Raw genomic sequence first — 57,671 nt, forward strand, 5'->3', positions numbered from 1 at the left:
CAAATATGCCGCATAAAATTTCCTTTTGTCCTTGTTTTAACCTTAGAATACGGAGCGGGGTTTCCCTGAGTTATCAGTACAGGTTGGTTACTTTTTGACCTGAAGCAAAAAGTGACAAAAGTTAAAAACCCAATTGACCGCTGAATTCTTTTCCTGCCGGGCAGGGTACCTCTTTAACACCGGCCTTTTTGAGTTATGCAAAATGCTACCTAAGCTAATTAGCGACTTTTTGAGAGTAATGGTGATTTCCTTTAGTTAGCGAATCGCTTGAATTACCAGATTAGAAATAGAAAATCCGGTTTTTTGGAGACTGAATTCGCTCCCTTTATCGGTGCACTATCGTAGCCCTGGGTAATCAGAAGGCGCAGCCGGAGTATTTGTAACCGATTGTTTCTGGTATTAGCTTTCCAGCGGTATCCTGGACCCCACTCTTCCCTTAATTCCGCTGCTACTAACTGGTCTTCTCCAATTGCTTGATCAATACGGCAAAATCCTTGGGGTAGGGGGCTTCTGCGGTAATGGGTTCCCCGGCCAGGTTTTGAAAACTAATGGAACGGGCGTGTAGGGAAACCCGCTGCATAATCGGCCGTTCCTCGGTGTCTTTTTTCAGGTTAAACTTGCGCTTGAGCTGGGAAAGGTACAGCGGCTTGCCTCCGTAGAGCGTATCCCCGCAAATGGGGGCACCCAGATAAGCCAGGTGTACCCGGATCTGATGCAGCCGACCGGTGATGGGCTTGCAGGCAATCAGGCTGTGGGAAAAATAAGTTTTCTGGGTTTTGAAAAGGGTTTGCGCCGGTTTTCCCTGTGCTGCAATGCGGGCAATCCCCTTGTTGCTGGCCGTCAGGTTGCGGTCCACCAGTACCCCGTCTAAATCGTGGATCCCCTCGGCTACGGCATGGTATACTTTCTCAACGGTACGGTTTTCGAATTGCAGGGCGATATGCCGGTAGGCTTCGGGATTTTTGGCAAAGACCAGGCAGCCGGAAGTTTCCTTATCTAGCCGGTGACAGACCTGCAAGTCTTCCCAATACTCCTTCCCGATGGCAAGCATGTTTTGTGCCTCATGCCGGTCTTCTAGCGTGGCGAAGTAGGGAGGTTTGTTGACGATGATGTAGTCCTCCGTTTCCAGCAGTATCAGTGATGTAAAGTCTATTTTTTTCATGCCTCCCTATTTCGGCCCAAAGTTCCGAAATTAGCCGGTATAAAAAAACCAAAAGAAGAGAAAGGGGCGGGGTATCGCATGTTGCGTAGTATTTCTCGCAGCGGTCGCAACGGGTTCGCTACGCACGCAGCGGCTGGTTTCATTGTGCTTCGAATGCGCACAAATCTCCCTGCTAAGGCGTTGTAGCCGTTTAGGTTTACGGTATTTCAATAGCTTCACGGTCCTTCAGCCCGATTGGATTTCCCAACTTTAGCAAAAAATCACATTTTCAGCAACTCCCCTATTTTCAATTATGCCAACGCGGCAATGACCTTTGCCAGTCTTTCTTTTACTTCCCGGGCCAGGGGCTTGATTTCATCCTTGCCTACTGGGACCATAGCTACTTCCGGGTCGATGGCCGACACCTCAAACTTGCCATCTGGCAGTTGGCGGATGCTCACATTGCAGGGCAACATGGCGGTCATGTTGGGGTCGATGCTCAGAACCTTGTCGGCAAAACCAGGGTTGCAGGCACCCAGAATCAGCATCGGAGGATAGGCTTTATCCAACTTCTTTTTCATCGTGGCCTGAATATCTATTTCAGTCAATACCCCAAAACCCTCTTCCTTCAGTGCGGCGGTTACTTTCTCTTTTACGATATCGATGGAAGCGGCTTCCAGTATTTGATCCATGTGATAACTCATTGTCTTTGTTTTTTTAGTTGAAATTTAAGTTAAAGCTACGCTAATTTCGTACCATTTCCTGTGACCTGGGTCACATGCTACGTAGGACGAGATAGTCACAGGAGAAGGGGCGCGCCGGATTAGGTGATCATGCCCATAATGGCCATGAAATGCAGCACCGTCCCTGCCAATACAAAAAGGTGCCAGATCGCATGGGCATAGGGCATTTTTTTGTTGGTATAAAAAATTACGCCGATGGTATAGGCCAATCCTCCCGCCGCAATGAGCCCGATCGTCTCTAGTTGGAGTTGGGCTACCAGGGGGCGGATGAAAAAGACGGCCAACCAGCCCATGCTCAGGTAGAGAATAAGTGAAAGTTTTGAAAATCGATGGGTATAAAAAATTTTAAAAACCAATCCGATCAGGGTAAGTCCCCAGACGACACCAACATATACCCATCCCGAATTTCCTCCGAGGCCAATTAATAAAAAGGGCGTGTAGGTTCCGGCAATCAAAAAATAGATACTGATGTGATCGAAGGTGCGCAATAAGGATTTGACTGGCCCTTCAGGAAAAGCATGGTAAAGGGTGGAAAAGGTGTACATCAGTAGGATGGTGGCCCCGAAAATACTGCAACTGACCACGTGGATCAAGGTTCCGTTCAGCACCGAAAAAACCACCAGCAAAGCGATGGCCACGATACTGAACAGAATTCCAAAAAGATGGGTTATGCTATTGGCAAATTCCTCTTTCAGATGTTGGTTACTTTCATCGGGCCCGGTCATGGAGGTCTGACATTTGGTGTGGTTACAAATATCGGGTAGAAAATCAAGGGTAACCAGCGATTGCTTCGGAATTTACGAGAGGGAAGCTGAAAGCACCTTCCGTGGATACCCCGGCCTTAAAAAAAGGAAAAGGCACCGATTCTCATCGGGGCCTTTCGTAAAAATGTTGCAAGGAGTAATAAAAAAATTGTCGCTGTATTACTTCCTCAAAAGTAGGAGGAATTAATTTTTAACCGGGTGAAGGGCGGTTAAGGATTCATTATAAAAATCGTTACCAATTAATAATATAATAACATCATCCATAACCAACCGGCAGCCCTGGTTTTATGTCAGGTATATTTTGTACTTTTGCAGGAATTTATGAAAGCAAGAACCTTAAAAAAAGATAAAGTCAATATCATCACCATGGGATGTTCCAAAAACCTGGTGGACTCTGAAGTGCTGTTGAGCCAACTGAAGGGAAATGGTATTGATGCCCGGCATGAATCCAATGCCCGGGACAATAACATCGTCATCATCAATACCTGCGGCTTTATCGACAACGCCAAGCAGGAATCGGTCAATACCATTCTGGAGTATGCTGCTGCCAAGGACAAGGGATTGGTGGACAAGGTCTATGTGACCGGATGCCTGTCCCAACGGTACAAAGATGACCTGGAGGCAGAGATCCCCCAGGTAGATGCTTTTTTTGGTACCAGGGAGTTGCCGGCGCTATTGAAAAAGTTTAAAGCGGATTACAAGCATGAACTGGTGGGGGAACGGTTACTGAGCCATTCGGCGCACTATGCCTATATGAAGATTTCCGAAGGCTGCGACCGGCCCTGTTCCTTCTGCGCCATTCCATTGATGCGGGGAGGGCATGTGTCCCGGCCCATTGAAGAACTGGTAAAGGAGGCACAGCACAAGGCCGCTAACGGTACGCGGGAGCTGTTGCTGATCGCTCAGGATTCCACTTACTATGGATTGGACTTGTACAAAAAACGCCGCCTGGCGGATTTGTTGGAAGCCCTTTCCGAGGTGCAGGGAATCGAATGGATCCGACTGCATTATGCCTATCCCACGGGATTTCCGCTGGATATACTTGAGGTGATGGCGGCGAAAGAAAATATCTGCAATTACCTGGACATCCCTTTGCAGCACGGCTCTACTTCGGTACTAAAAGCCATGAGAAGGGGTACTACCCGGGAAAAACAGGAAGCCCTGATCCACCAGATCCGGGAACGTATACCCGGTATTGCCATCCGCACCACCTTGATCACCGGTCATCCCGGAGAAGGGGAGGAGGAATTCGAAGAAATGATGGACTTCGTGCAGCGCATGCGCTTTGAGCGATTGGGGGTATTTACCTATTCCCATGAAGAGGATACCCATGCGCATAGCCTGGAAGATCATGTGCCGGAAGACGTAAAACAGGCGCGGGCCAACCGGCTGATGGAAGTGCAGGAACAGATCTCCTTCGAACTCAATCAGGAAAAGATTGGAAAGACCTTCAAGGTATTGATTGATAAAAAGGAGGGAGGCCATTTTGTGGGACGGACGGCTTACGATTCGGTGGAGGTGGATAATGAGGTGTTGATAGATGCCGCTAGTGGCTATTGCCGCATTGGTGATTTTGTTACGGCAAAAATAGTGGATGCTACCGAATTTGATCTGTACGCGGAGGTGATCGGAGCCAAGGCGAACTAAATTAATTTTCGATAAAAAATATACCTATGCAGTTAGTAGAAGTCCGCACCAAAACCCATGAAAAGGAGTTTATGGAAATGGCCGTCAGGCTTTACCGGGACGAAAAAAGCTGGATCCGGCCGCTGGATAAGGACATAGAGGACCTGTTTCAGCCCGAAACGAATAAATTGTATAAAAGTGGCGGGAAGGCCATTCGCTGGCTGCTGCTGGATGATCAGGGGGAAACGATTGGTCGCAATGCGGCCTTTATCAACCCCAAATGGAAAGAAAAGCAGCCCACCGGGGGCATGGGTTTTTTTGAGTGTGTGGAGGACAAAGAAGCTGCCTTTTTGCTTTTTGATGTGGCCCGGGATTGGTTGCAGGCGCAGGGGATGGAGGCCATGGATGGCCCGGTCAATTTTGGCGAGCGGGACAAGTGGTGGGGCTTACTGGTGGAGGGTTTTTCTCCTCCGAATTACAATATGTACTGGCATTTCCCGTATTACCGCTCCTTTTTCGAGGAATACGGCTTTCAGATCTATTTCCGGCAGTTTACCTACATGCGTAAGGTCCGGGGCGTGGTGATGGATCCCAAGATAGAAGCCCGGGCCAAAATCATCCGCGAAGACAAAAACATCACCTTCCGGTACCTGAAGGGGAAGGAGCTCTGGGACAAATTTCCGGAGTATTTTATGAAGGTTTATAATAAGGCCTGGGCGGGGCATATGGGCAAAACCATTTCCGAGCGGGAAGCTCGGCTGATCCTGAAAAACATGAAGCCCATCGTGGATCCGTACCTGGTCTATTTTGGCTTTTACAAGGAGGAGCCCATTTCCTTTTTTGTGAGCATTCCGGAAATCAATCAGGTCTTTAAGTACGTCAACGGAAAGCTGGACCTGATGGGAAAACTGAAATTTCTTTGGCACAAAGCGATGAACCCACCCGACAAGATGCTGGGATTGGTATTTGGGGTGGTGCCCGAATTTCAGGGAAAGGGTGTGGAAAGCGCCATGGTGACCGAATACCGGGACAACATTGCCGAAAAAAAATTGTCCTACGAGACCATCGAGATGAACTGGATTGGCGACTTCAATCCAAAGATGATGCGGGTCTGTGAGCAACTAAACGCCAGCATCTTCAAAACGCACCATACGTACCGGTACCTCTTTGACCGGGAAAAACCCTTTGAACGCCACAAGGTCTTAGGCTGATGAACAAAAGCAACAGATATCACATTCTCCGAATCCTTTTGATGGGATTGATTTTCGGGTATTTGTCCGAATCCTCCTTTGGGCAGCAGGTACGGTCTGCGGAGCTGCAGGAAATCCTGGATAAGGCAGGCCTCAGCGGGAGCATTCTGGTGTATAACGCTGAAGCTGATACCTATTATTCCAATGATTTTGACCATGCCGAAAGGGGTCAGTTGCCCGCTTCTACCTATAAAGTCCCCCATTCCCTGATTGCCCTGGATCTGGGTATCGTCGAAGATGAGGCAACGGAATTTCCCTGGGATGGGGAAGCCCGGGCCATGCCCCAATGGGAGCGGGATTTGACCTTTAAGCAGGCCTTTCACCTGTCCTGCGTGCCTTGTTACCAGGAAATTGCCCGGAAAATAGGGCTGGACCGGATGAAGGACTACCTGAGTCGGCTTGATTACGGGCAGATGGATGTGCACGCCGACAACCTGGATCAGTTTTGGCTGCGGGGAAATTCCCGGATCAGTCCGATGGAACAGATCGGCTTTTTGCGCCGCCTGTATGCGGGGGATTTGGACCTGGCTGGGGAGACGCTGGCCCGTTTTCGGGAGATGATGGTCATGGAAGAAAGCGAAGACTACCGCCTTAGCGGCAAGACCGGCTGGTCGGTGGATCAGGGGGTAGACAATGGCTGGTTTGTGGGCTACCTGGAGAAGGGGGGAGCGGTGTATTTTTTTGCCAGCAACCTGGCTCCCGGCCCGGGAGTCAGCGACGCGGAATTTCTGGAAGCCCGAAAAAGCCTGACGATGGAGGCACTGCGGGTGCTAGGTTTTTTGTAGGGGGAATCGGGCAGCTACGGCCGATTGGTCTCCGGATCAACGGTGGTAATCTGGTAGCTGACCAACTGTTGGTTCATGTATTCCTGCCAGGTCACCACGTTGATTTTCTCCTTCTCGGCATAGTTTTGCTACCCATTTATTGGAGGGGGGTACGGATCTGCGATATATTCAGCAGCTTTTGGGTCACAACTCCAGCAAGACCACGGAGGTATACACCCATGTAAGAAGCAAGCACCTGGGTCAGATCGTCTCTCCGGGAGATTTGCTGGATAGCTATGCGGAATAGCAATGAAAAAGCTAGTTGAATTTTCCTGGATTTTTTCTATCTTTCGAAGGCTGTGTTTGTAAAGGGGACTAACCGCAATGGCTGCGGTTAGCCAGTAGTTGGGGCACATGCAAAAAGACTCAAAACACCGATTTTCAAATTAATTAGCAATATTAATGGCGTCTTCTACAACCAATAAAAAAGAAATTGTTGACTTTCTATGGGATTGGGCAGAAGGTCATGGGGATTGGGCAAAATTACTCGTCCAGAAAGTAGTTGACAAAGAAAGCAATTTACATCAGTCTGAAAGAGAAGAAGTTTTTAAATACTTTCTAGAATCCATAGGTCTGGAGAAGGGTTTGCCTGAGCTTACCTTTTCAAAGCCATCCTATACTCCTACCGATCAACATATTGAACTCAGTTCGTTGTCTGATGTAACAGGTGTAAACAAACTGGCAAAAAATCAAACCATAGATTTCAGCCCAAATATCACAGTAATTTATGGAGAAAACGGAACCGGAAAAACAGGTTACGGTAGAATTTTGAAAGCCCTCGGATTCAGCTATGATCAAAATAACACCATTTATGCCAATGTCTTTGCCCAATCTCAACAACCAAAATCAGCTACCATAAACTATAAAGTCAACGGAAATGCTGACACTTTTACATGGGATGGCACCAACAAAGATGAAGACCTGAAAAATATTTCCGTATTCAATAGCGATTGCGTTCAAATTTCACTGGATGCGAGCAGACAATTAATCGTATCACCTATCGGTTTTCATTTATTCAACCTTGTGTCGGCTGAACTGGGAGAACTTGATAGCTTATTACAAACAAAAAAATCTGAGCATCCTACTCAAATATCCTGGATAGAAAATCTCCACGAAGAAACACCGCAACACCAGTTTTTAAATGGTCTTTCAAAAGATTCCACTGAGAAACGTCTCAATGACCTATCGGATTTCACCCCGGAGCATGAAAAAGACTTAAAAGCGAAGGAAACAGAAATATCCAAATTAAATAAATCATTGCTTCAAAATGAATTACGTTCTCTACGAGCACAGACTGATGAGCTTTCAACGCTTGTAAATAAAATAAAAGCAGCACAAAATACTTTGAATGCAGAAAGCTGGAAAAAACTAATTGAACTTAATAAAAGAATATCCGAATTAGAGAAAACCGCTCAAAAAGGAATAAAGGAAATTGCGGAAGACATAGGCATTGAATATTTTGAAACCGTGGAGTTCAAAAACTTCTTGAGTTCAGCAGAAGCTTACATTAAGATACTTGATAAACCTGATTATCCTGAGGACAATGACGTATGCGTTTATTGCCGGCAGCCACTTGAACAACCGGCCAATGAACTTTTAAAAAGTTACAGAGCGTTGTTGAATGACAAAACTGAGGAAAACATTGCTAAAGAAAAGAAGGAAAAACAGGAGCTTATTTCGAAAGTAAAGGGTGATGTTGAAACCCGATTACAGCTAAACCATGAAAGCTTTGGATTGGATGACCAGGATAAACCCGTACAACCGAAAAAGTTGCAGGATTACAATCAGCAATTGACTGAATTGAAAAAAACTTTTGTAGATGATAAAGTGGCAGAGGATTCAGTTTTTCAACTTAAATATGCTAATTATATCCAGTTCTTTACTGAGAAAAAGTCGGAAATTGATAAAACCCTGAAAGAGAAAAGTGAATTGCTTGGGAATTTGGATAAGAAGGAAAAGGAATTTAAAGCCAAAATTGTCGAGCTTAAAGACAGAAAATTCTTATCAAACAAAAAAGAAGAAGTTAAAAAGGCAATCTCAAATCATAAGTTGCTTTCAGTTTTAAATAACCATTCTAACGCCTTTAATACCGCATCAATTAGCCGGAAAACCTCACAAGCCCGTGAAGAATTGGTTAGTCAAAATTTCAATCAGATTTTTAAGGACGAACTGAAATCACTTCGCAAATCCAATCTTCCCATTGAATTGAGTTTTGGAACGAATCGGGGAATATCAAAACTCTCTCATCACATTGGCAATAAACAGTTATTGGAAATTTTGAGCGAAGGTGAGCAAAAGGCCATTGCTCTATCGGAATTCTTAACGGAGTTGCAACTAGACAATGTCAAAGCCCCGGTCATTTTTGATGACCCAGTGAATAGCCTTGATCATAAGATCATCGATGCGGTTGCAAGAAGGTTGATGAGGCTCAGCAAAGAAAGGCAAGTAGTTATATTCACGCACAGCGTTTTATTATTTAACAGCTTACTCTATTTGAGCAGCGAACCTAATTTTAAATCATTGAACTGCAACTTTTACAATGTCAAAAAGGAATACGGTTCAGTGGGTGTTGTAACAGAAGCTGAGGAAGAAAAAAATAAGGTGAAAGAAAATATCTCTAAATTAAATATACTAGTTAATAACACCCCAAAAAACAGGTCTGAGGTGGATGTTGCAAAGGAAGGTTATGCAGAATTAAGAAGCGCAGTAGAATTATTCGTTGAACATGAAGTATTTAATGGAACAGTTCAACGTTATCAAAAACATATTTCTATTGGAAGATTTATGAATGTGAAAAGTGACATTATCAGTAATCATAAGGAATCATTGAATGACATCTACGATAGGTGTTGTGGATTTATAGGTGCTCATAGCAATCCACAAGTTGTTTATAATGATCCGACTCTTGACGACCTGAAATCTGACTTTGATGAATTCAAGGACATCAGAAAGAAATTTGTATGATAAAAAATGTAGAAAAAAGCACGATGCCCCAACATTGTATAAGCGTAATGCGGGCTGAACAGCTAAAATTGAGCATTTTCACTCCTAAGAAACTTTACGGTGGGCGGACAGTGAATCGCTCCGAAATCCCGCACTACGCTTATACTTGACCGTTGTGGGTTATTGTAAAAGGACTCGATGAGAATACTCTACTTCACCATATTGACTCTATTCTTTATTGGTTGCACAACGACTAGTAAACTCAGTAAGCAAATTGACCAAAGTCAAAAAGAATCAATCAAGATTTCTCCATTTAAAACAGCGACAGGAATGACCGCTGAACTCAAAATTCAAAAAGAATATAGAACTCAATATGAAAATGAACTAGGTGAAATTATTGACAAAAATAAAAGTGATACAATAATACTGACTGAGAATTATGACTATATATGTTTCGGCTGTCCAGCATATTTAATTGAAATTTACACTGGAAATTCAATAGTTACTTACCAAAAACAAATACCAGAAAACCAATATCAAAGAACATCGATCCAGTTTTCAGAAAACTCAATTGGACCGATGACTTATTTGCATGCAGACATACTTGAATTGAAAAGTGAGATACAAAAAGGTGAAAACTGGAGCTCAAACCCTGAAAAATATGGAACTGACGAATGCTTTGACGGAGGACACACATTTTATACCGTATTTTATCCAAATGGAGAAATTGAGTCTATGTATATGAGATGCTGGACACCTGAAGAATTTAAAAAATAAAAAACAACCCACAATCGAGTAGCCCGACCTGAGCTAAATAGCTCAGATTGAGGCTCTCCCACCACCAAGCGTACGGGTCTCGTACTTGGCGGTTCACTGGATTGTAGGTTGCGATTTGAGGTAATAGGAAAGCATTGATTCGTAACCCTTTCTTCTTAGGCGGGACAAAGTGATTGTAGTAATCAGAATCGGACTCTGGGCTACTGCCCATCCACCTTTTCTGGTTCCTTCCCACTGCCTGGCCCCTCACTAAAATGACCTAAAGAGGTCATTTCTTTACGCTCGGTCCTAAGCATAGGCATGGTCTTGGTCTACACCCAATCGGATTAGGTTTTTACGTTTTCGCTCCGGCGCTCCCCGCATACCTGGCCCAAAGCTCCCGCTTTGTCCTCAATCGTGCCAGATACAGTATCGGAGGCGGTTTCGGAGCCACTCGTCGATCTGTTTGAGTTTGGCGTGAATACTTGCCAACCGGTAGTTGTTCACCCATCCCATCCAGACCTCCCTGAGTTTGCCAAGCCGCTCCTCAAAACTGTACGGTTTGGTCTTCTTGGTAATCTGCCTGAGCTTTCGCTTGAGTGATTCCCAGCTGCTCTTCTTCACCACCAGTTGGTATTTTCCCTTGACCCCTTTCTCGTATGTTGGGACAAACGCATGTCCCAACAGCTCGAAATTGGAAGGTCTTCGGATGCCGCTCTTCTCCCTGTTGATGGGCAGTTTGAGTTTGTCCCTTAGAAAGAGGTAAATCTCGTTGCCCACCTTTCTGGCTTCCCTCCTTGACTTGGTGTAGATGCTGAAATCGTCAGCATAACGGACGTATTTCAGGTTTCGCCTGTCCAGTTCCTTGTCCAGCACATCCAGCAGGATATTGCTCAATAGGGGGCTGATCGGGGATCCCTGGGGAACGCCCTTTCTACGTTTGTGCAGTTTTCCGTCAATCTGGATCGGTGCACGGAGCCATTTTCGGATAAGCCGTAAGGTAGTCGGGCATTTTACCCGCTGGTAAATGAACTGTAGAAGGATCGAGTGGTCAACCTCGTCGAAGAACCCTTTAAGATCAATGTCCACGATGTCCTGATACCCATCGTTGATGTATTTCAGGGCTTGCGTCACCGCCTTATGGATGTTCTTCTGCGGCCGGAAGCCATAGCTGTATTCCTCGAACGTGAGTTCGTACTTGGTCATCAGCACTTGGCTTACCGCCTGTTGGAGCCACCTTTCCACTGCCGTGGGCACTCCAAGTAATCTAATTTTTCCGTTACTCTTGGGTATTTCTACCCCCATGATAGGTTGGGGTACATACGTGTGGTTCAGGATGGAGGTGGCAATGCGGTCCCTGTTGTTTTCCAGATAGGAAAACAGTTCGGTGACCTCCATGCCGTCCACCCCTGCCGAACCCTTGTTCCGCACTACCTGTCGGTAGGCTTTGTAAAGATTCTTACGTTTGAGTACTTTTTCTATCATAACTAATCTGTTAACCCTGTCCGCTTGAGAAGAGGCTGCGCCAATGTGGCACTCCCCATCGAATTTGGACGTAATCCAGCGTTCAGTCCTTCGCTGCCCAGTGAGACCTCTGCAGATCTTACAGCTCGTTTCCGGCAACTACTACGACGTCGGCTGACTTCTTGGCTCATAGAAACCGAATCTATTCCAAGACCTCCCCAGGTAAGGGCATATTCCTTCCTCCGATTCCCGCAGCATCTACTAAATGGAGTTTGTTGGTCACGGGCATTGCAAAGATGTGCTTGCTCACCCACTCCAATTAGCCTCCGTATGCCGTTTCTGTTCGTCAGTACCGGATTTTGTAGTCCCGCTTTCTTCACTGCATTCCTCACGGAAAACCAGCTTGCGGCTTACTAACAGGCTATATATACCAACTTGCCTGCAAGGGACTTGCACCCTCTGGAATATTATGGTATCTTCGATACCAGATGCCCATACTGGGCACACACATTACCTTGGATCCAGCGGGGTTTCCGGTAAAGATTTTAATAGACACCCTTAATAATATTCGGTCAGGCCAGGAAGAATACGGCTCCGAATGCCCGTCGTCTCCAAGCTGAATCACGTGTATAGGCAATTATAACAAATAGAAAATGAAACAGATATTCTTATTATTGCTACTGATAGTTAGCACTCAAGTTTTTAGTCAAGAAGGAAAATTTGTTGAGATAAATGGCGTAAAACTTTATTATGAAATTCATGGGCAAGGAGAACCTCTAGTACTACTACATGGAGGAACTCAGACGCACGATATGTGGACACTATGGCTGAAAGATTTATCTCAAAACTATAAGGTCATAACCGTGGATATGAGAGGTCATGGACAATCTACAAATCCGACCAATAATTTTTCATTTAGGGAAATTGCGCAGGATATTTTTGGATTACTTAAGGAGTTGAATATTGATAAATACAGGGCAATTGGCTTTAGTGGTGGTGGAATGACATTGATTCATATGGCTACAATGCAGCCCAAACGAATCCAATCTCTTGTTTTATTTGGAGCTACACCATACTTTTCTAAGAAATCAAGAGAAATAATGAAAAATCTTACATATGAAAACGTAGCTGTAAATAATCCGGAACGGATAGAGAATTTAAAAAAAGTACACCCAAGAGGAGAGAAACAAATTAGAAATCTATTTAAATGGTTCGAACAAGGAGCTGACTCATACGACAATAGTAAGAGCATGAATTTTACTCAACCATATTTATCAACAATAATTTGTCCTACATTAATCATCCAAGGAGACAAAGACCCTTTCTATACTCTCGATATTCCAAAAGTAATGCGAGAAAATATTCCTAATTCTCACTTATGGATTATTCCAAATTTAAAGCATAGTATACCTCAATACGGAACGACCTTAGGTGATATGTTCACCAGCACAATCATCGAATTTATGGATGGAAAATGGAAAAACTAAAAAGCCTATAACACTGTGTAAAATTAATTGCTTGGTATAAGCCTACTTACGAAAATCCACTTATAGAAAAATCAGTTTAAAGAGGTAATTTCGTATATTGATTAAAAATCACGCCATGACACACGCAGAACGCCATATTGTGGAAACCTACTCAGAGCTTTTTGAAAGTTTAAGTTCTGCAAGTAAATTAGAGTTGCTCGAACGGCTTACAAAATCTATTAAGGAAGGTAGAAGGTCCAATGAAAAGGAATTTTTCAGTTCTTTCGGGGGATTTGCATCAGATAAGTCAGCCGAAGAAATTAACAAGGAAATCAAGGAAAACAGAAAGTTCAGAACAAAAGACTTGAAAATGTAGAATATGCAATATTTGCTAGACACGAATATTTGCATATTTTTTCTACGAGGAAAACTTAATCTCGATGAAACTATCAGGTAGAAAGGTCTTGAAAATTGTTTTATCTCTGAAATAACAGTATTTGAACTCAAATTTGGAGCAGAAAACAGTGATAATCCCAAAAAATCACACAAATCCGTTGACAAATTTGTGAAAGGAATGACAATCATTCCCATTTTTGGGATCCTAGATCAGTATGCAAAAACCAAAGTCCAATTACGAAAAAATGGAACGCCCCTACACGATGAGTTTGATTTGATAATCGGGGTTACTGCACTTGCGAATGAAATGACTTTAGTAACTGACAACATAAAAGATTTTCGGCATATCAAAAACCTAAAGATGGAAAACTGGGTAGAAAGAAAATAACCTGCATGTAACATCACCTTGGATCGAGCGGGGTTTTCGGTAAAGATTTTGTTAAGCACTCTTAATAATACTCGGTCAGGACAGGAAGAAAAGCGCTCCGAAAGTGCCCGCCGCCCACAAGCTTCGAACCGTTACGTTATGGACAATAAAATCCAAAAATAATTGGAAAATGATTTCATAATAGAGAAGCCATTTAATAATTACCTTCAAACGTGGGTGGATTATTATTTTTTCATTGAAATTCCTGTCGATAAACTGAAACTTAACGAAGAATTTGTTTTCCCTTTTCCTCGAATTACTTTCGGATATTTTTTTGAACATCCGTTTTTAGTTACCAATCATTCTATAAACGAAAATTATAGTGCCGAAATGATTATTTCGAGAATTTCGACCAACCAGATTTCAGTAAAACCGCTTACAGACAAGGTGAAAATTATCGGAGCACACATCAAACCCTATGCTTTGGCCCTGCTGACAAATGACAACATTTCCGAAAAGCCTTGGATAATAAAAACAGAGGATCTATTTAAAAAGGAAGCCAAAAGATTTAAGAAAAAAATTGACAGTTGTTCCAATCCGAAAGAAATGTTTACGGAGGTTGAGAATGTTTTTTTAAGTTCAGTTTTAACAAAGGATTTGAGTACTGTTATTAATGCAATTGATTTGATAGAAGAAGAAAAAGGAAATATTTCCATTTCAAAATTATCAGAAAATACAGGCGTTTCAACACGGACTTTGCGTAACCATTTTTACAAATCTGTTGGATGCTCCCCAAAGGAATACATTATGTTGGTTAAGTTAAGGCAATCCATATATCAAATGAAATATTCACCCGACTCCCTGACTTCGGTTTCCTACTCACAAAACTTTGCCGATCAGGCACATTTTACCAATACTGTTAAGAATATCATCGGAACTCATCCAAAAGAAATTAGAAAAAATTTGCCCAATTTCCGATTCTTACAATTTTAGGCTATTTGATTAAGCGAGCTTTGTCTTATCAAACTTTATTACAATAAGACAATGAAACGTAAAACCATTTTAACAGCCCATATTATCGTAACCTCCATTGCCGTATTGACCATCGGTTGTTTTTTCAGCTTTTCCCTTATTGCCGAAATAATAGGAAATCAGGAATTTATCAGGCAAGTAAAAACAGGAATATTGTATTGTTTGCCTGTACTTTTGTTTGCAATGCCAATGTTGGGAATAACGGGTCAAAAACTTGCGGGAAAGTCCAAAAGTCCAATCGTTGCTACAAAAATTAAACGTATGAAGTTTGTTGCATTTAACGGAGTTATACTCATCTCATTGGCAATTTACCTATATTTTAGAGCCATTGATAATAACATCGACAGCACATTTTTGTACGTTCAAATCATCGAATTACTTTTTGGAGCTATTAACTTAACATTGATAGGATTGAATATAAAAGCCGGAATGAAGCTTTCGGGTAGAATAAAAAGAAATACTGCCCATAATAACTAAGTTTTCCCCGCTCTCGCGGGGCAGGCTGTGCGGCTTGTAAAGCCAAGCATGAAAACGCTGTTGCGCTGCCTGCCCCGATCTTTTCGGGGAAACCGGTGAAGTGCTTATGGAGTTTGAGTCGGGATTTTTGGGTCGCTTAAGGTGCCATGTCAGGTCAAAAAGTGAATTACCGATACCAGAATTCATTTTAAAAAGTAAAAAAGCAGGATTATTTCAGCTATTCCGTGGCTCTCATCGAAAGTTTTTTGCGGCTGGGACATAGCTCTCCCAGTCCGATCAAAATCAGGGATTAATTTTGGGGTGGGATGGTTGAAAATACGGTTTTTGGCGGCCCTCGCGTGGGTAGTTCGTCAAAATGCAGGGCCAACTTTGCCAAGTGGTGCGAATAATTGCGCAAGGTGCTCTCACCCCTGCCGGCCACTGTGATTTTTTGACGGAATTTCTCGTAAAGTTCCATGAATCCTGCTACATTGGTACAGGCTGTTTCGATAAGGTTTGCTTTCCCGCCTGCCGGACGGGCAGGTTTTTCATGATTATAAGGGATATTTGATTGAATATAAAAGTTAAGCCATATCGAGCAGTTTTGAAAAACTACCGTAGGTTTAGTGCAACAAGGGTTTTGCGTTAGGTGGGCTGAAGTGCAAAAATCAACGGTAGTTTTTCAATTAAACATCAGTAATAAAATCAGCATTTGTGCTTCGAAATCCCGCCCGAACGCAAAGCCCCAAACCGTTACCGCCAAGCATAAAGCCGACATTGCGGAGATTAAGCACTATAATCGGAGCATAATTTGCGGAGAAAGTTTTATTTGCAGCGAATAAGGGGTATATTTGTCGCATAAATTGCGGAGAATGAAAATCTATATACACGAAAAAGAGAACTGGACTGACTTCACTTGGGACAATAAAAAGGTGATGATAAAACTTGGTGAAGCTAGAAACCAGCAGGGCAGACTTCTTGGGAAAATGGAATCGCTAGGTTTTGATTTGCAAAATGAAGCAGTATTGAACACGCTGACTTTAGATGTTATAAAATCATCGGAAATTGAAGGTGAATTTTTAGAAATTGAACAAGTACGTTCTTCAATCGCTCGAAGACTAGGAATTGATATAGCCGGATCAGTAGAATCGGAACGTCATGTTGACGGAATAGTTGAAATGATGCTTGATGCTACACAAAGAAATGATTTGCCTTTAACTAAAGACAGATTGTTTGGTTGGCATGCAGCATTGTTCCCATCAGGTTGGAGCAATTTATATAAAATCACAGTTGCAGGCTGGAGAAAAGACACGACTGGTCTAATGCAAGTCGTATCTGGACCTATGGGAAAAGAAAAAGTTCACTATCAAGCTCCAAATTCAGACAGGATCGAGTCAGAAATGTTAAGATTCTTAGACTGGTTTGAAAACGAGAACGAAATAGATTTGGTTCTCAAAGCAGCTATTGCTCATTTATGGTTTGTGACAATTCATCCATTTGACGATGGAAACGGACGAATTACAAGAGCAATTACAGATATGACATTGGCACGTTCTGACAAAAGCATCAGGCGATTCTACAGTATGTCAGCGCAAATTAGAGTGGAAAGAAAACAGTATTATGAAAAACTTGAAAAAACACAAAAGGGAAATTCAGATATAACAGAATGGATTTTGTGGTTTTTGCAATGTTTAATAAATGCTATTGACTCCACGAATGGAACTTTATCGAAAATACTTTATAAAGGAGAATTTTGGAAAATACATTCCACCACAATTCTTAATGATAGGCAACAAAAAATAATAAACAGACTACTTGATGGATTTGACGGGAAGTTAACAACTTCGAAATGGGGAAAAATCAATAAGTGCTCACAAGATACTGCTCTTCGAGATATTCAAGATTTGATAAAGAAGGATATCTTGCAAAAAGAAGCAAGTGGTGGACGAAGTACAAATTATGAACTAAAAGAAATGCCAAGCGATAACAATGTATATAAAAAATAGGCGGAACAGTAATAAAATCAAAGCTTTTGGCTCGTATTAAACTTTGTGCTTAACCGAAAGTTTCGTGCTTCATAATCGCCTACTTTTCATGTACTAACCGTTGCAGCACATTTAAACGAAACAATATGAAAAAAATAATCCTGTTACTTTTTGGAACTCTTTTAACCATCAATTTTGGTTTTGCTCAAATTCCAGAGGGAAAAGTTGTGGTAGAAAAACTGTATTCTGAACTATTAGAAAATTCTGGTGGAGAAAATCCAACCAGAAGATTGACAATCTATCTTCCCCCAGGATATGAGCAAAGTGAAGAAAGATACCCAGTAATCTATTATTTACATGGTTTCACCTGGAGTGATAGCCTTATGGTTTCAGATGATAAATTTGACAAATTACTAGATAAGGCCATCGTACTCAAAAAAATTAAACCTGTCATTGTTGTTATGCCAGATCAACATACACTTTACCGGGGAAGTTGGTACACCAATTCGACCCTGACTGGAAAATGGGCTGACTTTACGGGTCAAGACCTCGTTGCTTACATAGATAAAAATTTTAGAACAATACCAAATAAAGATAGTCGTGGAGTGGCAGGTCATTCAATGGGCGGGCAAGGTGCGCTAAAAATGGGCATGCTGTTTTCTGACGTTTTTTCCGTAGTTTATGCACTATCGCCTGCAACATTAAGTGCTGTTTCTGAAGATTTTGGAATTCGAGGTAATGGATATAAGAGAGTAACAGAACTTTCAACACGTGAAGAATTGGTAACTGGATCGGATGAGTTTGAAGCTAATGTTGTTGTAGCCATGGGTAGAGCATATACTCCTAATCTTGACAATCCTCCTTTTTATGCAGATTTTCCATATGAATACCGTAATGATTCACTAATTGTCAATTACGGTATTTTCAAAAAATGGGAAGCGAAATCAGTAATCGGAATGGTTGAAAAGCATATAAATGCCCTAAAGAGTTTAACAGCCATAAAACTAGACTGGGGTAGAAATGAAGATTTTGATCATATTCCGGTAACTTGTTTACAACTAAGCAAAAAATTGGAAAACTTAGGAATTAATCACTATGCAGAAGAATACATCGGAGACCACGGAAATAAATTATGGACTGAAGATGGGAGAGCATTAAATGACATGCTACCATTTTTTGACCAATACCTTAAATTCTAAAAGATGAAAACGTGCTACAATAACTAAGAAGTATTCTGACGGCTGGAACAGCCTAGCCTGCATGTGATGCTGAACCCTGACAAAGGCTCAGGGTAAACTTCAATGAAACATTGAAGGGGTGCTGGGAATTAGAGGTACTTGCTGGATATTTTGAGCTTGCAGCATTCAAAATTTGGCAGTCCACAGCCACAGAGCAGCGCAAGGATAAGGCGGTGTTTGAGTAGTTTTGGTGCTTTTAACAGTAGATTAACCCGTAACTGCGGTTATCCGAGACTCTTGGGTGTAATTAGTTTACACTAAAAAAATTAATTGCGAGATTGATTGATACGGATTAATTTGATATATTTGTACGTATAATATGACTATTATGGACACAAAGTTGAATTTAAAGCTTAATCAAAAAATTATTGAGAAAGCAAAGGAATATGCTTCGAACAACAATACGAGCTTATCTCGAATTGTTGAAGCCTATTTGCAATCCTTGACCACCGAAAATGACAGCTCTGAATTTGAAATTTCACCTTTCGTGAAAAGCATCGCAACAGGAACTGAAATACCGGCTGATTTGGACTATAAAAAAGAATATTCTGATTATTTACTAGAGAAATATAAATGAGTAAAAGGATTTTTATAGACACCAATATCATGTTGGACTTTTTAGGAGAGCGAAAACCTTTTTACGAACCGATTGCAAAAATTGCAACCCTGGCTGAAAAAGAAAAATTAACAATGGTTGTTTCTCCTATTTCATTCGCAACAGTAAATTATTTTCTTGCAAAATTCGAGAATCCGAAAATTGCGAGAGAAAAGCTACGAAAATTTAAAATAATCAGTGAAATAGGTTCTCTAGATGAACAAACGATTGAAAAAGGACTTAATTCGTCAATAAAGGATTTTGAAGATGCTTTACAATATTTTAGTGCAACCGAATCAGACTGCGAAATTATAGTAACAAGAAATGGAAAGGACTTTAAAAAATCGTTACTACCTATAATGACAGCAGACGAATTTTTAAAATCTTTGAATAAAAAATAATTACACATCAAAGGATTCCCCGCCTGCGGCAGGCAGGTTTGATAATATTGACCAGGGCAAGCTGATGCAGGCCCTGGAGAAGCATATCCCGGAAAAATGGGCCTTGCTTTACATCAAGAGGTGGCTCGAATCACCAGTTGAGAAGAATTCGGGAGAGCTAGTGGAAAAACAGGGTAAGGGTGCAATTCCGAACCCTATTCTATCACTGGCAGCTTGGTGACTCTTGTTGGCGAAAGTTCTGTATAAAAAGAGCCGTATGACGGGAGACTGTCACAGCCAGTCCCGCTCTGCGGGTTAGGGGTCTGCGAGAGGCTCGGCGTGAAACTCCCCTTGCCTACTCGGCACGAGGCCGTTACCTGAAAGCTATAAAAAAGGCCTTGACAATAATGATAATGGTAGTGTTACGTTCTTGCCATTCCCAGACAAAAATTCAAATGGATGAAATAGTAAAACTGTTAACAGAACAAGTAGAAAGCAATAAGACACCTTCTGTTCAGTACTTATATTTTGACCAAGACAGTGTTATAAAATCCTTTCAAATGGGTTTTGCTGACATTGAAAAAAAGAAGGAAGTGGATTCTTCTGTCACTTACAATGCGTTTTCTGTAACAAAAACATTTACAGCATTAGCTATTTTACAGTTAAATGAGAAGCGAAAACTAGATATAAACAAACCTGTAAGTCAGTACTTTCCTGAATTTTCATATGGGACAGAAATCACAGTAAAACAACTACTCAACCACACGGCAGGAATACCAAACCCTATTCCACTAAATTGGATACATTTGGACAGCGAGCATAGCACATTTGACAGAAATAGCTTCTTTAAATCAATTTTTGTAAAAAACAGGAAAACAAAATCGGAACCCAATGAAAAGTTTGCGTATTCCAATTTGGGCTATGTTATTTTGGGACAACTGATTGAAAATGTATCAGGAAAAACATACGAAAACTACATCACCGAAAATATAGTCCGAAAGTTACCAATCAACCCAAGTGATTTAACTTTTGAGATTATCAGCAATGAAAGACACGCTAAAGGTTATCATAAAAAATTATCGTTATCGAATCTCATATTAGGTTTTATGATAGACAAGTCAACGTTTATGGGAGACACGGAAGATAAATGGCGTTCATTCAATAATTTTTATGTGAATGGGGCGTCCTATGGTGGACTAATCGGAACGCCAACGGCATTTGTAGCCTATCTTCAAGAACTTCTAAAAACAGAAAGTATACTGATATCGGACGAGTACAAGGACATGCTTTTTCAAGAAAACAAGACCAATAGAGGTAAAAATACAGGAATGTGCCTGTCTTGGTTTACGGGGGAACTAAATGGCAACAAGTATTTTGCACATGCAGGTGGCGGTGGTGGATATTATTGTGAAATAAGAATCTACCCTGAACTAAAAACAGGGAGTGTCGTTTTTTTTAACAGGACCGGAATGTCAGACGAGCGATTTTTGGATAAATTGGATAAGTCTTTTATGAATGACTAAAAGCCAGCAGGTAACAATGTAAATAAAAAGTTGGCGAAACTGTACTAAATTCAAGGGTTGGTACTCTTACCAAACTTGGTTCTTATCCGATATTTTATGCTTCAAAATCGCGTACTTTTCATATACTAAACGGTAGCTGCAAGTAGAAACGGATAAAGCCCTAAAAATTGAAAAGGTCCAACTCTTGTTTCCAATATAAGATGCGATTTTTTATATGAAAAATTCTTTTCCTACTATTGGTCCAACCATGAATTTTCCTATATTCACAATGACCAGAACATGAAGAACCCCAGAGGGATCGGGGCAGGCAGTGTGAAGGGAGGCTTTCACGCATAGCCTGTCCCGCAGTTTACGAGAGTTCTGTGGGGGTGAGGGTACGATTCCCTTGCCCGACCCAATTATGGGCAATCAGAACAAAAATGTTGATTGAATCAATAAAAACCTCCTATTCATGAACAAGAAAGAAAAAAAGATCAACCGCCGAAAGTTTGTCAAAAATGCGGCTAAAGGCTATGCCAGTATTCAGGTGGCTTCTACGCTACCCGCATATTTATTCGCCACCTCTGGTTGTAACCCCGCGGAAGCTTCTATTTTTCATGGTGTATGTTACCATGATTGTCCTGATTCGTGTAGTTGGGAAGTTAAGGTGCGAGATGGGAAAGTTATTTCCTTCGGTGGGGACAAAGCAAACCCCTTTACAGCAGGTAAGCTTTGTGGCAAGATGGAAACTTTCCCCGAGGACATTACCTATCACCCCGATAGATTGCTCAGACCCATGAAACGAGTAGGTAAAAAAGGTGAAGGGAAATTTGAGCCTATTAGCTGGGATCAGGCTATTCGCGAAGTAGGTGATCAGCTCAAGAAAACAATTTCCGAGCATGGTAGTGAATCCGTCTTGTCTCATGGGTACATGGGAACCCAAAGCCTGATACAAAAATCGGTGATGAGTAATCGGTTTTTTGCCCGAATGGAAGCTTCGGATATTGCCCATACGATTTGTGGAGGTGCTGTAATCCCGGCCAACTTTGAGGTGAATGGCACAGTGATGGGTGTGTTGCCGGAAGATATGGTTCACAGCCGATACATCATCCTTTGGGGCACCAACACTAAAAACTCAAATGTTCACCAATGGCCTTACGTATTAAAAGCAAGGGAAGCTGGCGCAAAAATCATAGTCGTAGATCCTTTTGTTTCGGCCACTGCTAAAGAGGCCGACTGGCACATTCAACCATTGCCCGGTACCGATGTAGCGCTGGCTTTGGGGATGATGAATGTGATCATCAGCGAAGGCCTGGTAGATCAGGACTACATTGAACGTTATACTTCTGGTTATAAAGAATTGAAAGAGCACGTCAAGTCCTACGACCCTAAAAGCGTTTCAGACATCTGCGGTTTGCAGGAAGATGACATTATCCAACTGGCCCGGGAGTACGCCAAAGGTAAACCCTCGCTGATTCGAATTCTGGTCGGGATCGAGCACAACTATAATGGCGGAGATGCCACCATAGCGATAGCTATTTTGCCGTCCCTAACTGGGGCATGGCGTAAGCTGGGTGGTGGATTAATGCATTTGACGTTTGAAATGGGAGGTCTTGCACTCAACTGGGAACGGCTAGACTATCATCGTCAGATGCCAACACAACCGAAGCGTACGCTCAATATGGTCCAGATTGGACAGCTACTCAATAACCCCGACCTCAATCCAGCCATCAAATCGATTTTTATTTATAACTCGAACCCGATGGTCACGGCACCCAATGCAAACCTGACCAAAAAAGGGCTTGAGCGCGAAGACCTATTGACTGTAGTGCTTGAACACTTCGTGACGGAGACTGCAAAATATGCAGATTATATTTTCCCGGCCACAACACAGCTTGAACATTGGGATATTGGAGATTCATGGGGACAGGTATATATCAACATTAATCAGCCGGCTATTTCTCCAAGGGGTGAAGCCAAACCCAACAGTGAATTCTTCCGACTAATGGCGCGGGAAATGGGTTATACAGAAGAATGCTTTAAAGAGTCTGACAGGGATATTGTAAAATCAGCGTTTGATTCTGATCACCCTTATTTGGAGGGTATTGATTTTGATTACATGCTAAAACATGGCTGGGCCCGCTACAAAATTCCGGAGCCGTATTTACCTCATGCTGAAGGTAACTTTGGTACTGCCAGTGGCAAATGTAATTTTCTTGGTCAAAGCAATAGCCTACCTACTTACAAGGAGGTGGCCTACTCCGAAGAGGAAAAAGACAACTATCCGCTGCAGCTTTTGACAATTAAGAATACGAAAGGGTTTCATAACTCCTCCCATGCCAATGTTAAGCATCTTAGGCGAAAAGAAGGTCGTCTATGGCTTGACATACATCCGGAAGACGCAAATGCACGAAATATCCAAAATGGGGATGAATTGATGGCATTCAACCAACGTGGCAAAGTAATCCTAGAAGCGAAAGTCACAGAGCGCATTCGACCAGGAGTGGTATGTATGCCACATGGATACTGGCCTTCATTGGTCAAAGGTGGCCAGGCATCCAACAATCTGACAGATGACCGATTGACGGACATAATGCTCTGGGGTGGTGGTGCTGCACTTCAGGATTGCCGTGTGCAGGTAGCGAAAACATAAATGTAAACTTAAGTTAATAAAGCCTGTAATACTGTATATGAAATCATACCACCCTTTGCGATGCCAGGCTTCCTAAACTAAGCGTTGCACAGAAGCGAATAAACAGGAATTTGTCAACCTTTGGTAAATCGACTGAATATATAAAATGAAGGACCATGGACGGCAACGTCAGAAAAAAAGTACAGTTTTCGGATCCATCAACTTTTTTTCCCTTAACGCTTGCACCATTCTGGCCCTGAAAACAGCAACCATTTTTTTACCGGAAACAGCAACCGTCCTTTGGAAAGGGAAGCCTTCCATTTACCGGAAGGGGGCCATCCACCGGCAGGAACCTCCAAATAAGTTCTAATTCCTCTTGCCAGAAGATCGCAGAGAGGCACATACCGATCTTTTCGGCCCTCCCCACATCCTGGTCCCTTACTAAAACTGTCCTCTGTACAGTTTCTTCACGATCGGTCCTCTTCCCGGATATGGTGCATTTTTCGGTCCAGGTCGATATCTGATATTTTGAGTTTACAGCATTCAAAATTGCGCAGTCCACAGCCATAGAGCAGTGCCAGGATAAGACGGTGTTTGAGTAATTTTGGTGCTTTTAACAGTATGTTAACCCGTAACTGCGCTTATACCAGACCGTTGGGTATAATTAGTCTTTACTAAAAATATTAATTGCGAGAGAAAAGCTACGAAAATTTAAAATAATCAGTGAAATAGGTTCTCTAGATGAACAAACAATTGAAAAAGGACTTAATTCGCCAATAACGGGTTTTGAAGATGCTTTACAATATTTTAGTGCAGCCGAATCAGGCTGCGAAATTATAATCACAAGAAATCGAGCATGATGGAGGCGACACACAGAGGGATGATTATAAAGCATGCGAGATTCCATATGGCCACTTAAAGACAATTATAAACATATGAAATGGAAAGGACTTTAAAAAATCGTGATTTCAAGAAGAATTTAATTGAGTCTATCTTTTTTTCTGTATTTTTGACTGAACAGTCAGTCAGTATGGTGAAAAGAGAAAAAATAATAGTATCAGCCTTGCATCTATTTGCAAAAAATGGTTTTACAGAAACCTCTGTAGATACCATTGCAAAACACGCCAACGTATCGAAAGGATTAACCTATAGTCATTTTAAAAACAAAGAGGATTTATTAAGGGTCGTTATTGAAAGTACAATAACCGAAATGACTGCGAAAATGATGCAAATTGAAAATCATTCTATTTCATCATTGCTTCAAAATCTAAAAACGAGTCTTATAAAAGATAAGGATATGGTACGTTTGTCAATTCTTTTGCTAATTCATCCACAGACACCCGTTTCAGTAACAACAATGCTAAATAAGCAAAAATTAGAATTGATCGAATTACTCTCATCATTATTAGAAGTTAACTACAAGGACAAAGCAAGAGTTGAAGCCGAATTACTTCTTGCAACAATTGATGGAATTACCATAGATTATGTATTGAATCCTGATATTGAAAATTTAGAGGATAGAATAGATTATATAATAAATAAATACGAATAATGATATCAAGAACCATTAAACCACCAAAATTTCTACACGACATTCACGGGAATTCAACTACTTTATTTGATATTATACTCACCTATATGGGTGGACTGATATCTATCGTGAGTATTTATATTTTATACCTGCAAAACCATATAGATATCCCGATTTGGAAGCTTGTTTTGTTACTCGCAATAAGTGCTGATATTGGAGCAGGTGTTGTTGCGAATTTTACAAAGGGAACAAATTCATACTATGGCGGAGAAGGTAAAAGCAAGTTAAGAATAGTGTTTATTCTATCGCACGTTTTTCATGCTGCAATTTTTCTTTACACCTTAAATTTATTTTCTATAGAAACAATTGGCTTGGCCTGTTTCGTCATTATGTCAACCTTAATAATAAACGAAATTAGAAACAAAGAAGGTCAAAAAGTGGGTGCAGCACTTTCTATGGTAGTTGGGATTGGGGCAATTTTGATTTTAGAAATATCCAATCCGCTATTGTTGTGGTTTTTTCCTTTATACATGACTAAACTTTTTATCGCATTCGGAATAAGACGCCATTAAACACCTATGAAACTAAATATCAAAATTATTGGAACTAGAGATATATATCTAGCATCTGAGCTGCTTACCAGGAATTTTGTTTCAGACCGAGGTGTCATGATGCTTTTTAAAGAGAACGACGCAAATTATACTGAAAAAGTAAACCATTGGTTTAAAGCGACTCTGAAAATGCTAATCGATAATAAGCAAATCATAAAAGGTGCTTTTTGGGGAGATGAACTTGTTGGGGTTTCTATTGTAACACATGCTTCTTACAAACCATCCATTTTGTCATTATTGAAGTGGTCGTATTCTGTTTTTATGACCTGTGGAATTAAAACCGTTAGACAATCTGCAAAGCATGATCTTTCCAGAAGAAAAACGTTTACAGATAAGAATCAATTAATTTTGGAATTTATTGCTGTGAACCAGGAACACAGAGGTAAAGGCATTGGAAAAAAATTGTTTGAAAGTTTAGATGCTTTAGCCAGCAGCAAAAATGCTTCTGTATGGTTAGAAACTACAAAGGATTACAACATTGAGATTTTTAATAAAATGGGCTATCGTTTAATTGATACAAGAAATGAATCAACGGTTAGATATCATATTATGACCAATGAAAAATGAGTCTAACTCGACTCATGGCATCGTACATGCGGGTTTTAGTGGTTGTCGAAGGTGATTGGACATAAATATGTGCGGTGCATTTCGACAAGTTAATGGTTCCGTAGCCGCCACACCCTGCCAAAAACCGAAAAGGGATGTATTACAGTGTTGAATACTGAGGAAACCTGTTTACTATCCGTAGGGGAGGAGTCATTCAGGCGGGCGTTGCCTGTTCCGTTGTCCGGCAGAAAACCCTGGCAGGGCTGATTTACCGAACTCGGGAATCCCTATAAAATCAGTAGATGGACGTGCCCGTCCTTACAAGGATTGTCCTGTAACAGGATAGGAGTGAGGGAAGGGCAGGGTTATTCAGTTCCATTACATCGACCCATTTGAAAGACAGGATGAATTTATGGATGGAGAGCAGAACGGTATTGATCAACCGGGAAAGTTCTAACTGACGCAACTACTTATAGTCGAGACCGTTGGTACAAATAGAAGCAAAAAGATATTGTTTATAATTGAATATTAATAATTTAAAAATAGATGTTCAATGGAAAACGATGATATTAAATTTACAGCGAAACATTTAGCTAACAAACTTAAACTGCGAAGTGGAAATTCTGAAGTAGTAAGGAGGCATAATAAACTGAAAGCAATCTATGACGATGACCCTAGGGAAGCGTTGATAACGGATTCAGCAGTAGTTAATGGTGAAAACCTGGAAGATCCCTTCCACTCTAACGTTTTGATGAATGATGAACTCGACGTACCCCTAAAAACCGGTCTTCATAGAGCTGTTGGAGGAGATCATGATTACGCCACTCCCGGGGACATTTTGTGTGCCGCATTAGCTGTTTGCCTGGAAAGTACTTTAAGAATGATCGCAGATAGGTTGGAAATACAATTAGATCAAACAAAAGTGTCGGTTGAAGCCGCTGTTGATGTCCGGGGAACATTACGATTTGACAAATCTGTGCCGGTAGGTTTTCAGAAAATGAACTTAGAGGTAGTATTAGGTGCTAAAAATGCGGGAGAAAAGGTTTTGAATTCATTATTTGGTGCAGCCGTAAGAAGTTGCGTGGTTTATCAAACGTTAAAACCGGGAATCCCTATAACAAAAACATTAAAAATAGTGTGAATCATTCTTAAACTGGTATTGATAACCAAGTATGCTGACGGATCTGAATGCCGCGTGGAACCCTTGTACAGATCAACTTAAATGAACCGTTGAGCATGTGCCGGGAATTTGCGGAGATGGATTTTTCCTTTTATTTTTAGAGCAATGGGAGATGGTAAAAGTAGCCGTTTTTAAGTGGATTATTTGTTCGAACTCCGGGCCCGGTTCATGTGGGTACTTTGGCTTTTTCCTTATGGGATGATAGGTTTAGCGTGAGCAAATTGATTCAAGCCAACTGCACCGTATAGATTCGAATGATGATGTTTGAAAAGGTATGTTTGATAACTGGAGGAAATTCCGGAATTGGTAAGCAAGCGGCTATTCAGTTGGCTCAAATTGGATTTCGTGTCATAGTCGGTGTCAGGAATCTGGAACGAGGAGAAGTTGCCCTGGCAGAAATCAGAGAGAAATCGGGTAAAAAGGACGTTGAATTATTACAGATTGACCTTTCATCAAAGAAATCAATAATGGATGCGGCAAACGGATTAAAAAATAGCCAAGAGAAACTTGATGTCCTCATTCATAATGCAGCGGATTTTGATATTTCACGTAAGCGACCTGAAAAATCGGTTGATGGCATGGAGCCTATTTGGGCAACCAACCACATTGGCCCGGTATTGCTGACTAATTTGCTTATGGATTTGATTAAAAAAAGAAAATATTGATGCAGTCATGGAATTAACGATGAAGTACCTTAATTAAATCAACGCGTTCCGTTCAGTAAACCATCCATATAGTTTTGACGGTTTTCTATAATAAGTGAAAAATTAAGTTCTTTCTTCCACATTCTGATCAGCAAAAGGTTTTTTTTCGATAGGCTATCAGAAATGGCAAAAAAAAAGCCCCGCAACTGAGACAGTTGCAGGGCATTGTAAATTGCATAAAGTGGAGGATAACGGATTCGAACCGATGACCTCTACACTGCCAGTGTAGCGCTCTAGCCAACTGAGCTAATCCCCCGAATGGGAGTGCAAATATAAATAGGTAAATCTATTCGCCAAATTATTCTGTGGAATATTTTATCCGTGTCAGGATGCTTCTTCCCAGCGTGACTTCGTCCGTGTATTCCAGTTCACCGCCCACGGGAATGCCCCGGGCAATGGTACTGATGTGGATCCCTTTGTTTTGCAGCTTTCGGGTGAGGTAAAAAGAGGTGGTATCCCCTTCCATCGTGCCAGGAAGGGCTAGTATCACTTCCGTCACCGCCTGTCCGGAAGGAGGAGTGTCAATTCTTTTGAGTAGGGATTCGATATTGATTTCTTCGGGTCCGATACCCTGTATGGGCGAGATCACTCCGCCTAGTACATGGTAAAGTCCAGTGTACTGATTCGTGTTTTCGATGGCCAGCAAGTCCGGCAAGTCTTCTACTACGCAAATCAAGCTTTTATCACGTTTATTACCTTCGCAAATGCTACAGGTATCGCCGTCGGAGACATTGTGGCAGATGGCACAATACCGGATGTCGGTACGCAACTTCAAAAGCGCGTCTGTCAGGGACAGCGTAACGGGTTCTTTCTGTTTGAGAAGGTGTAGGGTCAAGCGCAGTGCCGTTTTTTTACCGATACCCGGAAGCCTGCTGATTTCGGTAACCGCGTCTTCTATTAATTTGGAAGGGAAATTCACCAAAGGCGGCGTTAGACAATGGTAGCCTGAATGCCCGCATCCAGGATAGATTCACACATAGGCTTTAACTTTCCGATGCTGCCTTTCTTTACGGAGCACTTGCCTTTGTAATGAATGATCATCGTGCATTGTTCAGCTTGTTCCTGGCTGTGTTTGCAAACCTTAATCAAAATTTTGCTCACATGATCGAACGTATTGAAATCATCGTTGAAAACAACCAGGTCGTGCTCCTCTTTGTCTACCTGCTCATCGAGCAGTAACTCTTCTTCGGTTTCCACTAAATGTTCTAAAGGTTTCATTTTGCAAAGTTAATAATTAATCACAACTTTATCGGCCTTTAGCCTGATGCAATATGGATTCTAATTTAGTACTAATTGTTATAACGTCCTATTTTTTGTTGTTGTTCCTCATTTCCTGGCTTACTTCCAGAAGATTAACGGCAGACACCTTTTATACCGGTGACAGGCAATCTCCCTGGTTTTTGGTGGCCTTTGGAATGATCGGAGCTTCTTTGTCGGGAGTGACTTTTATTTCCGTGCCGGGGGAGGTGGGGAGTACCCATTTTTACTACTTCCAATTGGTACTGGGCTACACCGCCGGATACGCGGTTATTGCCAAGGTATTGCTTCCTCTGTATTACCGGTTAAATCTGGTTTCCATCTACTCATACCTGGAGAGCCGTTTTGGGTTTTGGTCTTACAAGACCGGAGCCTTCTTTTTTATCCTTTCCAGGACGCTTGGCTCTTCCATTCGTGTATTTCTGGTGGCCGGAGTGTTACAGTTGATACTATTTGACCGTTGGGGCATCCCATTTTGGGGCTCCGTATTGATTACCGTTTCGCTTATCTGGCTGTATACTTTCAGAGGGGGGATAAAAACCGTGGTTTGGACGGATACGCTGCAGACCCTTTTTATGTTGCTGGCCGTGGTGGTCAGCATGGTGCTGGTATCTCAGGAGCTGGGGATAGGGGGAATAGGAGATTTGGTGGGAGTGGTTTCCGATCAGCCGTATTCCCGGATCTTTGATTGGGATTGGAAGTCAGGGACGAATTTTTTCAAGCAGTTTTTTTCCGGGGCATTTATTGTAATCGTCATGACTGGTCTGGATCAGGACATGATGCAGAAAAACCTTACCTGCCGAAATCTGAAAGACGCGCAGAAAAACATGTTTTGGTTTACCAATATCCTGGTAGTAGTGAACCTTGTTTTTCTGGTTTTGGGAGTGCTGCTCTACCTTTATGCAGCGGAGAATCAAATTTCGCTACCGGAGCGGACGGATGACTTGTACCCTTTGCTGGCTACTTCCTATTTTTCCACTTTTACCGGGATTGTATTTGTGTTGGGGATAACGGCGGCGGCGTACAGCAGCGCTGACTCGACCCTCACAGCGCTGACCACGTCATTTTGCTATGATTTTCTGGAAATAAACAAAAAATACGAAGGAGCCGCCGCTGTCCGTATTCGGAAAAAAGTCCATTTGGGATTTACACTGCTTATGTTTTTCGTCATTCTGGCCTTCCGCTGGATCAATGATCAGAGTGTGATCAACGCCGTATTTACCATAGCCGGCTACACCTACGGGCCCTTGCTTGGACTTTATAGCTTCGGATTATTTACCTCATTTCAGGTAAAGGATAAGTGGGTTCCCTTTCTGGCGATTCTGGCTCCCTTGATCTCCTTTCTGATTTCCTTTCAATCCGAAATGTGGCTGGGAGGATACCAATTCGGTTTTGAACTGCTTATTTTAAATGGAGCGTTGATGTTTCTGGGACTGCTTATGGTCAGGAGCAAAGAAGTGCACTGAGACGGAACAACAAACTACCGGTAAAGGTATTAATAGGCCTGATCCTTATGCAACAGTAGCGAAAGAATCGTCCAAATGATAATTTTCAGGTCCAACAGGGGTGACCAGTTGTTGACATAAAAGATATCCAGTTTACACCTGGAATAGATATCGTAGAAATCCCTGGTTTCTCCCCGAAAGCCTTTGGCTTGAGCCAGACCGGTAATTCCAGGCTTTACCGTATGGCGAAACATGAAGTTGTCAATTTCGGCGGAGAATTTATAGTTCATAGGTACGGCATGCGGTCTTGGCCCGACAATGGACATGTCGCCTTTGATTACATTAAAAAACTGAGGCAGTTCGTCCATGCTTGTTTTGCGAAGAAATTTCCCTATCCAGGTGACCCGGGGATCGTCCTTGGTGGCTTGTTGGGTATCTGCTTGTTCATTAATGTACATGGTCCGGAACTTATAACAATAAAAGGGAACGTTGTCCTTTCCGTGCCGGAGCTGCTTAAAGATAACCGGGCCTTCCGAAGTGATTTTAATAATAATCCCAATGATCGGAAACAACCAGGAAAATACAAAAACAACCAGGCCGAAGCTGAAAAACAAGTCGAAGGTTCTTTTTAGAACTTGCTGGGATTCATCGAAAAATACCTCTGGAAAAGAGCGGTGAATTCCTCCTTTTCCATACATCGTTTTAATTCGTGGTTTTCTCTCTGTAAGTGTAGAGGCCATACGTGCTGGTTTTGATTCTTAATGAGTAAATTCCTTCCCAACCATTATCATGCCACAAAATCGATATTATGATTTTGTCTTTTTAAAAATGCATTTCAAAACTAAATTAAAGGGTTTTAATTTCCTAATTTTCAAGTCTAATTTTTGATAATGGTAATATTTATGGCTAAAAAATTAATAAATCGTTAATTTTAAACCTGTATGCTTAAATATTCTGTAAAACAGATCTCCTCATAATTTGTTTTAAAAATCACTGTATAAAATGCAATTATTTAGCTGACATTCCGATAACCGGTCGGAAAGGTAAAACCGTTGCTTTAGTGGATAAGGTGTTTGGCGGGATCCCAAAAAACCCGTTCAAAATCGTTGACCTGATCCTGTTCGATCGCAACCCCTTCTTTTTCCAGGAGCCGTTGCATGGCGTTAATGTCTTGAAAATGGTTTTTGCCCGTTAACATGCCAAATCGGTTTACCACCCGGTGTGCGGGAATATTCTCCTGCTGATGGGAGGCATTCATGGCCCAGCCGACCATGCGGGCACTCCCTTTACTACCCAAATAGGCTGCAATGGCTCCATAGGTACTGACCCTTCCTTCGGGAATCAGCTTTACCACCTGATACACCATGTCAAAAAAGTTGATCTTATCCTGCTTCATGTTCCAAATCAATGAGGGTTTGGTTGACAAGTCTTCTGATTTTCTTTTCAGCCAGCTTGGAAGGGGTGTTTAATTGGATTTGCAACTTTAATTTCACAGTGTCCTTCCTGATATCAAGCACCTTCAGGTTCAGTCCATTTGCTTTTATTTCCTGATGAAATGGTTTTAGGGTATGCCTAAGTTTTTCTTCGGTCCGGTCCACGTTTAGGCTTGGGCGATTGCTCATTTCAAACTCAAAGGTGAGTCTTCGTACGCTTTGGCGACTGTGATTCACCACCTGGGAGGAAAGGATCAGGCTATTAGGAATCAATACCAGGTCGCCGTCGTCATTATTTAGTACTACATTCAGTAAGGTGATGTCTTGGATGATTCCTTTTTGCTCGGCGATCTGGATAAAATCCCCCAGCGTAATCTGGTCTGAAAACATGATGATCAGCCCGTTGAACATATTGGTGATGTAATCTTTGGATAGAATGGCAATAGCCGCAGCCACCAGAGCGATGCTACCGAGGAACTCCATGGGTTTAATTTGGAAAAAGATCATCACGGCAAACAGGAAAAAGACCACATTTAGCATGTTGGCAATGTGATTGATTCCCAATACAAAGTTAGAGTGCAATGATTCCGATTTCTTTTTTCTCAGGTAAAATCGAACCAGGAATAGCCTTCCCAGGGAAATCAGTATGTTTCCTGCCAGAAGAAAGACAAGGGCATCCATCATGGAAGAAAATCGGAGCAGCAGGGGGTCTCCCTCCCAATCAAGGATCTCCCGGAGAAATGCTAAAATAAGGTAGGCAAGAATTTTTAATACAAAAACAACCCGTCTTCTTCGTTCATTTGCCTCTAACTTGCTTTTTCCTAATTCGACCATGTTTCTTAAAAATAAATCTTAATTTTATGTTTTGCTTTTGTCATGCAAAAGTACCGGATTGTAACCAAACTAAATAATAGCATGAATAGAAATATTATCATTACGGGAAGTGCAGGGAATTTAGGCGGGGCAGTAGTGAATAAGTTCAAACGAGAAGGGTTTAAAGTCATCGCTGTCATTGAACCGGACAGTGGACATGAGGTGGAGGATGCCGACGATACCTACCAGGTGGATGTCACCGATGAGCCTTCGGTGGAAGCGTTTAGCAAAGAATATCAGATGCAGTATGGAGACCTGGAATGCGTAGCCTTGCTGGTAGGCGGTTTTGGCATGGGGGGAATCGAATCCACCAGCACGAAGGATTTGGATAGGATGATCCGTCTAAATTTTTTCAGTGCATTCAATATGGTGAAATATTTTCTACCCATAATGAAGAAAGCAAATAATGGCACCTTTCTTTTTGTTGGTGCCAAACCGGCCTTGCAGCCCGACGAAGGGAAAGACGTTTTGGCCTATGCACTAAGTAAAGGGTTGGTTATTGACCTGGCGGAGTTTACGGCCAATGAAACAGCTGACCTTAAGGTGAGGTCGCATGTGTTTGTGCCCAGTATCATCGATACCCCGCAAAACAGGGAGTCCATGCCCAAATCCGATTTTGGTCAGTGGGTTAAACCCTCAGAAATAGCAGAAGCCATGCATTACGCAGCTACTAATGCTTCCCTGAGAAACATGACGTTTAAATTATATGGTGGTGTGTATTAACGAATAAATGGATATGAGTATGCGACGATTCCTAGCAGTAGTTTCACTGGTTCTGATCGGTTTCCTGGCGGAAGCCCAAACGGTGTCGGAAACCAGAACCCTAAACGCATTTGATCAGTTGGTGCTGAGTAACTCCATTGAGGCGGAGCTCGTGCCAGGAGATGAATATGAGATTACCATCACCGCATCCGGGATAGCACCGGAAAAGGTGCTGACGGAAATAAACAAAAGGAAATTGGCAGTCAGCATTTCCGGTAGCAATCCTAAATCCAGCGCTGTAAAAGTAGTAATCAGCTATAAACTACTGGATGATGTGGAAGTGGATGCCGGTGCCAAAGCCCTAATAAAAGGAGTGTTGGATCAGAAATCCATCCGCCTACAGGTCGCCAGTAATGGCTATCTGGAGGCAGAAGTAAATGCGGATGACCTGTACCTCTGGGCAGAAACAAATTCCAAGATGTATGTTAAAGGCAACGCCAACAATCTGGATTATAATGCCTTTACCAATGCTGAAATAGATGGGGAAGGCCTGGTGGTCACTAATGCGGAGGTGCGCACCAATACCAACGCATCGGGCTCTTTTGAAGTGTTGGAATCCCTCAAAGGATCAGCCGCTACCCGGGGCCGGATTAAATATAAAGGAGATCCAAACGTGCTGGACATCAAAGAGAGTATTGGTGGTGCGATCGAAAATTGGTAACGCAGGATGAACGCCTGATTTGCAAATGGTTTTTTATCTATATACCTATGGGCATTTCTAGTCTAAAAAACTTGTGTTATATAAAATTTGTCCTTAGAATTGTGCCTTCAAACAAAAACGCATGGTTTTCGCAGTTAGAAGTATTTTCAATCCCTTGGCAACCGGATCCGTTCCGCTTGCTGGCTGCAGCATTTTTTTGAGCCGTACCACCACCACTTCCATCACGGGGTAATCCCGTGTGCAGATCCATAGTGCCCTAATCCCAAAAAGGTCTTCCACCACCTTTTCTTTTACATTTTAACCGAAAAAAGTAGCAATGAAAATAGTAAAATTCGGAGGTTCGTCAATCGCTGATTTGGATAGCATACAGAACGTGCTATCCATCATAAAAAATGCATCCCAAAAGGAAGAGTTGGCCGTTGTTTTTTCTGCCTTTGGAGGGGTAACGGAAAACCTGCTGATGTGCGCCCATTTGGCCAGACAAAACGACCCAGATTACCAGCCACTGCTTCGGGGAATGGAAAAAAGACACCTGCAACTGGTCAAGCAGTTGATTCCTGTACAGAAGCAGTCCAGCGTTTTGACCTATGTAAAAATACGGTTTAACGAACTGGAAGATTTGTATCATGGGATTTTTCTGATCAAAGAGTTTTCGCCTCGTACCTCAGACTATGTAGTAAGCTTTGGGGAGCGAATTTCGGCCTTCATTCTGTCAGAGGCACTAAAGGAAGTTGATCTAGACACCCATTTTGTGGATGCCAGGGACCTGATCCGCACCAATGATCGGTTTGGAAATGCCAAGGTAATTTTCCCGACTACCAACCAATTGATATACGATTTTTATTCCAAAAATAAGGGATTGCTGGTAATCACCGGATTCGTGGCTTCCACCAATAAGGGCGAAACCACCACTCTGGGAAGAAGTGGATCGGACTATACCGCGGCCATCTTTGCTGCTGCTTTAAAGGCAGATAGCCTGGAGATTTGGACGGATGTGACCGGAGTCATGACCGCAGACCCGAAATTGGTGTATTCCGCCATCACCATACCTCAGCTCAGCTACAGCGAGGCGATGGAGCTCTCTCATTTTGGAGCGAAGGTGGTCTTTCCGGCTACCATGCAGCCAGCCATGAAGCGAAAGGTGCCTATTTATATTAAAAACACCTTTCACCCGGAAGTAGAAGGAACGCTTATCTGCGAATCCTCCGAAAACACCAAATTGATCAAAGGGATTTCTTCGTTAAGCCACATCTCTTTATTGAATGTGCAGGGCTCCGGGCTGGTGGAAGTCGTGGGAGTGAGTAGCAGGGTATTTGGAACCCTCGCCCAAGCGCAGATAAACGTGGTACTAATCAGTCAGGCCTCCTCGGAGCACAGTATTTGCATTGCCATAAAAAGTGACGATGCTGACCTGGCTAGGGAGGTGCTGGAAAAGGAATTTCAATACGAAATCCTGGCCGGGGAGATGGATAAAGTTCAAATTATGCCCAATATGGCTGTAATAGCCGTGGTAGGAGAGAACATGAAGCATCACCCGGGGGCCAGCGGCAGGTTATTTCAGGCACTTGGAAGGAATAATATCAACGTTTCAGCCATTGCTCAGGGTAGTTCGGAACTGAATATTTCGGCGGTCATCAAACAGTCTGATCTCCAGAAAGGACTTAATGCCCTTCACGAGGCGTTCTTCTTGTCCGACAATAAGGTGTTGCACGTATTCCTGATTGGTGTGGGGCTGATAGGGAAGACACTCATTAAAATGATCCATAGCCAACTGGCCAAATTGCAGGAAGATAACATGCTGGATATCAAAATCCACGGCTTGGCCAATTCCCGTTTTATGGCTTTCGACGAAGACGGTTTTGACCTTTCTACCCTGCCCGTACCTTCTGAAAAAGATCTGCCCATGAATCTCCAGGTATTCCTGAATACGATGAACAGTATGAATTTTTCCAATTCTGTTTTGGTGGATTGTACTGCCAGCCAGGAAGTAGCAGACACGTATCAGCGGGTGCTGGAGTCGAAAGTGGCCATTGTGACCCCAAACAAAAGGGCCAACTCCGGCACGCTGGAAAAATATAAATCCCTGAAGAAGCTTTCCGATCAGCGAAACATCAAGTTCTTTTATGAAACCAATGTAGCGGCAGGACTTCCGGTCATCAATACCCTGCATGACCTGATCCTGAGTGGAGACAGGGTGATCCGAATTGAAGGAGTGCTAAGTGGTTCTATGAATTACATCTTTAGTGAGCTTAGTAAAGGCACTCCGTTTAGTAAGGTGGTGGCACAGGCAAAAGAAAAAGGATATACCGAACCGGATCCCAGAGATGATTTGAGTGGGATGGACGTGGCCCGAAAGATTCTTATTTTGGGTAGAGAAGCAGAGCAGGAGTTGCATTTTGACGATGTGTCGGTTCAAAGTATGGTTCCGGAAGATTGTGCCAATATCGAATCGGTGGAGGCTTTTCTACAAAAATTAGAGGAACACGATGGGCATTTCAAGCAACTTTTAGAAGAGGCGGACCAGAAGAATGAAAAACTCCGCTTCATGGCTGTCCTTGAAAATGGAAAAGCAACCGTTGGATTAAAGTCGGTAGCTAGCAACCACCCATTTTATTCCCTGGTAGGAAGTGACAACATGATCCTTTTTACCACGGAGAGATACCATGAGTTCCCCATGATCATCAGGGGACCGGGAGCCGGGGCAGATGTTACGGCAGCCGGCGTATTTGCAGACATCATCAGGTTAGGAAATTATTCGAGATAAAATGGAAAGGCAAAAAGTCACCGCATTCGCACCGGCCACCGTAGCAAATGTTTCTTGCGGATTCGATATATTGGGGTTTGCCATCGAAGACCTTGGCGACAAGGTCAGCGTGTACCTTTCGGACACTCCTGGGATTCGGGTGATCAAGATTGAGGGTGACAAGGGAAAGCTTCCCTATGAGGCCGAGAAAAACACGTGCTCGGTAGCGATTCGCGCCATGTTAGATGAACTTGATTTCAAGGGCGGGGTGGAAATCGAACTTTTTAAAGGCTTGCCCCTGGGAAGTGGAATGGGTTCCAGTGCGGCCAGTGCAGTCGCTGCTTTGGTGGCGACCAATACCTTGTTGGGAAATCCCTTTGAGAAAAAGGATTTGTTGCCCTTTGCTATTGAATCGGAACGGATTGCCTGTGGAGCAGGGCATGCTGATAATGTGTCACCAGCCTTGCTGGGAGGGTTTGTGCTGATCCGGGAATACCATCCCCTGGACGTGATTCCCCTACACGTGCCCAGGGGCTTGTATTGCACGCTGGTCCACCCTCACCTGGTGCTGAATACCTCCGATTCCAGAAGTGTGTTAAGAAGAAATGTCTCCCTTCAGGACGCGACGACGCAGTCCGGAAACATAGCAGGATTGGTAGCCGGTCTTTTTCAGGAAGACATGGCACTTATCAGTCGCTCCCTAAACGATGTCATCGCTGAACCTTCCCGATCTGTATTGATTCCGGGCTATGAAGAGATAAAGGAAGGAATCAAGCCCGCAGGGGCCTTGGGTTGTGGTATTTCAGGGTCTGGCCCCACCATCTTTATTTTATCTCCCTCCGAGGAAATCGCCTGGGAAGTGAGCCGAATGGCACAGAAAGTTTTTGATGCCATGCAATTGCCCATAGACCTGTATGTTTCAGCCATTAACACCAGGGGGGCTTACATCATTGACGAGGAAATTTGATCCACATGATACCCAGGTAGCGTTACCATGAACTATTTCAGTACCAACAATTCGAATCATAAAGTATCCTTAAAAGAGGCCGTTATTAAAGGTCTGGCACCGGACCAGGGGCTGTACATGCCCGAAAAAGTACCCGTGCTGCCCAAACCTTTTTTTGAGCAATTATCCACGCTTTCGTTCCGGGAAATGGGATACGAAATCATGGGGGCACTTTTTTCCGATGACCTGAGCCCGGCCCAGATTAAGGAACTGGTAGACCATACCCTGGTGTTTGATGCCCCTTTGGTAAGGGTGGAAGAAGGAATTTACAGTTTGGAGTTATTTCATGGCCCCACCCTTGCTTTTAAGGACTTTGGGGCCCGATTTTGTTCCAAACTCATGAGCATGCTTCAGGATAAGCAGGAATTAAAAGTGCTGGTGGCTACCTCAGGAGATACCGGCAGTGCTGTAGCGAACGGCTTTTATGGGGTGGAGGGAGTGGAAGTAGTCATTCTTTACCCCTCTGGTAAAGTGAGCGAGCTTCAGGAAAAACAATTTACCACATTGGGCGGAAACGTTCGGGCCATAGAAGTAGATGGCGTGTTTGACGATTGTCAGCAAATGGTAAAACGGGCATTTCTGGATCCGGAATTGAACGGTAAGGTGTTACTTACATCTGCCAACTCGATTAATATCGCCCGGTGGATTCCACAGTGCCTGTACTACTTCTATGCCTGGTCCCGACTACCTCAGAATAACCAAAAAACGGTTTTTGCGGTACCTAGTGGTAATTTTGGGAATCTTGCTGCCGGTATACTGGCAGAGAGAATGGGCTTGCCTATTGACTATTTTGTGGCAGCTACGAATATTAATAAAGTGGTGCCGGATTACCTGAATGGAACGGCTTTTTCTGCGAAGCCCTCCTTGCAGACCATCAGTAATAGCATGGATGTCGGGAATCCCAGCAATTTTTACCGCTTGCTTGCTTTGTTTGGAAACGATGAATCCTTACTCAAGGAACGAGTAAAAGGATTTTTTTATACCGATGATATGACCCGGGAGGCGATGCGAAAGGTCCGGACCCAAACCGACTACATCATGGATCCCCATGGGGCGATTGCTTACCTGGGGCTGAAAGATTTTATGGAAGCCGCTTCTGAGCAATATCAGGGCGTGTTTCTGGAGACAGCTCATCCCGGAAAATTCCGTAATGTAGTGGAGGATACCCTGAAAATCCAACTTCCCTTGCCCGAACGTCTGCAGGCCTTTATGAAGCAGGAGAAGCATGCGGATAAAATGGCCAATGACTACGGGGATTTCAAGCGATATTTGCTTGAGCATTAGATCTATCAACTCCTTACTAAGAGGACACTCAATCCAGGAGAGCATCTTTGTTTGGTAACCAAATAAAGGGATGGGCGGATCCGAAGCATACGCCAGTCCAAAAGGTAGGAAAAAATGCGCCATGGTTTATCCCCAATAAACCTGGAAATTTCGTACTTTCACCAACAGATACACCTTGCAAATAAAGTCAACCAACTATGAAGTGGATACAAATGAGTGCATTACAGGGCCTATTGCTGGCTTTTTTGCTGCCTGCAAATGCCCAGGACTGGGAGACGCTGGAACCTGAAACAACTTGTACCGCCAGACACGAATGTGCTGGTGCGGCGGTGGGAGGCAAACTGTACCTGATGGGTGGAAGAGGGGAAAAACCCGTTGAAGAATACAACCCTTCTACCGGTAAATGGGAAACAAAAGGTTTTGCGCCCTTTGAAATGCATCACTTTCAGGCAGTACCTTATGAAGGGAAAATATATGTTATGGGGGCTTTCACCGGAGGTTACCCCCATGAAACGCCGGTAAGTCACGTGTACATTTACGATCCCCGGGACGATAGCTGGACCAAAAGTCATGAAATCCCGGAAGCCCGCAGAAGGGGAGCAGCCGGAGTGGTAGTGCACCGGGACAAGTTTTACCTGCTGGGTGGCGCGCAAGACGGTCATTGGGCTGAAAACAGGGACTACTTAGACGAATACGACCCAAAGACAGGTGAGTGGAAAACATTGCCTTCCATGCCAAGGCTTAGGGACCATTTTCAGGCGGTAGTAGTGGATGACTTGCTATATGCTGTGGGCGGAAGGAGGTCCTTTGCCAAAGAGGGGCATGGCTTTGAACTGACCTATGAAGAGGTAGATGTATACGACTTTGACAGTGGTAAATGGACTACATTGGAAGATCATCCGCTGCCGACCGAGCGGGCCGGCAGTTCGACGATTGCCTACAAGGAGGGTTTTTTGGTGTTAGGAGGAGAAAGCGATGCTCAGGTAAAAGCCCACGATGAAGTCGAATATTTTCATCCCACTGAGGGATGGACCCTATTAAACCGACTTGAAAGGGGAAGGCATGGGTTTCCTGTTGCGGATATTGGGGGAAATTTGTATTTGGCGGCAGGTTGCGGAAATCGGGGAGGCAATCCGGAATTGAACAGCCTGGAAGTAATGGTGAAAGATTAATTTTTTTTTAGTTGAACCAGCAAGCCAGGCTGGAATTAGGATTAGGTAAAATTGAATAGAAAAAATGGTTAAGGGTACACATCAGGCAAAGGAAGATCCCAGAAACAAGGACATACAGATTTTTATTAATGGCACCTTTCATGCCCGGGATCAGGCTAAAATTTCTGTATTTGACAGTGGGTATTTAGTTGGCGATGGGGTTTGGGAAGCTTTCCGGGTTCATGAGGGAAAATTAGTATTTATTGAACAGCATCTTGACCGGCTGTGGCAATCGGCAAAAGTGATTGGAATTGACCTTCCGTTTTCAAGGGGAACGTTGATTGCCAATGTTCGGAAGACCCTTGAGGTCAATGACATGCATGATCACATTCACGTTCGGGTAATGGTAACCCGGGGGATTAAGAAGACACCTTCTCAGGACCCCAGACTTACCATTTCCGGCCCCAACCTGGTGATCATCGCTGAACACAAACAAGCGGCAGCTGAAAGTAAAAATCAGGGAATTCGGCTTTTCACCAGTACCTACCGAAGAGGAAGTCCCGATTACCTGGACCCACGGCTGAACTGCCACAGCAAACTTCATGAAGTGCAGGCGCTCATGCAGGCCATCGAGGCGGGCGCTGATGAGGCCTTGATGCTGGATGTTAATGGCTTCGTATCCACTTGCAATGCTACCAACTTTTTCATGGTAAAAGATGGGGAGGTGTGGACTTCTACCGGACAGTACTGTATGAATGGGATAACCCGCTCAAAAGTAATAGCCCTATGTGAGGCCAAAGAGGTAGTTTGCTATCAAAAGAACTTCTCCCTATTTGATGTTTATGGGGCAGATGAGGCCTTCGTCACCGGTACCTTTGGAGGGCTCACGCCAGTGGTTAACATTGATGGCAAATCAATTGGAGGTGAAGAAGCCGGACCTGTAACCCGGCAGTTGAGCACCTGGTATGAAGAACTGATTTTACAGGCAATTCACTGATGAGTAACCCCATGTCTACCAAACGATTGTTTTTATGGTCCGGCCCACGAAATATTTCCACGGCCCTGATGTACAGTTTTTCCCAACGGGAAGACTGTTTAGTGGAAGATGAGCCGCTCTACGCCCATTACTTAAGTCGATCCCCTGCCCGGCCTTACCATCCTGCTTCGGAGTTGATACTGAATCAAATGGAAAATGATGGACAAAAAGTAGTACAGCACATGCTCTCCAAAACAGGAAAGCCATTGCTATTTTTTAAAAACATGACCCACCACCTGATTGAACTTGATTGGTCCTTCATGAAGCAGGGAATGAACGTAATTCTAACCCGGAATCCCAGGGAAATGCTCCTGTCTTTCTCCAAGGTGATCGCAAAACCCGTAATGGAGGATGTAGGCTACGCCATGCAATGGAACCTGCTACGATACCTGAGGGAAAATGATTTCCCCTTGGTGGTAGTGGAGGCTAGGAAATTTCTTCTTGATCCGGAAAAACAACTCCGGCAATTATGTATGGCCTGTAACATCCCCTTTGATCCAAAGATGCTTGCATGGAACCCCGGGCCTCTTCCGGAAGATGGGGTTTGGGCCGACTACTGGTACCAAAACGTCCACCAATCCAGCGGATTTCAACAATATAATGAAAAGAAGGAAGCATTGCCGGAAAATTTATTGCCTTTGTACAAGGAATGCGAGCCCCTTTATCAGAAACTTTTAGCCTACTCCCTTTGATTGGTATCAAATGCTTATCTATAAAGTAAAGGATGAGTAAGTAGACGACGATTACATTCTGAGGGAGCAAGGTTGGATATTTCCAACCAGGCGGCAATTAGCAAGAAAAACTACCTGGAATTAGGAGTAATTTTACAATGCATGGGTTTCATGCTTGCTTTGTCGTTTTATAAAACATAATTTTGTACCATATTCCTTCCGCCCGGAAATTCAGGAGAATTTACGCTGATCATCCGGGCTTGCACATCGGTAATGTACATAACTAAAGTACATCCTCAAAATTGAAAATACGTACCAATGGAAAACGACCAGCCTGTTGAAGTTAATGTGATGCCCAAAGGATTGATTTACCTGCCAGAACCAGAAAAGGGGGCAACGTATATCAATGAATTTGATTTGGAATCTCATTATTATGCTCCCGAAAAGAACCCGGATGAGAATTTAAATTATAAATTTTTGCTTCCCGCTTTGGAAAAAATCAAGGGCCAGGATTACGATTTTGTGGTGGGATTCGACCATTCGCTCAACCGGACCATTATCGGATATCCCAACCCGGAAGGCAGGTTTCTGGTATTTACAGCGCATCAACAGGCAGCACTTTTGGCCCATACCTTTTTAACGGAGGACGGATACCCTGAATTTGGGGAGGAAAAAGATAAGTTAGTGATCAAAGGGATTGTTTTGTCTCAACAAATAGATAAAATTGTCACCAAAAATAACGGAGCCTATAAAGAGTCTCATTCCGGGTACGAAGATTTGCGGGAAAGAATCATGACCATGGATGATGCGTATACTCAATTTCTTGCTTTTGATGAGCGAAACCATGTGCTCATGGATTTAGAAAAGGAAAAAAACGTAGCCAAACAGTTGGACCTGATTTTTTCACAAGTCAAAAAATTGAAACAGCAGGAAAAAACCTTGTTTGATTTTCACGTGGACCTTCAAATCAAATACAAGCTGTATGGTGAGAAGACATTCAACATTACTTCTGAGGGCGAAAACAAAAAGATTTTTGATCGATTCCGCTCCAAACCTCCTTCCGATGCCATGCACGAGGAGTTGGTCAGTATTTCTGACTACAAAAAACAATTATTTTTCAATAAACTAACCGGAAGAAAAAGTGAGCCGGAGCTTCGGCAGTTGGATATTGTGCAACTGGAGTACAGCAGTGGCCTTAAAATTAGTGTGGAGCTGATTGACGGGGGGGATAAATTGCTCCTACACCTTAGTGATTTTACAGATTGTTACAACAAAGAATCGTTTGCAACCTCACGTAAGAACATACACGATCGGTTATTGAAAATTGTGGTTTCCCTGGGTAAAATGGTTATAAACGTTACCTGAGTTCTGACTATTTTTTGTTCAAATACGATCGCGTAAGAAAGTTCAGGTTTTACCGTCTGGTGGGAATTTTTCCATGAATATGGGGATTGGAGGAAACCGTTCAGTGCTTTTCTTTCGTTTTTTTATCTTTTTTTTCAGATTCGTTTTCCTTGTCAGGATACTCATTCCTTTTAGGTGGTCTAGGACCACTTCCAGTGGTACCAGGGGTCTTTCTATTGGATCCTTTATCCACCTCATCTTTCGCTAAATTAAAATTGTAAACGAATACCTGAAATTGCGTGTGGTGCTGCATGTTTTTTTAGTTTGATTTGAAGAAAAAGTAGTCTAAAACCATGCCATAAAAAAAAATGGTCGCATCTGGTTTGATTCTTGCGTGTTTTCTGTAAGGAAGGAAATCCAATATAGAACCTTTTCTTAAACTAGTTAAATGAACGTTTCTATGAAAGCTGATAAAAAAAATACATCGCAAGAACTTAGAAATACATTAAAAGAATTTCAGATTGGATACCTATCATTTTGCTTATTGTTGCTTGTGTCTGGATGTGTGGAAGAATCACCCCAACCGGAACCCGACGAAGTGGTAATAGCAGATACCTTTGAATCGGGTATGAATGGATGGGAAGGTGGATTTGCAGATTTGCCTGTTGATGCACATGATCGGTTTGAACTAGCGGTCAGTCTGGACAATTTGCCGGAGGAAACGGGAGAAAGCGGTCAGGCGATACGCATTCAGGGGCAGAACGGAAGCGATGATTTATTTATGTTTATCAAAAAGGAAATAGGCGGACTGGATCCTGGAGCTACTTATGAGGTGGTTTTTGAAGTCACCCTTGCATCCAGTTATCCTGAAAGCTCCGTTGGGATAGGTGGCAGCCCCGGTGGCTCGGTTTTTTTAAAAGCGGGAGCGGTCGACCGGGAACCCCTACCCGAACCGGTGGAGGAGGCATCAACAACCTATCATCGGATGAATATTGATAAGGGAAACCAATCACAGGACGGCGAAGATATGTATGGCTTGGGTACCATTGGCATAGAAGGCGATGACTTTGTCTATGAAATGATCACGCGGGACAATGGGAATCGTCCCCAGGAAGTTCGTGCTGACGGGGATGGAAACCTTTGGTTGATCGTTGGTACGGATTCGGGGTTTGAAGGAATGACGGTTTTGTACTACCAGGAAATCGAAGTAACTTTATCCAAAAAGTAAACTAAAATACTTGGTAGTTACACTGTGTAACGAACAAAATTCTCAAAATATGCCTACAAATCAATGGGAAGGATTTCAATGGATGAATGAGCCCCGAAGGTGGTCTCTGGAAGAAGATCGTTTGATATTGATTACGGATACCCAAACCGACTTTTGGCGAGTCACTCACTATGATTTCGTCAAAAACGATGGGCATTTTTTTTATCGGGAAATCAAGGGTCCTTTTACCTGCCAGCTTCAATTTTCCGGAACCTACCGGGATTTGTATGACCAGGCTGGGCTTATGTTGCGATTGGATGACAGGAATTGGGTAAAGGCAGGTATTGAGTTCGTATCCGGCATAGCAAAGGCCAGTACGGTTCTTACCAGGGATTTTTCGGATTGGTCCGTTAGGGAGTTAAAGGAAGTGCCCATTGATTTTTGGGTCAGAGCCAAACGAGGTAGGGATTATGTAGAAGTTTCGTTTAGTACCGATTCGGAAAATTTTGAAACCCAGCGACTGGCTTATTTTCCTCCGGGTCCTTCCCTTCAGGTAGGTATCATGGCAGCTTCTCCAAAAGGGCAGGGGTTTGAGACGAATTTTATTTCGTTGGAAATAAAGGAAGGATAAGTCAGGATAAGGTAGCTTCCATCAACACATGGAATCCTGCAAAATGGCCTCTCGAAGCCTATTCTGCAACGAATGGGTCTTTTTTCCATGCTAATCATCGGTGCCGCAGTGAGGAATTCTGAGTAGCCTTAAGCCAGCGAGGTACTTTCATCGACGGGATTTTCGGTGCTGACAAGAAATTGATTTTCTTCTACCAAAGAAATCGCACCCAGAATGGCAGAATCCTCTAGCTGGGATACGTAGATGTTTAGGTTTCCGGATATGGGTTTGTAGGGAAACTGGCGAATGGTCTTTTGTAGGCCATTTCTAAAGAATGGGTAGGCCTTGCGTATAGAGCCGCCAATCACAATGGCTTCAGGGGCATAGGCTAATAGAAGCCTATATATCAGCTGCCCGAGATGGCTACCATATGCTTCAAAGATATCGAGCGCCTCTTGATCACCCTGCTCTGCTTTAACGGAAAGCTTTTTGGCGCTTTGCTTGTATTCTCTTTTAAAAAATTTACTACTACAATAATCCTCGAAGGTCTGGTCCAGGTAGGGAACAGCCCCCCATTCGCCCGCTCCACAGAGCCTTCCGGTATAAAGGTGCCCGTTAGCAATAATTCCTGTGCCGATGCCCGTACCTAGGGTAATGGCAATCACATGCCGGTGTTGCTGCGCCGGCCCAAATTTATATTCTCCCAAAGCAAAACAGTTGGCATCGTTATTTATGGCTACCGGCACGTTAAATTTTTTCTCCAGATAGGCCTTTAAATTGACTTTTTGAAAAGATGGAATATTGGCCAGGTTGTAAACGATGCCTTCCCCCGGGTCTACCAGGCCTGGGATTCCGATCCCGATAGATTTAAATCCTGACGAAGTATAACTTGCGATTTGAGAAGATATTGCCTCTAAAATTTCTTCCTGAGGTAAACTGGCAGGAGTACGGCTTTCTTTTCGCTCGATAATTTTCCCGTCGCGGACCATTCCTGAGCTGATTTTTGTACCTCCGATATCCAATCCAAGAACCAATTTGCTTGCTTTCATTTTCTAAATGATTTTCGGGCATTGCCCGATTATACTTAATTGTGATGCCGGTGTTTCCCGGCAGTATACCTGAACTGACCCAATCCTGAAACAAGCAGTTTGATCAAAAAAGGGAAACCATCCGCAAGGTTACTTCCTAACCTGCGGATGGTTCGTTTTATTACAAAAGGCTTATAACATTCCTTCCGTGGATTTCTCCAGCTCCCTTGCCTCCATCAAAAATGATTCCACGTCCATTTCCCTGAAAAATATCAAGCCGTGACTGGAGCGAACTTTTGCTGTTTGGTGTTGGTAGAAGTAATTTTTGCCGAGCAATAATTGCACATCACTCAATTGATTTACCCAGGTCCTTCTTGCCAGGGTACTGAATTTTCCATTGTGAGCATAACTTGGAAAGGAAGCATTTACCTGGCTTAAATAGCAATTGGCAAATGAATCTTCCATAACGGACATGTCTCCCAATGAAACGGGAACGATCACATTTGATTCTGCAGCATCAAACTTAAACCAGACGTTGCGGTAGCCAACGATCTTAAACTCGGATAAATCCTCTTCAAGACTCCATTGCCTGACGGCCTCGGCAGTCGCCTGCAATACTTTGTAATGCGTGTCGGGCCCACTTCCTTCCGGGTCTAGTGTAAGGCTCAATTTGGTGGGCTTTATCTCCCGTAACATGTTCAATATGGGCTCCACATCTCGTTTTTTGTCCGGCTGTTCGGTAAAAATATCTCCGGTATAAAAGCCAAGTCTCAGGTGATGAACATTTTTGACTTGTACTCCAAAATGTGCCCAAACCAATTCTTCCTCAAATTCCCGGATCATTCCTTTCAATGTCTGGATGTTTTTCGGATTCTTTTCTCCGTCGTAGGAGTTTTTTAGCACGGTAATGATCTCATTGATCTGATCCCGCAGCTGCATGGTGGTTTTAATGCCGAAGGTGAAAACAATGGCGCGTACCACCCGGTGACATAATCCCCGCAACCGCTCTTCGGCATTTTCGGAGGCGACGTTGGTCAGGTAATGGTATACATCCTTATCCATTTTAAGTTTGTATCCGGATTCGTAAAAGTCATCAAATTTCACCATTTGGATGCGCCCCTCATCCAGAAATTTTTTGGTGCTTTTCAAGGTCTCGATGACAAAGGTGTTGGTCACCGCGGTAAATCCGGAGGTTAAAACGGCAAAATGTGCCTGATTGCTGTTTTCATGGAGTTGTTTGGTGATTTGGGGGAGTATTCCCAGTGAAATATCATCGTGGTGGGGACCTGTGTGAAGAAAAACTTCATTTTTCTCCTCTTCCATTCCCTTGTCAATCTTTGCACTGATACTTTTAATGACCTCTTTAACGGTGTTTTCATTCAGGTCAGGAATCTGACTCGTGTATTTATCGTTTTTCAGGTCTTCCAGGGTAATTCTATGCCCGTATTTTTGTAGTTTTTTACATAGGTCCAAAACAGCTCTTTCCGTTTTGGTGGTATTCCAATTTCCGGTAAAGTAATACTGGTCGATACTGTCCGTAAGCTTGGAAGCGGCTCCTTTGGTCATGTAGAACCTTCCGTTCTTAAGTTTTTGCAGGACCGTGGCCGGATAGACGTTGGTCATGGATCTTTCCAGGGATTGCTTCACGATGGGCGCTTTAGCCTCTCCTGCCGCAATGATAATGGCCACCGCCTCGGGATTGTGCACAATCGTGTCCAGCCCGATGGTAATCACCAGTCTATTGGCAGATATCTCAATTCCACCCAAATCGCCCGCAGCTACTGCCTGGGTTTCAAAATTGGTCTCGGTGAGGCGCGTCGTTGAAAATATATCGGACCCTCTGGTATTAAAGGCAATGTGTCCGTCAGGACCTATTCCGCCTACAAAAAAACCAATGCCACCCTTTTCCCGGATTTTGGCTTCGTATTCGCCGCACCACTGGTCGATAAGGTAAATGGATTCCTGCTGTAATTTTTCCAGGGGCGTGGTATATTCTCTGAAACGCAAAGATAAATCTACCTTGGAATCCGGGAAGATTTCCCGATAGGATTTCCCCTCCGCCAATGGGATTTCATCGGAGTTGATAAGCAGGGCTTTTTTAGGATCCAGTCCGAACCCTTCAATGTAAAACTTGTTTACATAGTGATAGAAACTGTTTTTTTGTTGGGAGGAAATGGGGTAAAACTCATCAATTTGCACAAATTGCAAATCCTTCAACACCGGTTTCTTACACTCTTTCAACCCGTATTTTTCCCGGATTTCCAATCCTTTTTTCTTTTCCCAATTCTCCAGTAAAAATTGGGTCCATTTGATAAAATACTCCGGTGTCTTACCGGTGGGTAAACTGATTACTCCATCTGGGTTGGTAGAAACCCATTCTAAAAACCTACAGGCAGTAAGTAATCCCAGTTTTGGGAAATTATCGACCGTGAGGTAGGGAATTTTGGTAGTGATGGTTTCTGTTTCAGAATCCTTAAAAAACGCCTCTTCAGTCTTTGAAAGTGGGTAATTTGCTAACATATGCTTTTATCTTTATTGTTGTTTATCTAGTGAGAATTGATCGTGTCTTCAAAGATGTGCTCGTTTACGATGGCAATGGCTCCACGAAGTCCTACTTCCTTACCTAGCCGGGATAGTTCAATGGATGTCTTTTCCCTCAATTTAGCCATGCTGTAAATGTTCAATGCCTGTTGGATAGGAGTGGTGATGTATTGATTGGCTTCCGCAATGGCCCCACCTAGTATAATCAGCTCAGGGTTGATTAGCTGTATGAGAATGGCAATTCCCCGGCCCAAATCCAGGCCTACATCGGATAAAATGCTGATGGCACGCTGATCACCAGCCATGGCCGCTTCCACGACAATGGAGGGTTCGAGATTATCCTCCTTTCCTTCGGACATCCGGGCAAGAATGGAGTCCTTATCCAATGCAATCGCTTCCCGGGCGAGTCGCACGACAGCCCCTCCGGATGCCACCGATTCCAAACATCCCCTTTTGCCACAACTACAGCTTATTTCCTTGGAATCAAATAGCGGAGAATGACTAAATTCCCCGGCAAAGCCTGAATATCCCCTGTACAGTTTTTCATCAATAATAATTCCAAGACCGATACCCCAGTCTACAAATATTCCCAATACATTTTTATGGGTGCTTTTATTCCCGAATTTAAACTCAGCGAGGGTTTTAGCCCGCGCATCATTTTCTATAAAAACCTTTCGTTCAAATTTGGCTTCCAATTGCTCTTTCAGGGTTTTTTTTCCTGATTTTAAGTAAGTATGGTTTATCCCGGCAACGCTGTCTACCAAACCAGGCATGCTGATGCCTACCGCAATGACTTTTTCATCCGAAATCCCGGAAGACTGAATTACATCCATGGCAAATTCGTGAATGCTGTCCAGCGTTGTTGCCTCGTTGTTCAAGGGAAGTTTAACCGTCTTTATCTTGGTGACCTTCTCATTTTTGGTATTGTATAGTGCTGCTTTTGCCCCATAGCGGCTTAAGTCCATGCCCAAAATATAAAAAGAGTCCGGTGCCAGCCCATATAGATCCGGCTTTCTTCCGCCCTGAGACTGTCCACGTCCCTCCTTAATGACGATATTTTCATCCAGCAAATCTGTCAGCAAAAGGTTTACGGTAGGTAAACTAATCCCTACGAGCTGGCAAATATTGCTGGCCGTATTGTTTCCCAAGGTGTATAGTTCTTTCACTATCCTCAGTTTATTGATGTAGTTTTTTATCTCAACCACACCCTCTTTTTCTTCCAATACTATGTTTGGGTCTATTAAATTCATATTGCGAATTTTAATGCAAGTTAATAAAAATTTTTATTTAATAAGCAAAACTTAATTCAAAAAAACAGTATCTTTTAAGTAGCATTGGCGACCAAATAGAATGAGATGTAATTTGTTTGGAAACCCTGGAAACTTACACCAATATGAATCATATTCTACCTACACAGAAATTAAGTTATTTATAAAAATATATAAAGCCAAGGTATTTTTTGAAAATATTTTATCATGTTTGTTCTAAACTTTAACCTTATCACTTCAACTCACCAAAAACACCATGGAAGGAAGAAGAAAATTTATTAAATTATCGGTTCTATCCACCATTGCCAGCCTACCACTGACGGGATATCCAAAAACCCCTTTCGCTAGTTCAGGTAATGCTCCTGTGCAATACAAACCGCAGGTATTATCTACCTGGAATCACGGGATGCCAGCTAATGACAAAGCCTGGGAAGTCCTCGGGAGCGGAGGTACCATCCTGGATGCAGTCGAGCAGGGGGTAATGGTCACAGAGAACGACTTAAGTAATTTATCCGTCGGACTGCAGGGCTTACCGGATCGCGAAGGAATTGTCACCCTGGATGCCTCGATCATGAAAGGAGATGGTTCTTGTGGCGCAGTGGCTTTTGTGAGGCAAGTAAAACACCCGATTTCTCTCGCTAGAAAGGTAATGGAAAAAACGCCTCACGTGATGATTGTGGGCGAAGGAGCCAGACAGTTCGCCCTATCTGAGGGAATGCCAATGGAAGCGGAAACGCTAAGTCCCAACGCAAAGGAAGCCTATGACCGCTGGAAGGAAAAGGCCAATTACCAACCCATTATTAACATTGAAAATCACGATACGATCGGTATGATTGGACTGGATAAAGACGGCTCCATGGCGGGGTCTTGTACCACTAGCGGATTGGCTTATAAAATGCATGGAAGAGTAGGAGATAGTCCGATCATAGGGGCAGGCTTGTTTGTCGATGATACGGTGGGAGCAGCCACCGCCACCGGGTTGGGCGAGGAAGTGATCCGCATTTGTGGTGCATTTTTGATTGTGGAATTGATGCGACAGGGGAGAACTCCTCAGGAAGCCTGTGAAGAAGCGGTAAAAAGGGCAGTGGCCAAAAGTAAGGATCTCGAAAATACTCAGATTGGCTTTTTGGCCATGAATAAGGAAGGAAGTTTTGGTGCACATGCCATACGTCCGGGCTTCAACTTTGCCCAGCACCACCAAAATGGCAGGAAATTAATTGATTCCGGAAGTTGGTTCAAATAAGTAGGCATGACTAAAAAGAGGATCCTTTTTGAAGCGCCTGTTTATACCCATGAAGCAGCGATTTTGGCGGCTGCCAACGGAGTGGATCGCCTCGAATTATGCGCTGATTTCGGAGAAGGGGGAACCACCCCGAGTGCTGGTTTGCTGAAGGTTATCAAAAGAACGGTTCCCATTCCGGTTTTTGTGATGATCCGGCCGCGTGGAGGAGATTTCATGTATGCTCCCCGAGAGCTGGAGGCCATGATGGAGGATATAGAAATCCTCGGAGAACTTGGTGCAGACGGCTTTGTTTTTGGTGCTCTTCGGCCAGGCGGAAAAGTCGATGCTGAGGCTTGCAGAAGGCTGCTGGAAGTGACTCAGGAAAAGCCGTGCACCTTTCACCGCGCATTTGATAAAGTGCCTGATCAATTAACCGCATTGGAAACGATTGTGAACCTTGGCTTTAAGCGAATCCTTACCTCGGGCGGTAAAAACAGTGTCTCAGAGGGGAGATCCGCTTTGCTGGATGTTTTGACACAAGCAGCCAACCGGATTACCGTCCTTCCCGGCGGGGGCTTGACAGGCGAAGACCTGGTAACCTTAAATCGGACGGGGTTTCTGCGGGAAGTACACCGTTCCTGCAAGTATTTCCGGCCCTCAGAGGGAGGCCAACAAAAAGGCGAGGTCCGCCTTTCCATGCTTGACCAAACCGAAGGAAAGGTATTGACAGTAGATCCGGAGCTGGTTCGGTCTTTTCGAAATAGTTTGGATAATCTGGGGTAATTTATTTTCTTTTTTTGGTGTGGTAAACACTGACAAAAGTTAGCCCCCCTTTTAATTGAGCTATTGGTGATTTCTACTCAAAAAAATCTGTTTTCAGAACCAAATTTGTGTCGAGTCTCAGAAGTTAATTATTCTCAAAATTTGTGAAAGCCGTGATATTTGGGTATATTATTCGTTCAATAAACCCTATAACGATATGGTAAAAAGTTTTCAGGGGGTTCGGGAAGCCCCCATCAAACCAAGTAATCAGCCCATTTTGGTAAGTGACTTCATGTCCACCAATCTGGTCACATTCCATCCCGAAGATACCATAGACCATGTGATCAGAGTGCTGACAAGGAAGCGGATTTCAGGTGCTCCCGTAGTGGATGAGACGGGTAAGCTGGTTGGAATTATTTCGGAAGGAGATTGTCTGAAAGAGATTATCAAAGGCCAGTACACCAATACACCTAAATTTCCTGCTGCGGTAGAAGAGCACATGACCAGAGATGTCATTACCATGCCCCCGGATGTTACTATTTTCGACGCTGCAGATCGGTTTTTGACCTTAAAGATCCGACGGTTTCCAGTGGTCAAAGATGGTAATCTGGTTGGACAAATAAGTGTTAGTGATGTGGTTCGGGCGATGCCAAAATTGAAGGCTTCTACCTGGTAATTCACCTCGTTACTTGTCCGCAAAATCCAGCTAGAGATAACCAGCTAATTTATAAACGACAATGCCTATCCATTCCTTTACAAGGATATGCCAGGTGAAAATAGATTGTACGCTGGGTTGAAAAAGGGATTGCAAGGTAAGCCGCGGTTCCGATGCGTAAAAGTCTACCGGGAACGTATCCGGATAAAGGCCTGTTTTCAAAAAACAGGCCTTTGCTCGTTTCATATGAAAGGCGGAAGTAATCAATAAAAGGTTGTCTGCCTCTTTTGGTAAAAACCCACCTTGGTCCAGAACTTGCCGGGTAAAAAGCGCATTTTCCCTTGTGTTGACAGCCTTTGTTTCCAAAATAAGATCTGATTTTTTCACCCCTGCCCACACCAAAAATTCGGCCAGGGATTCCGCCTCACTTTTAGGGTGAATGGGATCAAATCCTACTCCTCCTGAGATCAGTATTTTCTTTAATTTCCCCATTTTATATAATTGGAGGGCGTGGGTAATCCGGTCGGCCCCTTTGTTGAAATAGGTCCGGTCTTTGGGTAGTTTGTCGATGTTCGTGATTCCGGTGAGTACGATTCCGATCTCATAAACGGGTAATGTTTCCAGTCCCCTGGGTGCTGGCTCCCAGGCGTGCATGAGGCGATTGGAAATATAACTGTTCGAAAAAAAGAGGAACAATACCATGGCTCCGAAAATAAGGCGTTTCCCAAATTTTCTGTGGATAAAAAAGAGCCCTATCACCAACGTCACCAGGCAAATGGTGAAGGGCATAATTAGAAAACTAAATAGCTGGGAAAAATAAAAAAACATATTCGAAAATGTTTAAGTAGAAATTTGTCTGATACCGGTCTGGGACAAAAATATCCAAAAAATAGCTTCGGCAGGCTATTTTTCTTTTTAACTTCAACCTCTCAATTCACTGCAATCGAATATTGCAGCTTCAACTGCGTAATTTGGTTTTTTTATGGCATCACAGACTCCTTTTCACATTTATAAATCCTCAGCAGGATCTGGAAAGACGTATACGCTGACAACGGCCTATCTCAAATTGGCATTGGAAAATCCATTGGCCTTTCGTCAGATTCTTGCCGTGACGTTTACCAACAAGGCGACTCAGGAAATGAAGGAGCGGATCATTCAGGAGCTCAAACGAATAAAGAATAAGGCGGACGAAACCCAGCCCATGGATCGTGACTTGATGGGAAGATGGGATCTGAAGCCCTCGGAATTGTCCCAACGTGCGGCCATGGCGCTGACGGCTATTCTTCATGATTACGGCTCCTTTTCAGTCAGTACTATCGACAGCTTTTTTCAACGAGTGATTCGTGCGTTTGCCAGGGAGATAGACCTGCAAGCCAAGTACGATGTTGAGTTGGACCAGGAGAGCATTATGCAACGAATTGTGGACAGGCTGCTGATGCGGGTAGTTGATGAACCGGATTTGCAGCGCTGGCTGGTGGACTTTTCCATTCATGAAATTCAGAAAGGCAATTCCTGGAATACCAAAAAGTCCATTCAGGATCTCGGCAGGAAAGTATTCCAGGAGGATTTTAAAAAGGTACAAAAAGAGATACGGGATTTCCTGGAGGAACCGGATAATCTGAAATCGTTGATTTCCCATCTGTATCAGCAAAAACAACTGGTGATTCGTCAGGCGGAAGAAATGAAAGCAGAGGCGCATCAGATCCGAAAAAATCTAGAATTGGAATGGGAGGATTTCAAGGGGGGGAGCAGGTCCTTTGTCAAGAAAATCGATCAACTGGGTAATCCGGAATCCCCCATACCCGAACTCACCGAACTCCAGAAAATATTAAGTAAGAATCCCGAGGATTGGTATACCAAAACGAGTAAAAAGAAATCGGCCATTGAAGCCGCGTTTCACGAAGGTTTGGGGGAATTATTTTCCAGATTTGAACCCCTGCTAAAAACATGGAATACGCTCGATGCCATGACAAAAAACCTGTACGTATTTGGGCTATTCGGGTATTTGCTGGAGGAGTTGGAAGGGTTAAAAGAAGAAGAAAACATGCTGCTTATTTCCGAAGCAAATGATTTTCTCCGCTCCATTACGGCTGAAAACGAGGCTCCTTTTATTTACGAGAAAGTGGGAAATCGCTTTCGTCATTTTTTGTTGGATGAGTTTCAGGATACCTCAGGCTTTCAATGGGAGAGCTTTCGCCCCCTGCTTCTCAACTCACTCTCAATGGGAAAGGCTAATTTAGTGGTGGGAGACGTGAAGCAGTCCATTTACCGATGGAGGGGAGGTGAAATGCGCTTGTTAATGGACCAGGTCGAAAGTGAAACACGGCATTTTGGGCTGGAAGTTAAAAATCTGGACACCAATTACAGAAGTTTGCCTCAGGTGGTACTTTTTAATAATTCCTTGTTTTCAACACTGTCCCGGTTAGTAGCGATGTCATTAACAAAGGAACTGGGTTCAGATGAGGGGGAATTGATTTCCACGGCCTATGCCGAAATCAATCAGAAAGTTTCTTTAAAACAGGAATCAAAAGGACAGCCAGGAAAAGTCCGATTGGAATTTTTGGAGCCGGAGAAACCCCAAAATTATTCCGATGCGGCATTGGAGGCACTTCCGGCCATGGTGGATGAATTGATGTCAAAAGGATACCGGCAAAAGGATATTGCCATTCTGGTCCGAAAAAACGACCAGGCTGCGAACATCGCCGATGCCTTTATGGCCTATGAAATTCCAGGACAGGAAAAGCGATATGAGGTCATTTCGGACGAAGCCCTGTTTTTACATAAATCAGCAGTAGTAAGGTGCCTGTTGGCGGCTTTAAAACTGGTAGGCAATCCCGACGATGGCTTGTCCGGAAATAATCTTTGGGTGCAGTGGGCAAGAGCCAAAAACCTGCTCTTAGGGCAGGAATTTTTTCTTCACGGAACCTTGCCGCAGCCACATTCCGGATTGGAAAAGACTTTTTTTGAACGGATCCACCAGCTAAGAAAACTTCCGCTGATGGATTTATTGGAGGCATTGGTGGAGCTTTTAGGGTTGAACGGAGAGCTGTCTGAGCGGGCCTATTTATCAGGATTAAAGGAATCGGTATATGATTTTGTGGGTAAAAACAGGGCCGACCTGGCGAGTTTTCTAGCATGGTGGGAGCAACAGGGGCATAAACGCACCGTAAAGCTTCCCGATACCCACGATGCCATCCGAATATTAACGATTCATAAGTCCAAGGGCTTACAGTTTAAGGTCGTTTTGTTACCTTTTTTGGATTGGAAGGTCTTTGATACGGCAAAAGACCCAATTGTGTGGGCTCCTTACAGTGGGGACGAGGCAGTACCTCCGGTGATCATGCCGCTTACCGTTAGGAAAGAATTGTTAAATTCCGCTTTTGCACCTGCCTACAGGGAGGAAAGTTTGCTGAGTCATTTGGATACCCTGAATATGCTATACGTAGCGTTTACCCGGGCAGAGGAAGTTATCTGGGGCCTGGTACCCTTCAAGGAACCCGAAAAAAGAAATGGTATTGGAAGGGTAGATGACCTGTTGTTTTTTGCCCTTAGCCAACAGGGTGCAGAGGGAGAACTGGACCTGGAAACTCACTTTGATTCCAAAACGCGTATCCTGGACCTGGGAAGCTGGCCAACTTGGGATTCCGGGGTCAAACCGGCCGTTGACCGGCAGGAAATCATGGCCTGGAAATACCGCCCGTGGAGAGACAGTCTACAGGTTCGGCAGGTGTTTGGCGAATTTGACGAGACGGGGATGATTGCCAAACGCGATTTTGGCAGACTGGTTCATACCCTAATTGAAAAGTCGAGGACCAGAGAGGACTTTGGCCTGGAACTAGAAGCATTGTATTTTGAAGGAGCAATTAATAAGGAGGAGATGGTACTCCTGGAGAAGCAATTTAGAACGCTATGTGAGGTGCCTGAATTCAATAGCTGGTTCGATGACGGCTATCGGATTTTAACGGAGCAGGGTATTTTGATGCCGGGAGGAGGAAGAAAAAGACCCGACCGGCTGGTATTCAAAAAAGACACTGTAGAAGTTGTTGACTTCAAGACCGGAAAGGAGAGTCAATCACATAGAGATCAGGTACGCGGGTATATGGAACTTATCCGGCAAATAGAAAAAGATACGGCCGTGACGGGCTTTCTCTGCTACTTAGAGACCGGATCAATAATGAGGATCAGTTAATATGGATAGTTTTTTAAAAGAAACAGCAAAGACGCTTTTGCAATCAAAGGGAGACCTTAAGGGGGTAAAAGTGATTTTACCAAACCGACGGGCCGGCCTGTTTTTTATCAAGTACCTGAGTCAAATGGCGGATAAACCGCTCTGGATGCCGGAAGTGATCACCATTGAGGATTTGTTTTACCAGTTGGCAGGAAAAAAACCGGCCGATAAATTAACCTTGATATATGAATTGTATCGTGTATTTCAGGCGTTAACCGAAAGAAAGGAAAGTTTTGACAGGTTTTTTTTCTGGGGGGAAATGATTCTGAAGGATTTCAATGATCTGGACCAGTTTTTGGTAAATCCTGAAAAGTTATTCACTAACCTGAAGGAGCAAAAACTACTTGAGAGC

At 43.3% G+C, this 57,671-nt stretch carries 52 protein-coding genes, 1 tRNA gene and 2 pseudogenes (1 of these 55 running past the window's edge); 39 read left to right on the top strand and 16 right to left on the bottom strand.

The annotated features are described in order from the left end of the window. Nucleotides 1-451: 451 nt before the first annotated feature. The 3 genes from GJS45_RS02840 to trhA form a co-directional block, all read right to left on the bottom strand. Nucleotides 452-1,162, bottom strand: a complete 711-nt coding sequence (locus GJS45_RS02840; RefSeq protein WP_162339963.1) for an RluA family pseudouridine synthase — start codon at nucleotides 1,160-1,162, stop codon at nucleotides 452-454. Between the two features lie 290 nt (nucleotides 1,163-1,452). Further along, the gene (locus GJS45_RS02845) at nucleotides 1,453-1,845 is read right to left on the bottom strand and encodes a DUF302 domain-containing protein (protein ID WP_162339964.1); all 393 of its coding nucleotides are present in this window, start codon (nucleotides 1,843-1,845) and stop codon (nucleotides 1,453-1,455) included. 119 nt (nucleotides 1,846-1,964) lie between these two features. Continuing rightward, complete coding sequence (gene trhA, locus GJS45_RS02850; RefSeq protein ID WP_162339965.1) at nucleotides 1,965-2,609, bottom strand: PAQR family membrane homeostasis protein TrhA; 645 nt, start codon at nucleotides 2,607-2,609, stop codon at nucleotides 1,965-1,967. A 360-nt stretch (nucleotides 2,610-2,969) separates the two neighbouring features. Here trhA and rimO point away from each other — a divergent pair, with 360 nt between their 5' ends. From rimO to GJS45_RS02880, 6 genes and pseudogenes are all read left to right on the top strand, one after another. After that, nucleotides 2,970-4,295 carry a 30S ribosomal protein S12 methylthiotransferase RimO gene (gene rimO / locus GJS45_RS02855; protein ID WP_162339966.1) on the top strand — a complete coding sequence of 442 codons (1,326 nt, stop codon included), beginning with the start codon at nucleotides 2,970-2,972 and terminating at the stop codon, nucleotides 4,293-4,295. Nucleotides 4,296-4,321: 26 nt separating this feature from the next. Beyond that, nucleotides 4,322-5,485, top strand: a complete 1,164-nt coding sequence (locus GJS45_RS02860; protein ID WP_162339967.1) for a hypothetical protein — start codon at nucleotides 4,322-4,324, stop codon at nucleotides 5,483-5,485. Further along, entirely contained in the window at nucleotides 5,485-6,309 is an 825-nt protein-coding gene (gene blaOXA, locus GJS45_RS02865) for a class D beta-lactamase (protein WP_162339968.1), read from the top strand. The genes GJS45_RS02860 and blaOXA overlap by 1 nt, the downstream gene beginning before the upstream one ends. A gap of 115 nt (nucleotides 6,310-6,424) precedes the next feature. After that, a pseudogene (locus GJS45_RS02870) lies at nucleotides 6,425-6,595 on the top strand (tyrosine-type recombinase/integrase); the annotation flags it as partial. Between the two features lie 155 nt (nucleotides 6,596-6,750). Further along, entirely contained in the window at nucleotides 6,751-9,312 is a 2,562-nt protein-coding gene (locus tag GJS45_RS02875; protein ID WP_162339969.1) for an AAA family ATPase, read from the top strand. A gap of 309 nt (nucleotides 9,313-9,621) precedes the next feature. Beyond that, the gene (locus tag GJS45_RS02880; RefSeq protein WP_162339970.1) at nucleotides 9,622-10,068 is read left to right on the top strand and encodes a hypothetical protein; all 447 of its coding nucleotides are present in this window, start codon (nucleotides 9,622-9,624) and stop codon (nucleotides 10,066-10,068) included. A gap of 390 nt (nucleotides 10,069-10,458) precedes the next feature. Here the strand turns inward: GJS45_RS02880 and ltrA are convergent, their stop codons facing one another. After that, entirely contained in the window at nucleotides 10,459-11,532 is a 1,074-nt protein-coding gene (gene ltrA / locus GJS45_RS02885; RefSeq protein WP_235954571.1) for a group II intron reverse transcriptase/maturase, read from the bottom strand. Nucleotides 11,533-12,164: 632 nt separating this feature from the next. On the opposite strand from ltrA, the gene GJS45_RS02890 reads away from it, so the two are divergent. From GJS45_RS02890 to GJS45_RS02935, 11 genes are all read left to right on the top strand, one after another. Next, nucleotides 12,165-12,998 (top strand): alpha/beta fold hydrolase, encoded by an 834-nt coding sequence (locus GJS45_RS02890; RefSeq protein ID WP_162339971.1) that lies wholly within the window; start codon nucleotides 12,165-12,167, stop codon nucleotides 12,996-12,998. 115 nt (nucleotides 12,999-13,113) lie between these two features. Then, a complete protein-coding gene (locus tag GJS45_RS02895) occupies nucleotides 13,114-13,353 on the top strand; it encodes a hypothetical protein (protein ID WP_162339972.1) in 240 nt (79 codons plus the stop codon). Between the two features lie 102 nt (nucleotides 13,354-13,455). Beyond that, a complete protein-coding gene (locus GJS45_RS24025) occupies nucleotides 13,456-13,761 on the top strand; it encodes a PIN domain-containing protein (RefSeq protein ID WP_394366567.1) in 306 nt (101 codons plus the stop codon). A 162-nt stretch (nucleotides 13,762-13,923) separates the two neighbouring features. Further along, a complete protein-coding gene (locus GJS45_RS02900) occupies nucleotides 13,924-14,733 on the top strand; it encodes a helix-turn-helix domain-containing protein (protein ID WP_162339973.1) in 810 nt (269 codons plus the stop codon). A 51-nt stretch (nucleotides 14,734-14,784) separates the two neighbouring features. Continuing rightward, nucleotides 14,785-15,249 carry a hypothetical protein gene (locus GJS45_RS02905; RefSeq protein ID WP_162339974.1) on the top strand — a complete coding sequence of 155 codons (465 nt, stop codon included), beginning with the start codon at nucleotides 14,785-14,787 and terminating at the stop codon, nucleotides 15,247-15,249. 851 nt (nucleotides 15,250-16,100) lie between these two features. Next, on the top strand, nucleotides 16,101-17,234 hold the full coding sequence (locus GJS45_RS02910) for a Fic family protein (protein WP_162339975.1): 1,134 nt from the start codon (nucleotides 16,101-16,103) through the stop codon (nucleotides 17,232-17,234). A 125-nt stretch (nucleotides 17,235-17,359) separates the two neighbouring features. Beyond that, complete coding sequence (locus GJS45_RS02915; RefSeq protein ID WP_162339976.1) at nucleotides 17,360-18,412, top strand: alpha/beta hydrolase; 1,053 nt, start codon at nucleotides 17,360-17,362, stop codon at nucleotides 18,410-18,412. A gap of 367 nt (nucleotides 18,413-18,779) precedes the next feature. After that, nucleotides 18,780-19,028: a DUF6364 family protein gene (locus tag GJS45_RS02920; protein WP_162339977.1), complete on the top strand. Its 249-nt coding sequence runs from the start codon at nucleotides 18,780-18,782 to the stop codon at nucleotides 19,026-19,028. Next, a complete protein-coding gene (locus tag GJS45_RS02925; RefSeq protein ID WP_162339978.1) occupies nucleotides 19,025-19,447 on the top strand; it encodes a type II toxin-antitoxin system VapC family toxin in 423 nt (140 codons plus the stop codon). Before GJS45_RS02920 ends, GJS45_RS02925 begins: the two co-directional genes overlap by 4 nt. A gap of 434 nt (nucleotides 19,448-19,881) precedes the next feature. Beyond that, nucleotides 19,882-20,949 (top strand): serine hydrolase domain-containing protein, encoded by a 1,068-nt coding sequence (locus GJS45_RS02930; protein WP_162339979.1) that lies wholly within the window; start codon nucleotides 19,882-19,884, stop codon nucleotides 20,947-20,949. 451 nt (nucleotides 20,950-21,400) lie between these two features. Further along, nucleotides 21,401-23,581 (top strand): molybdopterin-containing oxidoreductase family protein, encoded by a 2,181-nt coding sequence (locus GJS45_RS02935; RefSeq protein ID WP_162339980.1) that lies wholly within the window; start codon nucleotides 21,401-21,403, stop codon nucleotides 23,579-23,581. 183 nt (nucleotides 23,582-23,764) lie between these two features. On the opposite strand, the pseudogene GJS45_RS24155 reads toward GJS45_RS02935, so the two are convergent. Both GJS45_RS24155 and GJS45_RS24030 read right to left on the bottom strand, forming a co-directional pair. Continuing rightward, nucleotides 23,765-23,913: pseudogene (locus GJS45_RS24155) on the bottom strand (IS91 family transposase); the annotation flags it as partial. A 114-nt stretch (nucleotides 23,914-24,027) separates the two neighbouring features. Further along, the gene (locus GJS45_RS24030; protein WP_202928033.1) at nucleotides 24,028-24,183 is read right to left on the bottom strand and encodes a tyrosine-type recombinase/integrase; all 156 of its coding nucleotides are present in this window, start codon (nucleotides 24,181-24,183) and stop codon (nucleotides 24,028-24,030) included. A gap of 317 nt (nucleotides 24,184-24,500) precedes the next feature. On the opposite strand from GJS45_RS24030, the gene GJS45_RS02945 reads away from it, so the two are divergent. From GJS45_RS02945 to GJS45_RS02965, 5 genes are all read left to right on the top strand, one after another. Continuing rightward, nucleotides 24,501-25,112, top strand: a complete 612-nt coding sequence (locus GJS45_RS02945) for a TetR/AcrR family transcriptional regulator (RefSeq protein ID WP_162339981.1) — start codon at nucleotides 24,501-24,503, stop codon at nucleotides 25,110-25,112. Continuing rightward, complete coding sequence (locus GJS45_RS02950; protein WP_162339982.1) at nucleotides 25,112-25,663, top strand: hypothetical protein; 552 nt, start codon at nucleotides 25,112-25,114, stop codon at nucleotides 25,661-25,663. The genes GJS45_RS02945 and GJS45_RS02950 overlap by 1 nt, the downstream gene beginning before the upstream one ends. Before the next feature lie 6 nt (nucleotides 25,664-25,669). After that, nucleotides 25,670-26,269 carry a GNAT family N-acetyltransferase gene (locus tag GJS45_RS02955; protein ID WP_162339983.1) on the top strand — a complete coding sequence of 200 codons (600 nt, stop codon included), beginning with the start codon at nucleotides 25,670-25,672 and terminating at the stop codon, nucleotides 26,267-26,269. A 532-nt stretch (nucleotides 26,270-26,801) separates the two neighbouring features. Further along, entirely contained in the window at nucleotides 26,802-27,389 is a 588-nt protein-coding gene (locus GJS45_RS02960) for an OsmC family protein (RefSeq protein ID WP_162339984.1), read from the top strand. A gap of 293 nt (nucleotides 27,390-27,682) precedes the next feature. Further along, nucleotides 27,683-28,093, top strand: a complete 411-nt coding sequence (locus GJS45_RS02965; protein WP_162339985.1) for an SDR family NAD(P)-dependent oxidoreductase — start codon at nucleotides 27,683-27,685, stop codon at nucleotides 28,091-28,093. Nucleotides 28,094-28,314: 221 nt separating this feature from the next. On the opposite strand, the gene GJS45_RS02970 is transcribed toward GJS45_RS02965, so the two are convergent. The 3 genes from GJS45_RS02970 to GJS45_RS02980 all read right to left on the bottom strand — a co-directional run bounded on the left by GJS45_RS02970 (nucleotide 28,315) and on the right by GJS45_RS02980 (nucleotide 29,350). Next, nucleotides 28,315-28,388: transfer RNA gene (locus tag GJS45_RS02970), tRNA-Ala, on the bottom strand. Between the two features lie 42 nt (nucleotides 28,389-28,430). Further along, entirely contained in the window at nucleotides 28,431-29,051 is a 621-nt protein-coding gene (gene recR, locus GJS45_RS02975; RefSeq protein ID WP_162339986.1) for a recombination mediator RecR, read from the bottom strand. A gap of 11 nt (nucleotides 29,052-29,062) precedes the next feature. Beyond that, complete coding sequence (locus GJS45_RS02980; RefSeq protein ID WP_162339987.1) at nucleotides 29,063-29,350, bottom strand: ATP-dependent Clp protease adaptor ClpS; 288 nt, start codon at nucleotides 29,348-29,350, stop codon at nucleotides 29,063-29,065. 53 nt (nucleotides 29,351-29,403) lie between these two features. Here GJS45_RS02980 and GJS45_RS02985 point away from each other — a divergent pair, with 53 nt between their 5' ends. Further along, nucleotides 29,404-30,855 (top strand): sodium:solute symporter, encoded by a 1,452-nt coding sequence (locus tag GJS45_RS02985; RefSeq protein ID WP_162339988.1) that lies wholly within the window; start codon nucleotides 29,404-29,406, stop codon nucleotides 30,853-30,855. Nucleotides 30,856-30,884: 29 nt separating this feature from the next. Here GJS45_RS02985 and GJS45_RS02990 read toward each other — a convergent pair whose 3' ends face one another. The 3 genes from GJS45_RS02990 to GJS45_RS03000 form a co-directional block, all read right to left on the bottom strand. Next, entirely contained in the window at nucleotides 30,885-31,574 is a 690-nt protein-coding gene (locus GJS45_RS02990) for a sugar transferase (RefSeq protein ID WP_162339989.1), read from the bottom strand. Nucleotides 31,575-31,891: 317 nt separating this feature from the next. Then, nucleotides 31,892-32,230 (bottom strand): MGMT family protein, encoded by a 339-nt coding sequence (locus GJS45_RS02995; protein ID WP_162339990.1) that lies wholly within the window; start codon nucleotides 32,228-32,230, stop codon nucleotides 31,892-31,894. After that, nucleotides 32,217-33,101 (bottom strand): mechanosensitive ion channel family protein, encoded by an 885-nt coding sequence (locus GJS45_RS03000; protein ID WP_162339991.1) that lies wholly within the window; start codon nucleotides 33,099-33,101, stop codon nucleotides 32,217-32,219. Before GJS45_RS03000 ends, GJS45_RS02995 begins: the two co-directional genes overlap by 14 nt. A gap of 81 nt (nucleotides 33,102-33,182) precedes the next feature. On the opposite strand from GJS45_RS03000, the gene GJS45_RS03005 reads away from it, so the two are divergent. From GJS45_RS03005 to GJS45_RS03060, 11 genes are all read left to right on the top strand, one after another. Then, nucleotides 33,183-33,863 (top strand): SDR family NAD(P)-dependent oxidoreductase, encoded by a 681-nt coding sequence (locus tag GJS45_RS03005; protein ID WP_162339992.1) that lies wholly within the window; start codon nucleotides 33,183-33,185, stop codon nucleotides 33,861-33,863. Between the two features lie 19 nt (nucleotides 33,864-33,882). Beyond that, nucleotides 33,883-34,563: a GIN domain-containing protein gene (locus tag GJS45_RS03010; protein ID WP_162339993.1), complete on the top strand. Its 681-nt coding sequence runs from the start codon at nucleotides 33,883-33,885 to the stop codon at nucleotides 34,561-34,563. A gap of 316 nt (nucleotides 34,564-34,879) precedes the next feature. After that, nucleotides 34,880-37,327: a bifunctional aspartate kinase/homoserine dehydrogenase I gene (gene thrA / locus GJS45_RS03015; protein ID WP_162339994.1), complete on the top strand. Its 2,448-nt coding sequence runs from the start codon at nucleotides 34,880-34,882 to the stop codon at nucleotides 37,325-37,327. Nucleotide 37,328: 1 nt separating this feature from the next. Next, nucleotides 37,329-38,273 (top strand): homoserine kinase, encoded by a 945-nt coding sequence (locus GJS45_RS03020; protein ID WP_162339995.1) that lies wholly within the window; start codon nucleotides 37,329-37,331, stop codon nucleotides 38,271-38,273. 27 nt (nucleotides 38,274-38,300) lie between these two features. Beyond that, a complete protein-coding gene (gene thrC, locus GJS45_RS03025; protein ID WP_162339996.1) occupies nucleotides 38,301-39,596 on the top strand; it encodes a threonine synthase in 1,296 nt (431 codons plus the stop codon). A 197-nt stretch (nucleotides 39,597-39,793) separates the two neighbouring features. Next, complete coding sequence (locus tag GJS45_RS03030) at nucleotides 39,794-40,768, top strand: Kelch repeat-containing protein (RefSeq protein ID WP_162339997.1); 975 nt, start codon at nucleotides 39,794-39,796, stop codon at nucleotides 40,766-40,768. A gap of 64 nt (nucleotides 40,769-40,832) precedes the next feature. Continuing rightward, a complete protein-coding gene (locus GJS45_RS03035) occupies nucleotides 40,833-41,744 on the top strand; it encodes an aminotransferase class IV (RefSeq protein WP_162339998.1) in 912 nt (303 codons plus the stop codon). Between the two features lie 11 nt (nucleotides 41,745-41,755). Next, complete coding sequence (locus GJS45_RS03040; RefSeq protein WP_162339999.1) at nucleotides 41,756-42,475, top strand: sulfotransferase-like domain-containing protein; 720 nt, start codon at nucleotides 41,756-41,758, stop codon at nucleotides 42,473-42,475. Nucleotides 42,476-42,772: 297 nt separating this feature from the next. Beyond that, on the top strand, nucleotides 42,773-43,819 hold the full coding sequence (locus GJS45_RS03045) for a hypothetical protein (RefSeq protein WP_162340000.1): 1,047 nt from the start codon (nucleotides 42,773-42,775) through the stop codon (nucleotides 43,817-43,819). A gap of 439 nt (nucleotides 43,820-44,258) precedes the next feature. Continuing rightward, complete coding sequence (locus GJS45_RS03055; protein WP_162340002.1) at nucleotides 44,259-45,026, top strand: hypothetical protein; 768 nt, start codon at nucleotides 44,259-44,261, stop codon at nucleotides 45,024-45,026. A gap of 49 nt (nucleotides 45,027-45,075) precedes the next feature. Continuing rightward, nucleotides 45,076-45,636, top strand: a complete 561-nt coding sequence (locus tag GJS45_RS03060) for a DUF1349 domain-containing protein (RefSeq protein WP_162340003.1) — start codon at nucleotides 45,076-45,078, stop codon at nucleotides 45,634-45,636. 128 nt (nucleotides 45,637-45,764) lie between these two features. Here the strand turns inward: GJS45_RS03060 and GJS45_RS03065 are convergent, their stop codons facing one another. From GJS45_RS03065 to GJS45_RS03075, 3 genes are all read right to left on the bottom strand, one after another. Further along, nucleotides 45,765-46,664, bottom strand: coding sequence for an ROK family protein (locus GJS45_RS03065; RefSeq protein ID WP_162340004.1), 900 nt, complete (start codon nucleotides 46,662-46,664; stop codon nucleotides 45,765-45,767). A gap of 171 nt (nucleotides 46,665-46,835) precedes the next feature. Beyond that, nucleotides 46,836-49,163, bottom strand: a complete 2,328-nt coding sequence (locus GJS45_RS03070) for a PIG-L family deacetylase (RefSeq protein WP_162340005.1) — start codon at nucleotides 49,161-49,163, stop codon at nucleotides 46,836-46,838. A gap of 26 nt (nucleotides 49,164-49,189) precedes the next feature. Further along, nucleotides 49,190-50,434: an ROK family protein gene (locus tag GJS45_RS03075; protein ID WP_162340006.1), complete on the bottom strand. Its 1,245-nt coding sequence runs from the start codon at nucleotides 50,432-50,434 to the stop codon at nucleotides 49,190-49,192. A gap of 274 nt (nucleotides 50,435-50,708) precedes the next feature. Here GJS45_RS03075 and GJS45_RS03080 point away from each other — a divergent pair, with 274 nt between their 5' ends. From GJS45_RS03080 to GJS45_RS03090, 3 genes are all read left to right on the top strand, one after another. After that, on the top strand, nucleotides 50,709-51,695 hold the full coding sequence (locus tag GJS45_RS03080; protein ID WP_162340007.1) for an isoaspartyl peptidase/L-asparaginase family protein: 987 nt from the start codon (nucleotides 50,709-50,711) through the stop codon (nucleotides 51,693-51,695). 6 nt (nucleotides 51,696-51,701) lie between these two features. Beyond that, nucleotides 51,702-52,457, top strand: a complete 756-nt coding sequence (locus GJS45_RS03085) for a copper homeostasis protein CutC (RefSeq protein ID WP_162340008.1) — start codon at nucleotides 51,702-51,704, stop codon at nucleotides 52,455-52,457. Between the two features lie 196 nt (nucleotides 52,458-52,653). Beyond that, nucleotides 52,654-53,112: a CBS domain-containing protein gene (locus GJS45_RS03090; RefSeq protein WP_162340009.1), complete on the top strand. Its 459-nt coding sequence runs from the start codon at nucleotides 52,654-52,656 to the stop codon at nucleotides 53,110-53,112. 30 nt (nucleotides 53,113-53,142) lie between these two features. Here the strand turns inward: GJS45_RS03090 and GJS45_RS03095 are convergent, their stop codons facing one another. After that, nucleotides 53,143-53,919, bottom strand: coding sequence for a YdcF family protein (locus GJS45_RS03095; RefSeq protein WP_162340010.1), 777 nt, complete (start codon nucleotides 53,917-53,919; stop codon nucleotides 53,143-53,145). 154 nt (nucleotides 53,920-54,073) lie between these two features. Here GJS45_RS03095 and GJS45_RS03100 point away from each other — a divergent pair, with 154 nt between their 5' ends. Further along, nucleotides 54,074-57,280, top strand: coding sequence for a UvrD-helicase domain-containing protein (locus GJS45_RS03100; protein WP_162340011.1), 3,207 nt, complete (start codon nucleotides 54,074-54,076; stop codon nucleotides 57,278-57,280). 1 nt (nucleotide 57,281) lies between these two features. After that, nucleotides 57,282-57,671, top strand: partial view of a PD-(D/E)XK nuclease family protein gene (locus GJS45_RS03105; RefSeq protein WP_162340012.1) — the 5' portion only. It continues 2,484 nt past the right edge of the window; the window shows 390 of its 2,874 coding nt (coding positions 1-390); it begins with the start codon at nucleotides 57,282-57,284; its stop codon lies beyond the right edge, outside the window.

This window comes from Cyclobacterium salsum, assembly GCF_010119245.1.
Taxonomy (GTDB): Bacteria; Bacteroidota; Bacteroidia; order Cytophagales; family Cyclobacteriaceae; genus Cyclobacterium; species Cyclobacterium salsum.

What these genes read in the sequence shown, in the direction of transcription:
- GJS45_RS02840 (WP_162339963.1), bottom strand. Translation starts at nt 1,162, where the DNA reads ATGAAAAAAATAGACTTTACATCACTGATACTGCTGGAAACGGAGGAC.
- GJS45_RS02845 (WP_162339964.1), bottom strand. Translation starts at nt 1,845, where the DNA reads ATGAGTTATCACATGGATCAAATACTGGAAGCCGCTTCCATCGATATC.
- trhA (WP_162339965.1), bottom strand. Translation starts at nt 2,609, where the DNA reads ATGACCGGGCCCGATGAAAGTAACCAACATCTGAAAGAGGAATTTGCC.
- rimO (WP_162339966.1), top strand. Translation starts at nt 2,970, where the DNA reads ATGAAAGCAAGAACCTTAAAAAAAGATAAAGTCAATATCATCACCATG.
- GJS45_RS02860 (WP_162339967.1), top strand. Translation starts at nt 4,322, where the DNA reads ATGCAGTTAGTAGAAGTCCGCACCAAAACCCATGAAAAGGAGTTTATG.
- blaOXA (WP_162339968.1), top strand. Translation starts at nt 5,485, where the DNA reads ATGAACAAAAGCAACAGATATCACATTCTCCGAATCCTTTTGATGGGA.
- GJS45_RS02875 (WP_162339969.1), top strand. Translation starts at nt 6,751, where the DNA reads ATGGCGTCTTCTACAACCAATAAAAAAGAAATTGTTGACTTTCTATGG.
- GJS45_RS02880 (WP_162339970.1), top strand. Translation starts at nt 9,622, where the DNA reads ATGACCGCTGAACTCAAAATTCAAAAAGAATATAGAACTCAATATGAA.
- ltrA (WP_235954571.1), bottom strand. Translation starts at nt 11,532, where the DNA reads ATGATAGAAAAAGTACTCAAACGTAAGAATCTTTACAAAGCCTACCGA.
- GJS45_RS02890 (WP_162339971.1), top strand. Translation starts at nt 12,165, where the DNA reads ATGAAACAGATATTCTTATTATTGCTACTGATAGTTAGCACTCAAGTT.
- GJS45_RS02895 (WP_162339972.1), top strand. Translation starts at nt 13,114, where the DNA reads ATGACACACGCAGAACGCCATATTGTGGAAACCTACTCAGAGCTTTTT.
- GJS45_RS02905 (WP_162339974.1), top strand. Translation starts at nt 14,785, where the DNA reads ATGAAACGTAAAACCATTTTAACAGCCCATATTATCGTAACCTCCATT.
- GJS45_RS02910 (WP_162339975.1), top strand. Translation starts at nt 16,101, where the DNA reads ATGAAAATCTATATACACGAAAAAGAGAACTGGACTGACTTCACTTGG.
- GJS45_RS02915 (WP_162339976.1), top strand. Translation starts at nt 17,360, where the DNA reads ATGAAAAAAATAATCCTGTTACTTTTTGGAACTCTTTTAACCATCAAT.
- GJS45_RS02920 (WP_162339977.1), top strand. Translation starts at nt 18,780, where the DNA reads ATGGACACAAAGTTGAATTTAAAGCTTAATCAAAAAATTATTGAGAAA.
- GJS45_RS02925 (WP_162339978.1), top strand. Translation starts at nt 19,025, where the DNA reads ATGAGTAAAAGGATTTTTATAGACACCAATATCATGTTGGACTTTTTA.
- GJS45_RS02930 (WP_162339979.1), top strand. Translation starts at nt 19,882, where the DNA reads ATGGATGAAATAGTAAAACTGTTAACAGAACAAGTAGAAAGCAATAAG.
- GJS45_RS02935 (WP_162339980.1), top strand. Translation starts at nt 21,401, where the DNA reads ATGAACAAGAAAGAAAAAAAGATCAACCGCCGAAAGTTTGTCAAAAAT.
- GJS45_RS02945 (WP_162339981.1), top strand. Translation starts at nt 24,501, where the DNA reads ATGGAAAGGACTTTAAAAAATCGTGATTTCAAGAAGAATTTAATTGAG.
- GJS45_RS02950 (WP_162339982.1), top strand. Translation starts at nt 25,112, where the DNA reads ATGATATCAAGAACCATTAAACCACCAAAATTTCTACACGACATTCAC.
- GJS45_RS02955 (WP_162339983.1), top strand. Translation starts at nt 25,670, where the DNA reads ATGAAACTAAATATCAAAATTATTGGAACTAGAGATATATATCTAGCA.
- GJS45_RS02960 (WP_162339984.1), top strand. Translation starts at nt 26,802, where the DNA reads ATGGAAAACGATGATATTAAATTTACAGCGAAACATTTAGCTAACAAA.
- GJS45_RS02965 (WP_162339985.1), top strand. Translation starts at nt 27,683, where the DNA reads ATGATGATGTTTGAAAAGGTATGTTTGATAACTGGAGGAAATTCCGGA.
- GJS45_RS02980 (WP_162339987.1), bottom strand. Translation starts at nt 29,350, where the DNA reads ATGAAACCTTTAGAACATTTAGTGGAAACCGAAGAAGAGTTACTGCTC.
- GJS45_RS02985 (WP_162339988.1), top strand. Translation starts at nt 29,404, where the DNA reads ATGGATTCTAATTTAGTACTAATTGTTATAACGTCCTATTTTTTGTTG.
- GJS45_RS02990 (WP_162339989.1), bottom strand. Translation starts at nt 31,574, where the DNA reads ATGGCCTCTACACTTACAGAGAGAAAACCACGAATTAAAACGATGTAT.
- GJS45_RS02995 (WP_162339990.1), bottom strand. Translation starts at nt 32,230, where the DNA reads ATGAAGCAGGATAAGATCAACTTTTTTGACATGGTGTATCAGGTGGTA.
- GJS45_RS03000 (WP_162339991.1), bottom strand. Translation starts at nt 33,101, where the DNA reads ATGGTCGAATTAGGAAAAAGCAAGTTAGAGGCAAATGAACGAAGAAGA.
- GJS45_RS03005 (WP_162339992.1), top strand. Translation starts at nt 33,183, where the DNA reads ATGAATAGAAATATTATCATTACGGGAAGTGCAGGGAATTTAGGCGGG.
- GJS45_RS03010 (WP_162339993.1), top strand. Translation starts at nt 33,883, where the DNA reads ATGCGACGATTCCTAGCAGTAGTTTCACTGGTTCTGATCGGTTTCCTG.
- thrA (WP_162339994.1), top strand. Translation starts at nt 34,880, where the DNA reads ATGAAAATAGTAAAATTCGGAGGTTCGTCAATCGCTGATTTGGATAGC.
- GJS45_RS03020 (WP_162339995.1), top strand. Translation starts at nt 37,329, where the DNA reads ATGGAAAGGCAAAAAGTCACCGCATTCGCACCGGCCACCGTAGCAAAT.
- thrC (WP_162339996.1), top strand. Translation starts at nt 38,301, where the DNA reads ATGAACTATTTCAGTACCAACAATTCGAATCATAAAGTATCCTTAAAA.
- GJS45_RS03030 (WP_162339997.1), top strand. Translation starts at nt 39,794, where the DNA reads ATGAAGTGGATACAAATGAGTGCATTACAGGGCCTATTGCTGGCTTTT.
- GJS45_RS03035 (WP_162339998.1), top strand. Translation starts at nt 40,833, where the DNA reads ATGGTTAAGGGTACACATCAGGCAAAGGAAGATCCCAGAAACAAGGAC.
- GJS45_RS03040 (WP_162339999.1), top strand. Translation starts at nt 41,756, where the DNA reads ATGTCTACCAAACGATTGTTTTTATGGTCCGGCCCACGAAATATTTCC.
- GJS45_RS03045 (WP_162340000.1), top strand. Translation starts at nt 42,773, where the DNA reads ATGGAAAACGACCAGCCTGTTGAAGTTAATGTGATGCCCAAAGGATTG.
- GJS45_RS03055 (WP_162340002.1), top strand. Translation starts at nt 44,259, where the DNA reads ATGAAAGCTGATAAAAAAAATACATCGCAAGAACTTAGAAATACATTA.
- GJS45_RS03060 (WP_162340003.1), top strand. Translation starts at nt 45,076, where the DNA reads ATGCCTACAAATCAATGGGAAGGATTTCAATGGATGAATGAGCCCCGA.
- GJS45_RS03065 (WP_162340004.1), bottom strand. Translation starts at nt 46,664, where the DNA reads ATGAAAGCAAGCAAATTGGTTCTTGGATTGGATATCGGAGGTACAAAA.
- GJS45_RS03070 (WP_162340005.1), bottom strand. Translation starts at nt 49,163, where the DNA reads ATGTTAGCAAATTACCCACTTTCAAAGACTGAAGAGGCGTTTTTTAAG.
- GJS45_RS03075 (WP_162340006.1), bottom strand. Translation starts at nt 50,434, where the DNA reads ATGAATTTAATAGACCCAAACATAGTATTGGAAGAAAAAGAGGGTGTG.
- GJS45_RS03080 (WP_162340007.1), top strand. Translation starts at nt 50,709, where the DNA reads ATGGAAGGAAGAAGAAAATTTATTAAATTATCGGTTCTATCCACCATT.
- GJS45_RS03085 (WP_162340008.1), top strand. Translation starts at nt 51,702, where the DNA reads ATGACTAAAAAGAGGATCCTTTTTGAAGCGCCTGTTTATACCCATGAA.
- GJS45_RS03090 (WP_162340009.1), top strand. Translation starts at nt 52,654, where the DNA reads ATGGTAAAAAGTTTTCAGGGGGTTCGGGAAGCCCCCATCAAACCAAGT.
- GJS45_RS03095 (WP_162340010.1), bottom strand. Translation starts at nt 53,919, where the DNA reads ATGTTTTTTTATTTTTCCCAGCTATTTAGTTTTCTAATTATGCCCTTC.
- GJS45_RS03100 (WP_162340011.1), top strand. Translation starts at nt 54,074, where the DNA reads ATGGCATCACAGACTCCTTTTCACATTTATAAATCCTCAGCAGGATCT.